The organism is Azoarcus sp. Soil_N_20 (assembly GCF_057656155.1).
The window spans coordinates 55,456-113,126 of the sequence record NZ_JBDGKX010000005.1 but is presented as its reverse complement, the minus strand read 5'-3'; the positions used below and the strand labels follow the sequence as shown (position 1 = coordinate 113,126).

Here is a 57,671-nt window from a genome sequence, read left to right as displayed (position 1 = left end):
TCGATGTGGACTGTCTTTCCGGCACCGTCGGTGACCGGATAGGTTTCCAGCCTGAGCTCGCCGCGATCGAGCGCGGTGACAATGGCGTCGCGCCATTGCGCCTGATCGCGGCGAGGCTGGGCAAGGCCGGTTCCGGCGTCGATGTGGACCGCGCGTTCGCCGCCGAGCTCGGCCTCGGCCAGCACGGCATCGATCCGGGTCAGCACGGCCCCCGGCGCCTCGCCCGGCGCGTAGCGCGCGGCCGCGATCGGCAGCGGGATCGGGGCGATGCCGTGGGCGCGGCGGTCGACGACCACATGCAGCGCGGCCGCGAAGGTCTCGACCCACTGCGCCAGGTCGGCGACGTCCGGGGTCATGACCGCCAGATCGGTGCCGTTGAGGCGCCCCGCCGCCCACCCGGTGTGGTCGGCCAGCTGATCACGCAGCGCGTCGGCCAGTTCGCACAGCAGGCGGTCCACGAAGTCGCGGCCTTGCGAGCGGTTGAGCTCGGCCAGCCTGCCGACGCGCGCGATCAGCAGCGCGCCGCCGGGCGCCGTGTCGTGGTCCTCGAGCTGCGCGCCGAGCACATTGAGGAACTGACGGCGCTCGAGCAGGCCGGTGAGCGCGTCCTCCTGGGTCTGCTTGCGCAGAATCTCGAGGCGCCGCGCCTCGTCGACCAGCATCAGACGCACCCGATCGGACAGCGCATTCATCGCCCGCACCACCACCCGCAGCTCGGCGGTGGCCGGTTCGGGCGTGGTGATGAAGCGGCGTTCGCCGATCGCTTCGGCCTGCCCGACCAGCTTGCGCAGCGGATGGGTGATGCGCCCCAGCAGCAGGCTGCCGATTGCGCCCGCGGCCGCGGCCATGACCACGAACCACAGCAGCAACTGCCGGATGCTGCTCCACAGCTCGGCATAGGCGTAGCTGGTCTGGCTCTCCAGGGTCAGGGTGGCGAACTGTTGCCAGCCGTCCTGCACATGGGCCACGCCCGGATGGGCCTCGATCGCCGCGAGGCGGACGAACCATGCCGGCACCTCGTCGAGCCGGGGCTCGGCGCTGCGTTCGACCAGGGTGGTGCCGTCGGGGCCGCGCAGACGGATCAGGCGGTAATGGCCGGCGTCGAACTGGGCGGCGACCTGCAGTTCGACCGTCACCGGATCCTTCGGCATCTGCGACAGCGACAGTGCGAGCGCCGTCGCATTGTCGACATTCTTTACATTGAGCTGCTGCTCGAGGTAGCGCTTGGCCGCCAGGGTGCTCACCACCAGACTGCCGCCGAGCGACAGCAGGGTGACCAGGGCGATGGCGATCCACAGTTGCTTGATCAGGGACATGGGCGTGGAACTCCGGGAAAAGTCGGTTCGATCCGGTACGGGCTCATTGCAGTCCTTCGGCGCGCATGCGCTCGATCACGTCGCGCCAGCGCGACAGGCGGGTGGTGGGGTCGGCCGCCGAGGTGGTACCGCCGCCCACCCACAGGCCTTCGTTGTTGAAGCTGAACACGGGAAACAGGTCGGGGCGGCGACCTGCGGGGCGGATCTCGCCGATCAGGTTGTCCAGCACCAGCGGTTCGACGGTGGGGGTCTCGAAGTAGCTCAGCACCATGTGGGCCTGGGTCAGGGTGCTGTCCGCCGCGCCGATGCGGGCGCGCACATAGACGAGCCTGAGCTTTTCCGCCGGCACCTCGAGCAGGCGCAGGGTGATGTACTTGGCGATCGAGAAGTCCTCGCAGTCGCCGGCGCCGCGACCGAGGGTCTCGAGCGGCGTCGCCCAGTAGTCGCTCTGCTGCCACACGACAATGTCGTCCAGGAACCGGGTGCGGCGGTTGAAGAAGGTATTCACCCGGCCGAGCTTTTCGCTGTCGTCCAGGTCGCGTGCCTCGTCCATCATCCGCCGCCACGCCGCCACCGCCTCGCCGCCCGGCGCACCGTAGCGCGAAACCGCGAGCTCCTGCATGCGGTCGAGCTCCGGCGCCGCCACACACAGGCCGATCACCAGGCCGAACAGCAGTGCGACATACCTTCGCACCCGGCCATGACGGCGGGACGGCAGATGCGCCATGGTGCGGGCTGGGGGCGGGAAGGGCATCGGTGCTCGGGTGGTGGACTGGCGCCCATTATCCGGAAACGGGGCCCCCTGTGCTGCCCCGATCGGCTGCGAATCACGGAATATCGTCACAAACGTTGAATTGTGCGCATTTCGCAACGATTCATGCGTATACGATGCGGACTGCTCAGATCGGCTCGAGGCGCCGCACGCCGCAGCCGGCATTTCAGATTGTCCCGGAGAATCCATGAAACGAGTTTGTACCCTGCTGTCGATCGCAGTCCTTGCCGCTCTGCCTGCGGCCGCCCTGGCGACGATGCCCGATGCCCTGCGCGATGCCGCGCGCAAGGCGGTGGTGACCAACCCCGACGTGCAGGCGCGCTGGCATGCTTTCGGTGCGGCAGGGGCGGATCAGGACGCCGCCCGTGGTGGCTACTTCCCGCAGGTCGACCTGAGCACCGGAGTCGGCCGCGAAAGCCAGAAGCGGCCGGATATCTCGACCGATTATTTCACCCATGGCAACGCCACGCTGTCGCTGAACCAGATGGTGTATGACGGCTTCTTTACCCGCAGCGAGGTTTCGCGCCTCGGCTATACACGCCTGGCGCGCTATTACGAAATCATCGACGCCTCCGAGTCTGCCGCGCTCGAGGCCGTCCGTGGCTATGCCGACGTCCTGCGCTATCGCGATCTGGTGGTGCTGGCCAAGCAGAACTATGTCGAACACAAGCAGGTGTATGACCAGATCGGCGAGCGTGCCGGCGCCGGCGTGGGGCGCCGCGTCGACCTCGAGCAGGCGACCGGTCGGCTGGCGCTGGCCGAATCCAATCTGCTGACCGAAGTGTCCAACCTGCACGACGTCAGCAGCCGCTACCTGCGAATCGTGGGCGAGCTGCCGGCCGAGCGCATGCCGACGCTTGGCGAGAGTCTGAACGGCGGAGGGTTGCCAGCCACGGTGAACGACGCGCTGCGCGAAGCCTTCAACACCAGCCCGGTGCTCAATGCCGCGGTCGAGAACGTGCGTGCCGGACAATCGGCGGTCGATACGCGGCGCGCGGCCTACCATCCACGCGTCGACCTTCGCGCCCGGCAGGCGATCGACAACAATCTGGACGGCATCGATGGTCGGTCGCGCGACGGCGTGGTCGAACTGGTCCTGACCTACAACCTGTTCCGCGGTGGCGCGGACAATGCCCGCGTCCGCCAGGCCGCCGAATCGCTCAACCAGGCCAGGGAACTGCGCGAGAAGGCGTGCCGCGACGTGCGCCAGAACCTGTCGATCGCCTGGAACGACGTCCGGCGGCTCGAAGAGCAGTTGCGCTATCTCGATCAGCATCAACTGTCGATCGAGAAGGCGCGCGAAGCCTACCGCCGCCAGTTCGACATCGGCCAGCGCACCCTGCTCGACCTGCTCGACACCGAGAACGAATATTTCCAGGCCCGCCGCGCCTACGTCAATGCTCGCTATGACCGTCTCACCGCCGAGGCCCGCACCCTGGCCGGCATGGGGCATCTGATGCGCACCCTGGAGGTGGCGCGCGAGGATCTGCCGTCGGCCGTGGAAGCCGGGCAGGACCGCATGGGCATCGACATCGCCGACCTGTGCCCGGCCGATGCACCGGCGCCGTTGCAGATCGACAAGGCCGCGCTGCTCGCCGAGACCCTGAAGGAAATGGGCGGCAAGAAGTAGATTGCTGCGGCCGCGCGTGCTCGAACAATGAACGCACCCTCGCCGGAGGGCGCATAGAATGGCGCAACCGCTTCCCGTGTTGCGCCATTCCGACCTTCGATGAACGCCCTCGATCCGCTCGCCGACCCCGCGCCCGCCACCGATCAGCCGGCCGCCCCGCACGACGCTGCGCCGCAACGGGTGGTGAAGATCCGGCGCGATTACAACACCTGGGTCGCCAACGAAACGCTCGAGGACTACGCGCTGCGCTTCACCCCGCGCAGTTTCCGCAAGTGGACCGAGTTCCGGGTCGGCAACACCGCCTTCGGCGCCGCCTCCTTCCTGGTGCTCGAGGCGGTCGGCGCCACCATGCTGGTGGGCTACGGCTTCATCAACAGCTTCTGGGCGATCCTCGCGATCGGCCTGATCATCTTCCTGACCGGCTTGCCGATCAGCCTCTACGCCGCCCGCCACGGCGTGGACATGGACCTGCTGACGAGGGGCTCGGGTTTCGGCTACATCGGCTCGACCATCACCTCGCTGGTGTATGCGTCCTTCACCTTCATCCTGTTCGCGCTCGAGGCGGCGATCATGGCCTACGCGCTGGAGATGGCGCTCGGCATCCCGCCCGCATGGGGCTACCTGATCTGCGCGCTGGTGGTGATCCCGCTGGTGACCCACGGCATCACCGTGATCAGCAAGCTGCAGACCCTGACCCAGCCGCTTTGGCTGTTCCTGCTCGCGCTGCCCTTCTTCTTCGTGTTGCGCGAGGACCCGACCGTGCTCGCCGGCCTGTGGCAGTACCCCGGGGTGGACGGCAAGGGCGGCGCCTTCGATCTGCACCTGTTTGCCGGCGCGATGACGGTCGGCATCGCACTGATCACGCAGATGGGCGAGCAGGCCGACTACCTGCGCTTCATGCCCGCGCGCACCGAGCAGAACCGCTGGCGCTGGCTGTTCGGCGTAGTGCTGGGCGGGCCGGGGTGGGTGCTGATCGGGGTGGTGAAGATGCTCGGCGGCGCGCTGCTGGCGTGGATGCTGTTGCGCAACGGCATGTCGGCGGCACGGGCGGTCGACCCCAACCAGATGTATCTGCTCGGCTTTTCGGCGGTGTTCGACAGCGCGCTGGGGGCGATGGTGGTGACCGCGCTGTTTGTCATCGTGTCGCAGTTGAAGATCAACGTCACCAACGCCTACGCCGGTTCGCTGGCGTGGTCGAACTTCTTCTCGCGCCTGACCCACAGCCATCCGGGGCGGGTGGTGTGGGTGGTGTTCAACATCCTGATCGCGCTGCTGCTGATGGAGATGAACGTGTTCCAGGCGCTCGGTCAGGTGCTCGGGCTGTACTCCAACATCGCCATCTCGTGGATGGTGGCGGTGGTCGCCGACCTGGTGATCAACAAGCCGCTCGGGCTGTCGCCGCCCGGGATCGAGTTCAAGCGCAGTCACCTGTACGACATCAACCCGGTCGGGGTGGGGGCGATGCTGATCGCCTCGGTGCTGTCGGTGAGCACCTTCATCGGCCTGTTCGGCCCGGTGCTGCAACCCTTCGCCCCCTTCATCGCGCTCGGGGTGGCGCTGGTGGCCTCGCCGCTGATCGCCTGGCTCACCGCTGGCCGGTACTATCTGGCGCGCGCCCCCGAACCGGTGCACACCGCGGGCAAGGCCTGGGTGGCGACGCGCAAGTGCTGCATCTGCGGCCAGCGTTTCGAGCCCGAGGACACCAGCCACTGTCCGGCCTACCAGGGCACCATCTGTTCGCTGTGCTGTTCGCTCGACGCGCGCTGCGGCGATCAGTGCAAGCCGCACGCGCGGCTGTCGGCGCAGTGGTCGGGGGTGTTGCACAGGGTCCTGCCGAAGTCGCTGCAGCCCTACCTCGACGCCGGTCTCGGCCACTATCTGTTGCTGATCACCGGGATCACCGCCTTTCTCGCGCTGCTGCTGGGCACGCTGTACTACCACGAGATCCTCGCGCGCGGCCCCGCGGCCGCCGCCGGCGACCTGAAAGGCGTGCTGATCAAGACTTTCGCCGCGCTGTTCCTGATGAGCGGCATCGGCGCCTGGTGGATGGTGCTGACCCACAAGAGCCGTCAGGTGGCGCAGGAGGAGTCGAACCGCCAGACCCGGCTGCTGATGCAGGAGATCGAGTCGCACCGGCGCACCGACGAGCAGCTGCAGAACGCGCGCCGCATCGCCGAGCAGGCCAACCAGGCCAAGAGCCGCTACGTGACCTCGATCAGCCACGAGCTGCGCACGCCGCTCAACAGCATTCTCGGCTACGCCCAGATCCTCGACGGCGATCCCGCGATCCCGCCCCACCGCCAGCAAGCGGTGGGCGTGATCAAGCGCAGCGGCGAGCACCTGCTGTCGCTGATCGAGGGCACTCTCGACATCGCCCGCATCGAGGGTGGCAAGTTCGCGCTCGACATGCGCCCGCTCGCTTTCCCCGACTTCGTTCGCCAGCTGACCGCCATGTTCGAGCTGCAGGCGCGCAACAAGGGCCTGGGTTTTCGCTTCGAGACCATCGGCACCCTGCCGGAAGTGGTGCGCGCCGACGAGAAGCGCTTGCGCCAGATCCTGATCAACATCATCGGCAACGCGATCAAGTTCACCGCGCGCGGCACGGTGCAGCTGCGCCTCACCTACCGCCGCGAGATGGCCCTGTTCGAAGTCGAGGACAGCGGGCCGGGCATACCGGCGGAGGAGATCGCCCACATCTTCGAGCCCTTTGCCCGCGGCAGCAGCGCACGCGGCGGCACCACCACCGGTACCGGGCTGGGGCTGACGATCAGCAAGATGCTCACCGACCTGATGGGTGGCGAGCTCACCGTGGACAGCCGGCCGGGCGAGGGCAGCGTGTTCCGCGTTCGCCTGTTCCTGCCGCAACTGCACGACACCCAGGCCGCCGAGGCCCTGCCACGCATCCGGCGCATCGGCTACAAGGGCGTGCGCCGGCGCATCCTCACCGTGGACAATGAGCGCGTCGATCGCGAACTGCTGGTGAACGTGCTCGAACCGCTCGGTTTCGAGGTCGCCCAGGCGGAGTCCGGCCACGATTGTCTCGACCTGGTGCCGCGTTTCCGTCCGCACCTGATTTTCATGGATCTGGCAATGCCCGGCATCGATGGCTGGGAAACCATCCGCCGCCTGCGCGCGTCCGGGCTGGACGACGCGCCGCTGGCGATCATCTCGGCCAATGCCTTCGACAAGGGGCTGGACAACGACCTCGGAATCGATGCCGGCGACTTCATCCTCAAGCCGATTCGGGTCGATGAGCTGCTCGACTGGATCGGCCGGCGCCTGCAGCTCGAGTGGGTGTGGGCGGATTCGCCCGATGCCGTCCTGGTGCCCGCCCCGCAAGCCGCGGTGGCACGGCTGGTGCTGCCGCCCGAGGCCGAGCTGCGCGCGCTCGACGAGCTGATCGAACTGGGCTTCCTGCGCGGCATCCTGACCAAACTGGCCGAGATCGAGCGCTCCGACCCGGTGCACGGCGAGTTCGTCCGCGTGCAGCGCGACCTGGCGCGCCAGTTCCAGTTCGAGGCGATGGGCGAGATACTGCGTCGCAAGGATCCGCCCGCATCATGACGCCGCCCCTGTCCGCTGCCGATCCCGCCGCCGCTGCCGCCGGTATCGTGCTGATCGTCGACGACGTGCCGGAAAACCTCGCGCTGCTGCACGACGCGCTCGACGAGGCCGGCTATCTCGTGCTCGTCGCCACCAATGGCGAGAGTGCGCTCGCGCGCGCCCGCCAGAGTCTGCCCGACGTGGTCCTGCTCGACGCGCTGATGCCGGGCATGGACGGCTTCGAGGTCGCGCGTCGGCTCAAGGCCGACTTTGCCACCCGTGCGATTCCGCTGATCTTCATGACCGGTCTGACCGAGACCGAGCACGTCGTCGCCGCCTTCGCCGCCGGCGGCGCCGACTACGTGACCAAGCCGATCAAGCCGGCCGAGGTGCTCGCCCGCATTGCCGCCCATGTGCAGAACGCGCGCCAGATGAAACAGGCGCGAAGCGCGCTCGACGCCTTCGGCCAGGCCACGGTGGCGGTACGCGCGCACGACGGCAGGCTGGTGTGGCAGACGCCCCTCGCGCGCCAGCTGATCGGGCGCTGGTTCGATGCCACCCGCAGCGAGCCGAGCGAGTTCGCCCCGCCGCGCCTGCTCGACTGGATACTCGCCGCCGAACTGGCGCGCCGCGAACGCCGCGACGTGCCGGCGCTGGTCGCGGTGGACGGCCAGCGTCGCCTGCTCGCCTCCTTCCACGACCAGACCGGCGACGAAGAGTGGCTGGTGGTGTTGCGCGAGGAGAACGACGCCAGCGCGATCGAAGCCCTGATCACCGCCTTCCGCCTCACCACCCGCGAGGCCGAGGTGCTGTATTGGGTGATCCGCGGCAAGACCAACCGCGACATCGGCGAGATCCTCGGCTCCAGTCCGCGCACCGTGCATAAGCACCTCGAACACGTGTTCGAGAAGCTCGGGGTGGAAACCCGCACCGCGGCGGCATCGATGGCGATGGCGAGGTTGCGCGCCACCGGTGACGGCTAGTCGCTGACCCTCGTCCCCTTCCGGTTTCACGTCACCAGGGTCGAAGAACGCGGCGCGGAGTGTCGGATATTTTTACAGTTTGCGTGCGACGTTATGCGATTTTGGCGATGTTATCCGAAATAGCGACAATAAAGTGTTGAAAATAATATAAAGACAATATTCGACTTAGACTTGGCATTGAAAGTGCTTATCAGCTCCATATGCTCAGTCCGGTTGGTGTCTGGTGAAACCAGCGTTTCATGGATACGAATCGGCGGCCTGCCTTCTGTATTCAATGCCCATGGGGAAAAATCATGAACAGGAAACTCATAGCACTCGCGATTCTGGCCTTGTCGGCGCAGGCAAACGCAGCCCAGATCCTCGTAACCCAGTTCGATTTCCAGTTCAACGGCGTCGATGTCTATCAGCAGATGGCCGCCAATCTCGCCGCGGAGGGCCATACCGTGGATGTGGTCGACTCGAAAACCGGTGGCAGTCTGGCGGCGGCGCTCACTGCGAAGGCCTATGACCAGGTGTATCTGTGGGACCTCACCGCGTCCCTGTACCTGAACGCCACCGATACCTCGGCGCTGAGTACGTTCTGGAACGCGCACAGCGGCCTGGTCGTGGATACCCGGTCCTATGGCTACTACTTTCAAGGTGCAAACGGCTCGGAAGTCGCCTTGCTGCAGAATGTCGCCAGCAATTTTCTGCTGACCGGCGGCGGCGTCTGGGTCGGCACCGACCACGATGCCGAGTGGACCAAGAACGGAAACGCCTTCCTGGCCGCAATCGGGGTCAATACCGTTACTGGCAGTTTCAGTGATCCGGTTAATTTTGCCGATCCCTCTTCGGTCCTGCTGGACAGTGTCACACCCACGGATCTTTGGGCAGCAGGTCAGACGGTCGGCGAAGCGCCGATCGGCGTCCAACCCAACGGCATCGAGATGTTCATTCACTTCGGCCATACCCGCCAGGATGGCAGCGTGCTGCCTTACATCTCTGCCAGCTTCCCGCTCGAAGGGCCGCAACCGCCCACCGGCGTTCCCGAACCCGCGTCGCTCGCGTTGCTGGGCATCGGGCTGGCGGGTCTGGGCGCCGTACGCCGCCGCAACAGAACTTGATTCCGGCGTGCGGGCTCGACAAAATGGCGGCCAGTGGGCGCCATTTTGTTGGCGGTCGAGGCGATCGTGAGACCGCTTCCCGATCCGCCTGGCCTGCGAGCATGCCCATGACACGCCGCATCCGTTCGTTCCTTGTGTTTGTCCTGTTCGCCTGCGGCGTCGCCTTCGTGTCGCCACCGGCGGCCGCCCAGGACGGGGCCATCCGCCAGCGGCTCAAGGAGCGCCTGACCGAGCGCCAGCAGCAGAAGGCGCGCGCCGCGGCGGACCCGACTGCCGCTTCCGCGATCACCGGACCGGGCGATTACCGGTTCACGCTCGAGCACGCCGGGCTGACGCGGATGTACCGGGTGCACGTGCCGGCCAGGTACGACCCGGCACGGCCGGTGCCACTGCTGGTCGCACTGCACGGCGGTGGTGGCAGCATGGACTATCAGGCCAACGACGCCTACTACGGTCTGATCACCAAGTCGGAGCGCGAAGGTTTTGTTGCGGTTTTTCCCAATGGCTACAGCAAGCTCGAGAGCGGCAAGCTGGCGACCTGGAATGCCGGCAACTGTTGCGGCGGTGCGCGCGACCAGAACGTCGACGACGTCGGCTTCATCCGCGCGCTCCTTGCCCAGCTGGCCCGTCGGATCACCGTGGACCCCGACCGCGTTTTCGCCGCCGGCATGTCGAACGGCGGCATGATGGCCTATCGGCTGGCGTGCGAGATGCCCGAGGTGTTCACGGCGATCGCGGCCGTGGCCGGCACCGACAACACGCGCAGCTGCAAGCCGGGGCAGCCGGTGTCGATCCTGCACATCCACGCCCGCAACGATACCCACGTGCTGTTCGGCGGCGGGGCCGGTCCCGATGGACCCCGCCCGTCGGCGGTCACCGACTACACCTCGGTCGCGGATACGGTTGCCGGCTGGGTACGGTTGAATGGCTGTGGCGCCACCCCGAGGCGCACCCTCGAGCGGGCAGGCGCCTACTGCGAGGTGTATTCGTCGTGTAGGGGCGGCGCCGAGGTCCAGCTGTGCGTCACCGACAGCGGTGGCCACTCGTGGCCGGGCGGACACAAACCGCGTGGCGATGAACCGCCCTCGCAGGCGATCTCGGCCAACGACGTGATGTGGGACTTTTTCAAACGGCGGTGAACATCGGGCCGGCGCCGGCCGCTATGCAGGCTCGCGCGCAGAGCAGAACCACAGCTTGTTGCCTTCGCTGTCGACAAAGCTGCCGACCAGAAAATCGTCATAGACCGCAACCGGATCTCCGATTGCAACGCCGCTGGCGCGCAGTTCGGTCTCGGTGCGACCGGCGTGGGTCGTCTCCAGCGTGATACGTGGATTGAGGGTCGCGCACGGCTCCGCGGCACCGTCGTCCTTGAGCATGAAGATGGTCGACCCGAGTCGGTAGCCGACGCACTCGTCGCCCTCGAATGCCGGTGGCCAGCCCAGCGTCTCGCCGTAGAAACGGTGGGCACGCGCGCGATTCGCAACGGCGAGCGCGACCACCTTGAGTTTCACGAAGCCGAATCTCGCACTGTCCATGGTTCGTCCTCCTCTGTGCGTCGGGGTCTGCGGGCATCCTTTCGTGGTCGGTCTGCCGTCACCGCAGGCGTAACGCTTCAAGCATAGACCAGCGCAGCATTGCCGCGGGAGCGGCGGGCACACCGCCCACCGGAGCGCGGGCACGACAAATTAAATTGCGAATAGTTCGCATTAAGCTTATCATCCCTGCCAATCCTGAATGCTTCACCAGCATCCAAAGCCGTTCTCACTTCAATCTCGCTCCCGAAAGGAATTGCATATGCCCCGTTTTCCGCTCCGCGCCCTGACCGTCGGCGCCCTGGCCTGCCTGTCGTTCGCCGCGCACGCCCTCGAATATCCCATCGGCACACCGCAGCAACGCTACGGCATGGAGATCGCGGCGGTGTACCTGCAGCCGGTCGACATGGAGCCGGACGGGATGATGCGCAAGGCGGCCGATTCGGATATCCACATCGAAGCCGATATCCGGGCCCTCGCCAATAATCCCAACGGCTTCGAGGAGGGTTCGTGGATTCCTTACCTGACGGTCAAGTTCGAGATCGAGAAGATCGGCGGTGACTGGAAGCAGTCCGGCACCTTCATGCCGATGGTGGCGAACGACGGCCCGCACTATGGCGACAACATCAAGCTCGCGGGGCCCGGCAAGTACCGGGTGAAATATACCATCCTGCCGCCGGGGGCCGAGGCCCAGGGTGGCCACGGCCAGCATTTCGGCCGCCACACCGACCGCGCCACCGGCGTGCGGCCGTGGTTCAAGGCGTTCGAGACCGAGAACGACTTCACCTACGTCGGCATCGGCAAGAAGGGCGGGTACTGACATGGCCACGCCCGCGCTATTGCGCACCGGACTTGCGATCGCGGTGTTCGGGGTGGCAGGCGGGGTCTCTGCCGCCAGTCCCCAGGATGCGTTGCTCGTCGAACTCAGGCGGCTAGCCGAGCGCGTCGACCGACTCGAGAAGCGCAACGCCGAACTCGAGCAGAGGCTTGCGCAACCCGCCGCCGCGGGCCTCGCCAACCGGGTCGCGGCGCTCGAGCAACAGAACAGCGAACTCGCCACAAGCCTCGACAGCGATCGCATCAGCGATCGCGAGCCGGAACTGGTGACCCGCCTGAAGGCGGTCGAGACCCTGGCCGACGCGAACCGCAGTCGCAGCGGCGTGCTCGACGCGCTCGAGGGCATTGCGGTCGAAGGCAGCGTGCTCGCGGTGGCGCAGCACGTCAATGGCGGGGCGCGGACCAACGACAACGCCGAGAGTCAGCTCAACTGGCGCGGCGACATCGAGGTCAGCCTGCCCGGCGGCGACATCGGCAGCGCGAGCGGCCAGTTCTTCGCCCATGTGCGGCTCGGCCAGGGCGAGAGCTTCAGCAAGCTGCGCCCGACTTTCACCGGCGCGCTCAATTCGACCGCGTTCCAGCTCGGCAATCCGGACGGCGAGCGCAACGGTGCCAACAGCACCGCACTGCTGGCGCAAGCCTGGTACCAGCTCGACGTACCGCTGGGCGGACACGCGACCACGTCGAAGCATCATCTCGCGCTTACCGTCGGCAAGATCGACCCGTTCGGCTTCTTCGACCAGAACGCGATCGCCGACGACGAGGGCGAACGCTTCCTCAACAACGTCTTCGTGCATAACCCGATGATCGACTCCGGCGGCGCCCTGGGGGCCGACGACTACGGCTTCTCGCCCGGCGCCCGCGTTGCCTTCCACAGCGATGCGGCCAAGCCCGACGTGTGGACGGCCTCGGTCGGGGTGTTCGCTGCGGGAGACGGGGCGAGCTTCGGTGACGCGCCGCACAAGCCCTTCGTGATCGGTCAGGTCGAGTTCGGCACCAAGCTGTTCGGCGGGCTGGACGGGACCTACCGCGCGTATGGCTGGCGCAACGGCCAGTACGAGGGCTACGATGGCTCGACCGATGGCACCACCGGCTGGGGGTTGAGCGTCGATCAGCGCGTGAGTGAGGATCTCACCCTGTTCGGGCGCTATGGCGACGGCACCTCGGGCAAGACCGCGTTCGACCGCACGCTCACGCTCGGCGGCGAACTCACCGGCAATGCCTGGGGCCGCGGTGCCGACGGCCTCGGCTTCGCCTGGGGCTGGCTGCGCGCGAGCAGCGGGTTCCGCCGCGACACGGCGGCCGACCCGACGCTGACCGGATTTGCCGCGAACGGTGCGGAACAGGTCGCCGAGCTCTACTACCGCTGGCACGTGAACGACCAACTCGCCCTCACCCCGGACCTGCAGCACGTGCGCCGTGCGTCGGCCGATCGCGACGCGAAGTCCATCACGGCAGTGGGGGTACGCGCCCTGTATGCGTTCTGAACCTCGTCCATCCTTCTCCGCCCCGTCCGGCCCCAATGCCCGGCGGGGCTTTTTGTGCTTTTTGCGCCGGAGCCGTTCATGACCTATCCGACTTCACTGGCCGCCCTGCTGTGTGCCGCCGCGCTCGCCCAGCCCGGTGCGGCACACGCCGATCTGCCGACCGTCGCGCTCGTTGCCGAGGATGGCCGCTTCACCCCCGACACCCTCGAAGTGCCGGCCAACACCCGCTTCCGTCTGCAGGTGACCAACCGCAATGCCGGGCCCGAGGAGTTCGAGACCTCCAGCCCGTTCAAGGAGCTGGTGGTGGCACCCGGGGTCACCCGGACCACCGTCTTCCCGCCGCTGAAGCCGGGCGAGTATCCGTTCTTCGGCGAATTCCACCCCGATACCGCCAAAGGGCGGCTGATCGCCAGATAGCGTCCACACGGAGTTCGATCATGGGCAATGCCTTGTTCATCGTCTGGCGCGAGAGCGTCGAAGCCATCCTCGTGGTGGGGATCCTGTACGCATGGATCCGCACCCACGGCGACGGCCGCATCACGCCCCGCCACCTGTGGGCCGGCGTGGCCGGCGGGCTGGTGCTCGCCGGCGCACTCGCCGCCGCCATGCTCGGCGTGCAGGGTCAGCTCGCGGGCGCTGCACTGGACGCGTTCCAGGCCGGCATCGTGCTCGTTGCCGCGGTGCTCGTCACCCACATGGTGTTGTGGATGCGGCGTCACGCCCGCCACCTGCGGCGTGATCTCGAAGCGGGGCTGGCGCGTGCCGCGGACAGCGCCGGCGGCTTCTCCGCGGCCTTGCTTGCGGCGCTCGCGGTGGGCCGCGAAGGCGCCGAGACCGTCCTGTTCCTGTACGGCCTCGGCATGGAGCGCAGCGGCGGCGAGCTCGGCGCCATGTTCGCCGGCGCCGGGCTGGGCTTCGCCCTCGCGCTCGTCACCGCCGCGCTGATCCAGCGCGGCTCGAAGCTGCTGTCGCCGCGCACATTCTTCCGCATCACCGAGGCGCTGTTGCTGCTGCTCGCGGCGGGGCTGGTGGTGGCCGGGGTCGAGCGCCTGATCGACATGGAATGGTTGCCGCCGCTGATCGAGCCGGTATGGGACAGCTCCGCGCTGCTCGACGACGGCAGCACAGCCGGCAAGCTCGCCAGCGCCTTCGCCGGCTATCGCGCACGACCCGCGCTGACCGTGCTGGCGGCGTGGCTCGGCTACTGGATGCTGGTGAGCTGGCTCGCGCGCGAGCGTCCGGCGCGGAGCGCGCCATGAGCGGCTGCACGCAGGTGGTGTCCGCCCCGCGGACGCCGTGGATCGAGCGGCTGGGCGAGGCCATGCGCCGCCACCGCGGGGTCATCGTCGGCGTGCAGTGGGGGGTGCTGGTCGCCTATCTGGTTCTCGTCGTCACCCCGGCCTTCCTGCCGCTCCCGGAAACCGGCGCCCATCTGTGGGACAACCTCACGCTGTTCGCCCAGTTTGCGTTCTGGGGCGTCTGGTGGCCCTTCGTGCTGCTGTCGATGCTGTTCATGGGGCGGGTGTGGTGCGGCGTGCTGTGCCCGGAGGGTTTCGTCTCCGAGCAGGCGAGCCGCTTCGGCCTGGGGCGGCCGGTGCCGCGCTGGCTGAAGTGGGGGGGCTGGCCGTTCGTTGCCTTCCTCGCCACCACCGTGTACGGCCAGTTGGTGAGCGTCTATGAGTACCCGCAGGCGGCGCTGCTGGTGCTGGGCGGTTCGACCGTGGCAGCGATCGCGGTCGGCCTCGTGTATGGCCGCGGAAAGCGCGTGTGGTGCCGCCACCTGTGCCCGGTGAGCGGCGTGTTCGGCCTGCTGGCGCGGTTTGCGCCGGTGCATTTCCGCACCGACCGGGCGCGCTGGGAGGCGGCGGTCGGCTCGCCGGCGGCCCCGGTGAACTGTGCCCCGCTGCTTGACCTGCGGCGCATGCAGAGCGCCGCGCCGTGCCACATGTGCGGGCGCTGCAGCGGCCATCGCGACGCGATCGGCCTCGCCGTACGCGCGCCCGGCAGCGAACTCGCGCAGCTCGGCGACGCCGACGTCGAGCGCTGGGAAGTGCGTCTGCTGGTGTTCGGCCTGATCGGCACCGCGATCGGTGCCTTCCAGTGGTCGGCCTCGCCGTGGTTCGTGCACGCCAAGTTGGCAATCGCTGAATGGCTGATCGATGGCGAGCACTTCGCGCTCCTCGACGACGACATCCCGTGGTGGCTGCTGACCCATTATCCGCAGGCGAACGATGTGTTCACCTGGCTCGACGGGATGATGATCCTCGGCTACATCGGGGCTGCCGCGCTCGTCGTGGGGGGCTGGGTGAGTCTGTGGCTGCGGGTCGCGGGCCGCCTGCTGGGCGAGCCGCAAGCGCACCTGCGGCTCGCCTACGCGCTGGTGCCGCTGGCCGGGGTCGGCCTCTTTCTCGGTCTGTCGGGGCTCACCGTCACGCTGCTGAGCGCCGAAGGGGTGGTGATCCCGCAGTTGGGCGCGCTGCGCGCGGCGCTTCTCGCGCTCGGTGCGGCGGGCAGCCTGTGGCTGCTCGGACGGCAAATCGCCGCCACCGCCGCGGTGGCCCGTGGCGGGCGACCGGGTGCGTTCGGCGCCGGCGCGGCCGCGATCGCCGGCGCGGTGCTGCCGTGGGTGCTGATGTACTTCGTCTGGTAGCGGCAGGCCGCATCAGGCGGCGCGGATCCTTTGTCGCGCCGAACGCACGGTTCAACGCGGAGTCGAACGGAGTCCTGCGCCGCCGTGATGCGGCCTGCCCGTGCCCGTGCCCGGGCGCACGGTCTCGGGCACAATGACGGGTTCCGCCAGCGCCACAAGTGCTGCGGCACCTCAACGACGGAGATCCCCGTGTTCGGTCTGTTCGAAAAATGCGTCGATCCTTACCCTGAGGCCCCACCGTCCACCCCGCCGCGTGGCTTCCTTGCCTTCCTGTGGGCAGGGACCGCCGGGGTGCGCCCCTTCATCGGCGGCATGGCACTGCTGACCGCCACCATCGGTGCCTTCGAGGCCCTGCTGTTTGCGATGCTGGGCACGGTGGTGGACTGGCTGGGCGCAGTCGACGCGGACCGGCTGTGGGCCGACGAGGGCGACAAGCTGTTGTTGCTCGCCGCCATCATCGTCGGCAGCATCGTGCTGGTCGCGTTCCAGACCATGCTCAAGCACCAGACCCTGGCCGGCAACTTTCCGATGCGTCTGCGCTGGAACTTCCATCGCCTGATGCTGGGTCAGAGCATGGGTTTCTACCAGGACGAGTTTGCCGGCCGGGTGGCAGCCAAGGTGATGCAGACCGCGCTCGCGGTGCGCGATACCTGCCTCACCCTGACCGACATCCTGGTTTTCGTCACCATCTACTTCGTCACCCTGGTGGTCGTGGTCGGCGGCTTCGACAGCTGGATGCTGCTGCCCCTGCTCGGCTGGCTGTCGTGCTATCTGCTTGCGCTACGTTGGTTCGTGCCGCGCCTGTCGACGGTGTCGCGCGCGCAGGCCGATGCGCGCTCGCTGATGACCGGGCGCATCACCGACGCCTACACCAATATCGCCACCGTCAAGCTGTTCTCGCATGCCGGGCGGGAGGCCGCCTATGCACGCTCGGCAATGAAGGAGTTCATGCACACCGTGCACGCGCAGATGCGGCTGGTGAGCGGGATCGAGATCGTCAATCACACCCTCAGCATGGGGCTGATCATGAGCACCGTCGGCACCGTGCTGTGGTTGTGGATGCAGGGCGAGGTCGGGGTCGGTGCGGTGGCCGCGGCGACCGCGATGGCGCTGCGCCTGAACGGCATGTCGCACTGGGTGATGTGGGAACTGGCCGCGCTGTTCGAGCATGTCGGTACCGTGCAGGACGGCATCAACACCCTGGCGCGGCCGCACCTGATCGTCGACCGGCCCGATGCGCAGCCGCTGCGGGTGAGCCACGGCGAGATCCGCTTCGAACGCCTGGGTTTTGCCTACGGTGCCATCGGGCCGCAGGCGCGCAAGGTGATCGACGAGTTGTCGCTGGTGATCCGTCCGGGCGAGAAGATCGGCGTGGTCGGCCGCTCCGGCGCCGGCAAGTCCACCATCGTCAATCTGCTGCTGCGTTTCTATGACGTGGAACAGGGGCGCATCCTGATCGATGGCCAGGACATCGGCCATGTCACGCAGGACAGCCTGCGTGCGCAGATCGGCATGGTGACCCAGGACACCTCGCTGCTGCACCGCTCGGTGCGCGACAACATCCTTTACGGCCGGCCCGCTGCCACCGACGAGGACATGATTGCGGCGGCAAAGCGCGCCGAGGCGCACGACTTCATCCAGACCCTGAGCGACCCGCACGGCCGCCGCGGCTACGACGCCCACGTCGGCGAGCGCGGAGTGAAGCTGTCCGGCGGCCAGCGCCAGCGCATCGCGATCGCCCGGGTGATGCTCAAGGATGCGCCCATCCTGCTGCTCGACGAGGCCACCAGCGCGCTCGACTCCGAGGTCGAGGCGGCGATCCAGGCCAGCCTGTACCGGCTGATGGAGGGCAAGACCGTAGTCGCGATCGCCCACCGGCTGTCGACCATCGCCGCGATGGACCGCCTGATCGTGCTCGACCATGGGCGCATCGTGGAGGAGGGCGACCACCGCGCCCTGCTCGCCCGGGGCGGGCTGTACGCGCGCCTGTGGGCACACCAGAGCGGCGGCTTCCTGGGCGAGGAGGTGGACGACGCGGAAGGCGCCGCGGCAGTCGTGTCAGTCGCGGCGGGCGAAGGCGGCAAAGTCGCCGAGCCGGTCTGACGCGCCCGGCATGAGCACGATGAAGTACCTCGGCGGCTATCCTGCGGCGTTGGTCGCGCAGGTTCGACAGCTCATCGACGAGGGCAGGCTCGCCGCCGTGCTGGTGCAGCGCTATCCGGTGGCGCACGCCGTGCGTACCGACGGCGCGCTGTACGACTACGTCAACGCGTTGAAGGCAGATTTCATGCGCAAGGCGCCGCCGCTGTCACGGGTGAACTACGACAATACGCTGCACGTCGTGCGCCATGCCCTCGGCACCCACACCGCGATCTCGCGGGTGCAGGGCGGCAAGCTCAAGGCCAAGCGCGAGATCCGCGTCGCCAGCGTGTTCCGTGACATGCCGCCGGAATTCCTGCGCATGATCGTCGTGCATGAACTTGCGCATCTGAAGGAGCGCGACCACGACAAGGCCTTCTACCAGCTGTGCACCCACATGGAACCGGCCTATCATCAGTACGAATTCGACCTGCGGGTGTATCTGTGCCACCTCGACGCGGGCGGCACGGCATTGTGGTTGCCCGCGCCGGGAAGTGCTGCGCGCTAGAAGATCAGGGTAACGAGTTTGCCGGGTTTCCGGCGGGCCGCTCAAGTCGACCACCGGCGCCCGAGCCGGCACTATTACCCGAATCACCACCGGCGGCGGGCTGAAGCCCGCCCTGCGCGACGGCTGGCCGGGTATCCAATTTACATCCGGCTCAGATCCTCGATCGCATCCACCACCATGCCGGTGCCGACGGCGATCAGCAGGATGTCGGCGGCAACGCGCACATAGCGATGCCCGATCGGTGGCACGCCGAGTTCGATGACCAGCGCCGGCGGCAGATCATAGAAGATCACGTCGCGCGGCAACGGCCGCCCTCGCGACCACTTTCGCGCCTGCCCCGGCGGCATGCAGCCGTTGTTCTTCTTCGCCAGACCGGGCGGGCAGCGGCCGCTGGAGTAGTGCTGGCGAAAATAGTCGCGAGCGACCGTGCGGCGATGATCGTCGAAATGCTGAATGACCACCGTGGTGCTTCGGCTGCTGCCGCTGCGGGACTCGCGGTCGTCACGATCGTCGCGGTCGGCGCTGCTGCGCGGACGGTCGCCGCTGCGCTCGTAGCGCTGGTCGCTCGGGCGCGGATCACCGCGGCGGTCGCCGTTTCCCTTGTCCTTGGCGCGCTGCTCGTACTTGCCGTTGCCACCGCCATTGCCTTTGCCGCCCCCGGCGTGGTCCGGCTTGTCGGCGAGGCTGGGGGCGCTGGCAAATACGCCGAGCAGGAATGCGGCAATCACGCCCGCCTGTAATGTCTTGTTTCGCATGACTGTTTTTTCCTATTTCCGAGAGCCTGGGCCGCTCGCTAAAGCAACCTGACTTTGACCCGTTTGCCCTTGAGCGTGCCTTCTGCAAGTTTGCGCAGGGCTTCGCCAACAATAGCCCGTGCGACCGCAACATAGGTGTAAGCATCGGTGACCTGGATCTTGCCCACCTGCTCGCGGGTAAAGCCGCCGTCGCCGGTCAGTGCGCCGAGCACGTCGCCGGGGCGGAACTTCTCCTTGCGCCCGCCCAGGATCTGCAGCGTCGCCATCGGCGGCAGCAGGGGCTCGGCGCTGGCTGGCGCCAGTTCGTCGAGCCTGTGCCACTCGGGCCCGAAGCCCTGGGCCTGAGCGAGGGCGGCGACCCGGCGCTGGTCGGCGCGACTGGCCAGGCTCAGCGCCCAGCCGTCGTCGTCGGCGCGCCCGGTGCGGCCGATCCGATGGACGTGGATCTCGGGGTCGGGAGTGACATCGACGTTGATCACCGCCTCCAGCCCGGCAATGTCGAGGCCGCGCGCGGCGACGTCGGTGGCGACCAGCACCGAGCAGCTGCGGCTGGCGAACTGCACCAGCACCTGGTCGCGTTCGCGCTGCTCCAGCTCGCCGTGCAGCGCCAGCGCCTGGATGCCGCGGGCCTGCAGCACTTCGAGCAGGTCGCGGCATTGCTGGCGGGTGTTGCAGAACGCGAGCGTGCTCACCGGGCGGTAATGCAGCAACAACTGCACGACCGCTTCGAGGCGCTGTTCGTGCTCGACCTCATAGAAGCGCTGGCGGATCTTGCCGCTGTCGTGCCGTTCTTCGAGTTTGACCTCGCGCGGCTGGCGCAGGAACTGCGCGGCGAGCTTCGCGATTCCGTCCGGATAGGTCGCGGAGAACAGCAGGGTCTGACGATGCGGCGGACAGGCCCGGGCGACCGCGACGATGTCGTCGAAGAAGCCCATGTCGAGCATGCGGTCGGCTTCGTCGAGCACCAGGGTGTTGAGGGCTGCGAGCTCGAGGCTACCGCGCTGCAGGTGGTCGAGCAAACGCCCCGGCGTGCCCACCACGACGTGGGCGCCATGTTCGAGGCTATTGATCTGCGGTCGGATCGGCGAGCCGCCGCACAGCGTCAGCACCTTGATGTTCTCGGCGGCGCGGGCCAGGCGCCGGATCTCCTTGGCCACCTGGTCGGCGAGCTCGCGCGTCGGGCACAGCACCATGGCCTGCACCCGCAGGCTGCGCGGACTGAGCTTGCCCAGCAGCGGCAGGGCGAAGGTCGCGGTCTTGCCGCTGCCGGTCTTGGCCTGGGCGATGAGGTCGTGGCCGGCCAGCGCCAGCGGCAGCGCCGCGGCCTGGATCGGCGTCATCGTCAGGTAGCCGAGCTGGGTGAGGTTGGCCAGCACCTCGGGGGCGAGCAACAGTTCGGCAAAGGCGGGGCCGGCTCCGGTGGCGGCGCGCGGTGTGGTGTCGAGGCGCGCGTCTGCCGCGGCGGGGGATTCGGGTTGCGAGTTCATGCCGGATTATACGGGGTAGGGGTATAGGCGTTCAGGGCGTTTTCCGCAGTGCGGTCGGGCGTGCGGCGGGGTGCGGGTTCGAAGCGCCCAGGCACGCGCGCGCAGCGTCGGGCGCTTTTTCCGCGTTCCACTGTCGAAGGGCGGACAACGGGATGGTAGCCGCTCGAAACCGCGCGGCGGGCCGCCATCGATGGATCGATCGGCATGGAGGACAGGTCATGGAAACCTTCGCGAAACCGCAGCACTGGTTGGCGTCGCTGGCCCTGGTCATGGGCATGTTGCTCACGCAAGCCACGCTCGCCCATCACGGCTGGGCCTGGGCGAGCGACACCGAGTTCGAGCTCAGCGGCACCATCACCGCCGTCCGCCTCGGCAATCCGCACGGTCAGCTGACCGTCGATGTGCGCGGCGAAAGCTGGCAGGTCGAGGTCGGCCAGCCCTGGCGCAACGAGCGCGCCGGCCTCACCGACGAACTGCTCGCGGTCGGGCAACTCATCACCGCCCACGGCCACCGCTCCTCCAACCCCAGCCAGCGCCTGATGAAGGCCGAGCGCATCGTCATCGACGGCAAGCGCTACGACCTCTACCCGGACCGCAAGTCCTGAGCGGCAAGGCGGCGCCCGGATGATCGACGCCTGGCTGGTCAGCCTCGAAGCCACCGCGCTCGCCCGCGCGCTGCGCGCCTCGGTGTGGGTCTATCCGCTGGTCAACGCCGGTCACATCCTGGGTGTGGCCCTCCTCGTCGGTGCCATCGTTCCGCTCGACCTGCGTCTGCTCGGCGTCTGGCGCGCGCTGCCGCTCGGCCCATTGTGGCAGGTGCTCACGCGCAGCGCCGTAGTCGGCCTGGTGCTCGCGGCCGGGTTCGGCGTGTTGCTGTTCATCACCCGCGCCACTGAATATGCCGCTTCGGGGCTGTTCGTGACCAAGATGGTGGTCGTCGCGCTGGCCACAACAAACGCGCTGGCCCTACGAGCGGCCGGATCCGACGAACTGCTGCCCGTGGGCGACACCCACCGGAGCCTGCCCGCGCGCGTCCGTCTCGCCGCCGGCATCTCGCTGCTGGGGTGGCTCATGGTGCTGACCCTCGGACGGCTGGTGGGCTACTCATGAGGCGGATGCAAGCCGCCGAACCGTTGGTCATGTGCCACTTCCGTCCTCAGTAAGTCGTTGTGGCTTCTGCTGGATAATGCCATCCGAGGCTATCACCGGTTCTCGGGGCAGCCGCCGGAGGGCGGACTTCAGTCCGCCACGGACCGGTGATCGGCCTGAGCTGCCCTTCGGTATCAGCGAGGTGAATGGCGGCTGTACGATCTAATCCCGCTGTGCATCTCACGTCCGACCTCAATGGCCGCTTTCACCATGACGCGAGCGGCGCATCTCGGAGTCCTGAGCCGAAATTGATGGGAGTGCCGCATTGCGGAGTCTCCCGCGGAGAGTGCTCTTTGAGACTTTCAAGGTGTATTAAGTACGGATTCCGTTCAGCGTCGCCCACTGGCTATCAGGCTATTGGATTTCATTTTGACGAAGATGGTGTCAATTCCAACGCCTTGGAATCTCGCCGCCCTTCGCGACGCCGTTAAGCACGTCCATGGCGCCGACGTCGCGAACACGGCTTACCGATGTGCTCAGTCGATCAGCAAGCGGCAGGTCTATATGCAGTACCACTACTCAGAGGTCCAAAGGCTTGTGGGTGCAGATCTTGAGGATGCTCAGCCGGAACGCGTATTGGTCGACTATGTGTTACCTGTCGATCAAGCCAGATATGCCGAATTCCACCATCGGCGCATACAAGCGGAGGCAAGCTTGTTGGCCCTCCTGCAATGTATTCATGCAACGTCAGACAACTTGGGGCATGTCATCTACTACGCATTCAACTTCGATGCCGATCCGAAGCGGCAGACGAAGCCTCACAAAATTTCGATCTTCAGTGTCTCCAGGGCCCTACCTTCTGGACCAGTAAAGGATGCCGTCGATGCCTTTGTCTGCGACTCCGACCTGATACACGTGGCTGCACTCGTGAATTGCTCAAAGCACCGCAGCGTTGTAAGCGCACCGCTGTCGGTCAGTTTTGTGAAGGATGTCGAATCGCACGGTCTGAGGTTTGAAGGCTTCCACTACAAGGATGTTTGGTATCCCCCAATGTGGGCGATGCGCTTCGTGACCTCGGCGGTCGATGCCTTGCAGACCCACGTTCTTGAGATTGGGGCAAGGTTGAATAGGGAACTCGGCGCCTAGCCCTTAGTGCTTTTCCGAGTCGTCTGAAACATTCTATAGCGGACTGCTGCTGGCCGACCCCCCGGCATCCGCATGCCGTCACCGAAAACGGCCATGCACATGCTCCGGTATCCGATCCAGCGTCCGGTCCTGCCGACGCCCCCGAATAGGTGCTATCGGCCAGTTTCTAACTGTCAGCTTACGCCCAGACACTTTTCCCGATCGGCAGCTTTCAGCAAGGCAGGCAGTCAACTATCGAACTGCTCTCCCGTGATCCAACAGGCCCCGTGATGCCTGTATGCCCCTACTTAAAACGCGAGCGTCAGCATCCCGGCACCCCAGACGAGCAGAGCGACGCCGGCCGCGTAGCCGAGCCAGTGCCCCGCAGGGACAGTCTTTTCGCACAGTACGAACAGTGCGAGGCTCGCAATCCAGTAGAGGTTCATCACGCCGCCGCAAAATATCAGCACCATCAGGAACCAGCAGCAGCCGACGCAGAAAGCGCCGTGCACAAGGCCCATGCGCAGCGCGCCACGGGCGCCCCGCCTCCAATGGGTACTGAGGAATGCAAGCGGCGATCGGCAGTGGCGAAGACAGGCATGCTTGATCGGGGTGAGTTGGTAAACGCCGGCGGCGAGCAGCAGGAAGCCGCCTAAAACCGCGTTGGTCGCGACGAGCGTCGGTGAAAGGATACCGGTGAGCTCGAGCTCCCACTGCAGGAATACCGCGACCAGGCTGAAGCCAGCCCAGGCGGTGAGATAGCCAAACGCGAAACTACTCGTCGCGACATAGGGATGGCCGGTGTCGTGCTGCCTGCGATTGACCGTCGCAAACAAAAGGATCACCGGCGCCGCGCTGGGCAGCATCATCGCGATCATCATGATCCACCACATGAGGAACATCAGGACTGCATAGCCGGGCGTCCAGACCGCGCGCGTCATCATCGCCATGCCGGCCATGCCCCCTTCGAACATGCCCCCCGCCGTCCCAAGCTGCGACACGCGGGTCATCTCCAACGCCGACATGCCCATGCCGGCGCCGGCCAGCAGATACGCCCACGACAGAGCGACAACCGCAAGAAGCGCTGTAATGACAACCATACGATCGCGCCTGATCACTGCCTCAAGTGTGGCGTCGATGGGTACCGTGCTCACTGTTCACCCGATTATGTTTGCCGAATTCGGGAGATGGCTGTTCTGCGCCACCTCGACACCGACCCCTTCCGGCCGTCAGGTGCCAAGCCATGCAGTGAGCCTTGATCTGTCGCGGACCAGTCCATCCTGATTGAAGTGGTGAACGCAGAAATGGGCCCATGAGTCCTCGAACGCCATCTCCATATCACCCGCCACCGATGTCGTCCCTTGCCCGATCTCTGCGTAGGTAAACTCGAAACTGCCGCTAGGGCGTGCCAACGCAATGTGGAACGGTTGACCAGTAAACTCGTTGATTATTGGTCTGCCGCTGCTCCTCAGGATGCCCGGTATATCGACTTTTGCGGTTCTGAGCTCCAGGTTCGCCTCGAGATCGATCGGCAGGAACAATGTCTTGCAGAACTCCGAGCAGGTGGCCGCGAATACGGAGAAATGATTGCTCAGTGGTTCACATGCGCCGCCCGAGACAATTGTTTCCAGTGCAAGCCGTTGAGCTTCATCCGCACGTTCGTCGATGATGATCTGACATTTGCCATTTCCGTCCTTGATTTCGCCGGGCCACTTGTACAGCGCCGCCCAATTCAGCCCCCCGAGCGGCGTATCGTTGAAATGGCCTTCAACGATGTTGCCAACGAAGGCCGACTGGCAATAGCCGTGGGTACTCGGCAAGTTGAACTGGCAACCGCAATTCACAGCACAATTGCAGTTGTCATAGGTTTCGCTCTTGAAAAGCCATTCATCATTCATTTCGTCGATCCTCCTGACTGAATGAACGCCCTGATGCCCAGCGTCCATTCGCTGGAACGATGTTCTGGTTGATGTGGAAGAGATTGTGCGGGTCATAGGTCGCCTTCACTTGGGCGAGCCGCTCGTAGTTGGCGCCATAGTTTGCGGGCGCACGGTGACCGTCGTCGCTGGACATGAAGTTGACGTAGCCCCCATCGCCGCCCGAGTGGGGATGAATGGCGGCGTAGTAGTCCTTCACCCACTTGATGTTGGCCTCGTTGTCAGCAGGATCCGGCCAGATTCCCACGATCACCGGGGCAAAGCGCTTGTCCCGGTGACCGAACGCGGTCTCGTTGGCACCGACCCGTTGCGCCGCACCGTTGATCGGGTGGAGATGCATGCTCGAGCTGATGTGCGGAGTCTTTTTGCCATGCTCGATGTGCGCAGCGATCGCCGCGTCGGTGAGCTCGGTGATGAAGTCTGCTTTCCAGTAATGCTGCATGCCTTTCGGGACCAAGCTGTCGAAGGCGCTCTGCAGGGCCGGGAACGGCATGACGCCGACCTGCTCCGCCTTCACTTCGGCAACGTGGCGGAGTGGCTTGAGTATTCGCTCAGCCTCCTCATGTGGGCCGTTCCAGCATGTGACCAGTACACAGAACAGATCCCCGACCCGGTCCTCGGGGATAAACGGCAGCGGAGGAGCAATCTGCCAGCCGAAAAAGCATCCGAGCTGTTCGGGCGCCTCCGCAATGAATTCGCGGTAGCACTGCAGGACCGCCGCGGCATCGTCGAACTCGTAGAACAGCGGGCCGCCCACGATGTCACCGACCTCGTGGAGCTGAAACACGAAGCTGGTGACGACACCGAAGTTGCCGCCGCCGCCGCGCAGGGCCCAGAACAAGTCTTCGTTCTGGTAATCGCTCGCGGTGACCTGCCGGCCATCGGCGAGAACGACATCGGCCTCCAGCAGGTTGTCGATGGCGAGACCGACCCCGCGGGTCAGGTAGCCGATGCCGCCGCCCAGCGTCAGGCCACCCACCCCGGTCGTCGAGATGATCCCGCCGGGCGCTGCCAGGCCGAACGGGTAGGTCGCATGGTCGACATCACCCCACGTCGCGCCGCCCCCAACCCGGGCGATCTTCTTGAGCGGGTCGACCCGAACGTAGTTCATCCGCGACAGGTCGATGACCAGACCCTCATCCACCGTGCCGAATCCGGGAACGCTGTGGCCCCCACCACGAATGGCCAGGTCGAGCTCGCCGTCGCGGGCAGCGGCGACCACGGCCATCACGTCGGCCGAATCCACGCACCGGACGACGGCGCGGGGTTTGCGGTCGTGCATGGCGTTGTAGACGGCGCGCGCGTCGTCGTAGTCAGAATCGGACGGGGTGATGACGCGACCGCGTACCGCTTCGGTCAATGCCTTGATTGTGTTGCTCATTGGGTGCTCCTCCGCTCCGTTTCACCAAGGATGCGCGAAGGATGCACCCTCGGGCGTTCCCGAAGCGTTCCCTCTCAACGGGACTCGCTCAGAAAGCCGGTTGCTGCCCGGAACGCCGGGAGATCATGGCCCGAGGGAATGGTCTCGAGGAGGTCCCCAAGTTGCTCACGCAGCGACTCATCGGGAAATCGACTGGCGAAGGAGTGCAGCGCCCGCAGCTCCAGCCAGCCCGCCCCTTGGGCGCTGGCGATCTCGACGGCACTGCGCAAAGAAGCGGCGGCGGCTTCGGTTTCCCCGCTGCGATAAGCCAGCTCACCATCGACTCGCCACAGCTCGGCCTCAAGATAGCGCTGGCTGCAGCGGTGTGACCACGAGAGCCCCTCGCGCGTGGCGGCTCGTCCCTGACGGAACTCGCCGACCATGCCACGAGCCCGGGCGAGAAGCAGGAGGGTGTAGGTCAGGTGGAGGGTCTCCCCTTCGGTACGCGAGCGCGCCACCGACTGTACGATCTTCTCGATGCCCCCAGCCGACCCGCCGCACACGTCGAGCCAGCCCCGAAGGGCCTCGAGCACGACCATGAGGTAGCGGTCCGAAAAGCGCCTCCAAAGACGGTCGGCATCCGCGAGGAGCTCGGCGAGGCGGGCGAGATCTTCGGATTCGGCCGCGATGATCGCCGCGTAAGTGACGACGTATCCCAAACTCATCAAATGATCGAGATCGACGGCGATCTCAAGAGCAGATCGGGCGGTCTCGTCGGCCCGGCCGGCATCTCCGGCCCACAGCTCGACCCAGGCCAGCCGTATGAGGCAAACCGCCTTCGGGTCCTGGGCGTACAACGCCAGATGCTCGTCGCGCTGGGATACGTCATAGGCTTCGATGGCGTCATCGAGATGGTGGCGGGCTCTGGCCAGATCGCCCCGCCAGAACGCGCTCACGCCGAGGAGATATCGGCCCTCTGTCCTGGCGACCGGATCATGACTCTCATGCTCGAGAAGGGCCCGGGCGAGTTCATCGCAATCGTCGAAGCGGCAGCCCTGCAGCCGGGCGAGGCCGAGACCACGGAGGATCGGCGGCGCCACGGGCCTGTGAAGCTTGCGGCAAAGCGAAAGGGCTCGCTCGTAGAGTTGGTGCGCACCCCTGGAGCCGTAACCGTCGAGGGCAACAAGCGGGGATCCGAGGGCGATCCGGATATCGAGTTCGAGTGCATCGCGGTCGGGTGACGGTGGCAGGTCGGCAAGCAGTGCGAGCGCGCGCTGAAACATGGTGACCGCTTCTTCGAGGGCCGACACGGCCACCGCTCGTGCCCCCGCTACGCGGTAGGCATCGATGGCCGGTTCGACTATGCCGGCCTGGTCGTAGTGTGCGGCCAGCTGCGGGCTGGCCGCGTCGATGTCGCTGTGGCGCTCGACGGCGATCGCCTCGGCGACAGCCCGGTGGAGTTGGCGTCGACGAGCGGGGCTGACCATCTCCAGCGCGACCGCCCGAAGCTTGTCGTGACTGAAATCGTACGCGAGCCCCTGATCGCGGATGATCCGTCGACGCCAGAGTTCGTCAACGTAATCAACGAGCTCGTGCTCATCGATCCCAGTGACCGAGACCATCAGACCGATCGAGAAGGGCCGACCAATAACGGCCGCCACTTCGGCTAGTCGCCGAGCGCCGTCGGTCAGTTGGCCCAGTCGAGCGCGCAGCACCGCCCGCATCGTCGGCGTGAGCACCGCTTGACTTCCATCAGAGGAGATCCCGGCTCGAAGCGCCTCGATGACAAAGAGTGGATTGCCTTCCGTCTCGCTCCAGAGTCGTGCCGCCAGCTTCGGATCGATCGTGTCCTCAGCGCGTAGCCGAGCAGCGAGCGTCGCAGTGGTGGCTTCGTCGAGTCGGTCGAGTGGCACGGTGGTCACGGCCTGGTTGTGGCCCAAAGCGTCAACGAGTCCAACGAGGGGATGATGCGGTGGGATCTCCTCCCAGCGGACGGTACCGACGATGAGGACCGGTGCCGTCTGTCCGGAACGGACAACGAAACCGATCAACTCGATGGTCTCGGCGTCACACCATTGGAGATCGTCGATGATTAGCAAGCGCGGGCGATCGCCGGCGACAACGGCTCGGTGCACAGCATCGAACAATCGATGGCGCTGGGCCGGGTCACCCGACTGGCTCCGTTCAGATGGCCGGGAAACGTCGCGGAGTTCGGGCAGCAGGCGCGCGAGCTCGGCCCGCCAGACCGTGTCGAGCGTGTCGATGTGGCTTCTGATCGCATCCGATCGGAGTAGGTCGACGACGGGACCCCATGGCAGTCTGCCCGCGGCCTCGTACGCACAAGCCGATGCCACCAGCTGTCCCTCAGCTCGAACACGGCGGCCGAGTTCCAGTGCGAGACGGGACTTTCCGATCCCCGGTTCCCCGGTCACCAACAGGAGATGTGCCCCACCCTTGCGCGCTCTGTTCCACGCCTCGATGAGCTGGGTCCATTCGAGGTCGCGGCCGACGAAAGGCGATTCGGCGACGGGTAGGTCCTTGCCCTGCACGTCGTCGCGGTTGCGTGTGCCAGCCCGAAGCTGTTGGTACATGACCCCGATCGCCTCGCCCGGTGCCGCGGCAAGGTCGCGCTCAAGCACGTGCGCGTAGCGGTGGTAGGAGCGCAGCGCCGCGGCCCTGTCGCCAAGTGCGAGATGGGCTTCCATCTGAAGTCGAACGGCCGCTTCGTCGGTCGGCTCCAGGTCGATGATGCGTTGGGCATGCCTGATCGTGGCCTTGTGGTCGTCGCGCGCCGCCGCCGCTTCGGTCAGCCGCACGAGGGCCCCATATGCCTCAGCTCGAAGTTTCGCTCGCTCGTCCACGACCCAGTCGTCGTAACAAGCCGGGAGGAGATCGCCCGAATAGAGGCGCGCGGCGAGCTCGAAATCACCGGCCGCCATGGCATCCTGGAACCTCAGCACGTCGACCTCGCTCGGCCCAGTTGGAATCCACCGCACAATCTCGTTGTCGATCGCGACGAACTCACCGATGTCGGGAAGAGAATGACGGAAGTCGTGGAGCAGCTTTCTGAGGTTTGTGCGCGCCTGAGGTTCGTCGGAGTCGGGCCAGAGCTCGAACGCGAGTCGTGAGCGGTGCTGTGGGTCTCTCCGCAACGCAACCAACCCCAGAAACCGTTGCAGGCGAAGCGAGTTGAAGGCGCGAAGACGCCGCCCGTCCAGGATGATCTCGACTGCACCTAGAAGTCGAACCTGCAACCGCGTCGGCCGTTCGCCACCGCCCCCACTCGTGTCACTCGGCATATGGCTCCTCTGGTTGCGGTCCAGCTCTGAAAGTCCACTGCCTCCCCACCCTGTGTCGACAACAAGCCGATCAGCAGCTTGATGAGTGTCGACTCCGAGGTTCCGGGCCGGAACCGCGGGATTGTGTTGTGGTGTTCACATCCCACCTGCCTCAGTATCGTTGTGGGCCCATTCCCGCGACCGTTGCCGGGTCGGGCCAAGGATCCAGCCTGTTGCGTTGGCGGCGGCAATCCACCGATCGACAGGGCGCCGACGCTGGTCCATCCGCTGACGGTCCGCGTCCCGACAGACAACTCCATGTTGATGTTGTGAAACCGTCCACAACGCTTCGATGTGTCTCACGGGCGAGTGCGACGCACACATCGCCAACGCCGACGTGAGCCAAGAACCCGCCAACCCTGTGCCTTGTCGACATGCGTTCGCTTTATCTCCTCCGGTCCGCCCCCCGGTGGTCTCTCCAGGTTGCGAGAGCCCGTCTACTCAGTTTAGGCCACCAGATGGCCCAAGACCGGCTGAAATCTCAGCGGACCAAGGTGGATTACGCGGTTTCTAAACGTAACCTCTTCCCGAAAGCTGCCATTCAGCCGAGCACCGGGCAAGCAAACGCGAATGTCGCCTTGGGCTCGCAGACTGCCGCTCGAGCCAGGTGGAAGCTGCCGCTCAACCTTTAAGCGCACTGAGCGGCAGGAGTCGAGCAGACAGCAACCCTTCCGTCCGAGTGAGTTGAACGGCCCCTCAGGCCGATCACCTGTGCGTGGCGGACTGAAGTCCGCCTCGCAACACCGAAATGGGGCCAAGTCCATTTCGCCCATGACCGACTGGCTCCAATGGGCCGATCGGAAACAGTAGTGGGCAATCGGCCAACCCCTTCCCACCTCTTCGGAGCCGTGGCCAAGCGCGAGCATCCGAATCACGAGGGGTGCTCGCGCGGCCCGGGGTCGCCCGCGTCAATGCTTGCTGGATAGATCGACGAACGCCTCCATCACGTGCTGCGGGTTGCTCATCAGCCGCTCCTTCCACTTGCCCAGGCTGCGCCGCTTCTGGATCAGCCCGCGGATGGCCCCTACGTTGCGGGTGTGCCCGATCGTGATGGCGCCGATGAGGTACTCGCCGTCGAAGCACAGCCGCGTGTAGCGGAAACGCTCCTCGTCCACATTCTCCACGACCTCGCCCCCCTCGCGCCCCTGCCACTGGCCGAAGGTGTGGGAAACGAGCCCGACCGTGTCGAGCACGTTCATGCTCAGGCTGCCACGGTAGGGCACGTGCTTGCCTGACATGTTCAGCGCCGCCACGCGGCCGTGCTCGGTGGCGGTCGGCTGCAGCGCATGCACGACCCACTCGCCGGTGGAAAAATCCCGCCCCTGCGCGACGTCGCCGGCCGAGTAGATGCAGGGCACGGTGGTCTCCATGTACTCGTTGACGACGATGCCCTGGTCGATGTGCGCCCCCGTGCCTTCGAGAAAGCCCACGTTGGGCCGCACGCCTGTGGCGAGGATGATGAGGTCGGCGTCGATGCTGCCCGTATCCATCACCAGGCGCGGGCCCGGCTCGATGCGCTCGACGCGCCCCCTGGTGATGACCTCCACCCCCTTCTGTTCCAGCCAGCGCTGCAGCATCGAACTGCCCACCGGCGTCATCATCGAGCGCAGGATCTGCCCGGCGCGGCCGGCGATGACCGACAGCTTGACGCCTCTGTGCACCAGAGATTTCATGCATACCCCGGCCACGAACCCGGCGCCGAGCACCACCACCCGGCTGCCCGGTTTCAGTTTTTCGCAGATGACGCGCGCATCGTCCAGGGTCCAGCACGTGACCACGCCCGGCAGGCCGGTGCCGGCGATGGGCGGCAGGACCGGTGAAGAGCCGGTCGCCACCAGCAGGCGGTCGTAGTCGAGGGTGGAGCCGTCCTCCAGGTCGACCGTGCCGCCGTCGGCGCCGGCATGCACCTTGAGCGCCTTGCTGTTGAGGTAGCGGACGTTCAGCTCCGCGAGATGGCCGGCGGTCTTGCGCTGCTCCGCGCCCTGCTCGTCGATGTGTCCGCTCAGGATGTACGGAATCGCCATGCGCGCATACGGTTCGCCGGGCTCCCCGCTGACCAGGGTGATGTCGCCGTCGGGGTCTTGCTGGCGCAGGCTTTCGGCGGCTCTGACCCCGGCCGGGCCGGCACCGATAAGGACGTATTTCATGCTAAGGGCCTCGATCTTGCGGACCTTGATTGTATCGATACGCCTGCGAAACTCCACTACCGCGCCGTGTAGTGCCGCCTGGCCGGCAGCATTGGATCGGAAACGCGCGCGCGATGAATCGGAGACTTGCCGTTCAACCACCACTACGCAATCTTGCGTATTCCTGCAGCCCCGCTAACTCCCTAATCTGGCCGTGCAGCGCAGCAATGCGCTTCCACCACCGAATACTGGGAGACCCACATGCAAACTCGTCGCACGTTCATCAAGGCGCTCGCTCTTTCCGCTTCCATTGCCGCGATCGGGGCGCCGGTCGGCGCCTACGCCGCCGACACGATCAAGGTCGGCATCCTGCATTCGCTGTCGGGCACGATGGCGATCTCCGAGACCGCGCTCAAGAACGTCGCGCTGATGACCATCGAGGAAATCAACGCCAAGGGCGGGGTGATGGGCAAGCAGCTCGAGCCGGTAGTGGTCGATCCCGCGTCCAACTGGCCGTTGTTCGCCGAGAAGGCCCGTCAGCTGGTCGCCCAGGACAAGGTTGCCGCGGTGTTCGGGTGCTGGACCTCGGTGAGCCGCAAGTCGGTGAACCCGGTGTTCAAGGAGCTCAACGGCCTGCTGTTCTACCCGGTGCAGTACGAAGGCGAAGAGCTCGAGAAGAACGTGTTCTACACCGGCGCGGCGCCCAACCAACAGGCCATTCCGGCGGTCGAGTACCTGATGAGCGCCGAAGGCGGCTCGGCCAAGCGCTTCGTGCTGCTCGGCACCGATTACGTGTATCCGCGCACCACCAACAAGATCCTGCGTGCCTTCCTCAAGAGCAAGGGCGTCGCCGAAGCCGACATCATGGAGGACTACACCCCGTTCGGGCACTCCGACTACCAGACCATCATCGCCAACATCAAGAAATTCGCCTCCGAAGGCAAGAAGACGGCGGTGATCTCGACCATCAACGGCGACTCCAACGTACCGTTCTACAAGGAACTGGGCAATGCCGGGCTGAAGGCGACCGACGTGCCGGTGGTGGCGTTCTCGGTGGGTGAAGAGGAGTTGCGCGGCGTCGATACCAAGCCGCTGGTCGGCCACCTTGCGGCGTGGAACTATTTCATGACGGTGAAGAACCCGGAAAACACCGCCTTCATCGACAAGTACAAGGCCTGGGCGAAGAAGAACGGCGTGCCCAACGCCGACACCGTGGTCACCAACGACCCGATGGAAGCGACCTACGTCGGCATCTACATGTGGAAGCAGGCGGTCGAGGCGGCCAAGACCACCGACACCGACAAGGTCATCGCCGCGCTCGGCGGGCAGACCTTCAAGGCGCCGTCCGGTTTCACCCTGACCATGGACAAGTCCAACCATCACCTGCACAAGCCGGTGTACATCGGTGAAGTGCGTGCCGACGGCCAGTTCGACGTGGTGTGGAAGACCAAGGCTCCGATCCGCGCCCAGCCGTGGAGCCCGTTCATCGCCGGCAACGAAGGCAAGCAGGGGCTGTAAGCGGGGAGCGTTGCGCAGGGCGGGCCGTCGCGGCCCGCCGGCGGGATGCCCGTACGAATGCGGGCCCCCGAACACCGTATCGAGCTTCACCCGTCGCACCCCGGGGCCGGCGCAGGCCGGCCCCTTCACTTTCCGCACCCTCGTGCCGCAGTGTGTGCGGCATGAACGATGCATGGAGCCGGTCATGATCCGACTACCATTACGATTCTGTCTCTTGTGCTGCCTGCTGCTGACCCTGATCGTGGGCCCGGCGCGCGCGGCGACGGAAGCCGCTCCGTCCGATCCGGCCCGGCTGGCGGCCATCGTCGCCGGCTTTGCCGGGGATTTCAGCAGCCGCATTGCCGCGATCGACGCCCTGGGCGTGGATGGTGGCACCGAAGCCCGTCGCGTGCTCGCCGCGCTCGAAGCCGGCAATCTGGGCGTGGCCGCCGACAAGGTGGTGATCGTTGCCGGCGAGTCCGTGGTCGACGCGGTAAGCGGCGAAGCGCTCGCGGTGGCGGCCGCCGAGGTCGATACCATCACCGTGAACAATCGCGTCCGGCGTGCGATCGGTACCGCCAATGCCGCGTTCGCGCTTGCCTCCACCGACCGCGACGTACGCCTAGCAGCGGCGAATACGCTGATCGAAAACACCTCGGAGTCCCTCCTGCCGCTGTTTGAACGTGCGCTCGCCAGCGAGCAGGACGACACCGTGCGCGGCATCCTCAGCCGTGCCGCCGCCCGGGTCAATCTCGGATCCGCCGACGTCGGCAAGCGCCTGCAGGCGGTCGAGGCGCTCGGCGAATCGTCGGATCCGGCGGTCAAGAACATGCTCGCCGCGCTGCTCGAGAAGCGGGGTGAGGGCAGCAGCGCCACCTGGGTCGAACCCGCGGCCGAAGTCCGTGCCGCCGCCGAAGCCTCCATCCGCACCATCGACCGCAGCATCGCCACCGCGCAGGCGGTCGGCACCGTGTTCTCCGGGCTGTCGCTGGGCTCCATCCTGCTGCTCGCCGCGCTCGGCCTGGCGATCACCTATGGCGTCATGGGCATCATCAACATGGCCCACGGCGAGCTGTTGATGGTCGGCGCCTACGCCACCTTCGTCGTCCAGAGCCTGTTCCGTAGCTACCTGGCGGCATGGGTCGATTGGTATGTGCTCGCCGCGATCCCGGTCGCCTTCCTCGCTGCGGCGCTGGTCGGGGTGGCGATGGAGCGCCTGGTGCTGCGTCATCTGTACGGCCGCCCGCTGGAGAGCCTGCTCGCCACCTGGGGCCTGTCGCTGGTGCTGATCCAGGCCGCGCGCGTCACCTTCGGTCCGCAGAACCTCGAACTCTCCAACCCGAGCTGGATGTCGGGCGGCATCGAACTCGCCGCCGGTGTGGTGCTGCCGTTCAACCGCATCGTCATCGTCGGTTTTGCCGGATTCGTGCTGCTGCTGATCTGGCTGATGATGCAGAAGACGCGGCTCGGGATGTTCGTCCGCGCCGTGACCCAGAACCGCCCGATGGCGGGCTGCGTCGGCGTACCCACCGCGCGCGTCGACACGCTTGCCTTCGCCATCGGTTCAGGGGTGGCCGGCCTCGGCGGCCTGGCGTTGTCGCAGATCGCCAACGTCGGTCCGGCGATGGGTCAGGGCTACATCGTCGATGCGTTCATGGTGGTGGTGCTGGGCGGTGTCGGCCAGCTTGCCGGGGCGGTGTGGGCGGCGCTGGGCCTGGGCATCTTTGCCAAGTTCCTCGAAGGCTGGGCCGGGGCGGTGATCGCCAAGATCCTGGTGCTGGTGTTCATCATCATCTTCATCCAGAAACGGCCGCAGGGGATCTTTGCCCTGAAGGGGCGGTTTGCGGATAGCTGAATGAAAAGACCGAACCTGTGCCACGAATGCGTCGGCCAGGGGAATTTGCTCCAGGGCTGCGGAACTCGCTGCGCTCGGACAGTCCTCGCCCTTCCGCAAACACCCCCGACCGACTTGTGCGGTGGGGTTCACCACAGTTGAGGCAGAAAGAACCGGCGATGGTCGGGGTGTTCATGGAGTGGGCGAGGACTGTCCGAGCCCGAAGGGCGAGTTCCGCAGCCCACGGAATGAATTCCCCGGCCGTCGCAAACGCAGGCACGACCCGCCGATCAGCGGCGGTTTGAATCGAGCAACAAGGAGTCGCCCATGCGCACCCCATTCACCGTAAGACTGCTGCAGAGCATGCCGCGAACCGGCTGGATTGCGCTCGCGATCTTCGCCGCCATCACCTGGATCGGCGTCCCCGTCGCCCACCTGGTGCTGCCGGAATCGAGCCCGCTGCACCTGTCGGCCTACACCGTCAGCCTGCTCGGCAAGATCCTGTGCTACATGGTCGTCGCCGTGGCAATGGACCTGATCTGGGGCTACGCCGGCATCCTCAGTCTCGGCCACGGGCTCTTCTTCGCCCTCGGCGGCTACGCCTTCGGCATGTACCTGATGCGCCAGATCGGCCGTGACGGCAGCTACGGCGCCGACCTCCCCGACTTCATGGTCTTCCTCGACTGGAAAGAGCTGCCCTGGTACTGGGCTGGCTCCGACTCCTTCATCTGGGCCATCCTCCTCGCCATGGCGCTGCCCGGCGTGGTCGCCTTCATCTTCGGCTACTTTGCCTTCCGCTCGCGGATCAAGGGCGTCTACTTTTCCATCATCACCCAGGCCCTTACCTACGCCGCCATGCTGCTGTTCTTCCGCAACGAAACCGGCTTCGGCGGCAACAACGGCTTCACCGACTTCAAACGCATCCTCGGCCACAGCATCACCTCGCCCGAGATGCGGGTCACCCTGTTCGCGCTGTCGGCTGCGCTGCTGATCGCCTGCCTCATCCTCGGCCGCTACCTCGTCAGCTCGCGCTTCGGCCGCGTCCTCGCCGCGATCCGCGATGCCGAGTCGCGGGTCATGTTCATCGGCTACAACCCGCTGCACTACAAGCTGTTCATCTGGACCCTGTCGGCAGTGCTGTGCGGGCTGGCCGGGGCGCTCTACGTACCCCAGGTCGGCATCATCAACCCGTCGGAAATGAGCCCGGCCAACTCCATCGAGCTCGCGGTCTGGGTCGCTGTCGGCGGTCGTGGCACGCTGATCGGCGCGGTGCTCGGCGCCGGCATCGTGAACCTCGCCAAGAGCTGGTTCACGGTCTCCTTTCCGGAGTACTGGCCGTTCTTCCTCGGCTTCCTGTTCATTGCCGTCACCCTCTACCTCCCTGACGGCGTCGTCGGTCTATGGCGCAAGCTGAGGACGCACAAAGTGCCGGAAAGCACGGATGCCGCCGTTTCCGTACCGCCACCCCCGGTTCGGCCCGTCGGCGATGCCGGCGCCCAGGCATCCCTCCCCGACACCCCCGCCGCCAAGGGAGCCACCGCATGATGCAGACCACCGAACTCGAACGTGCCGAGGCCCGGACCACCGCCGAGGCCGGAAACCACCGCGAGCAATGGGAGAGCGAGGCCACCACCAGCCACCTCGTCACCGGCGAACTCGACCTGTCGCACAACGTCATCCTCTATCTCGATGACATTACGGTCAGTTTCGATGGCTTCCGTGCGCTGAACAAGCTGTCGCTGACCATCGATGCCGGCGAACTGCGCTGCATCATCGGCCCCAACGGTGCCGGCAAGACCACGATGATGGACGTGATCACCGGCAAGACCCGGCCGGATCACGGCAAGGCCTTCTTCGGCCAGACCCTGGATCTGACCCGCATGACCGAGCCGCAGATCGCCCACGCCGGGATCGGCCGCAAGTTCCAGAAGCCCACCATCTTCGAGAAGCACAGTGCGTTCGAGAACCTCGAACTGGCGATGAAGGCCGACAAGCGCGTGCGTCGCAGCCTGTTCGCCAGTCTGTTCGACGACGAGCGCGACCGCATCGCCGAGGTGCTCAAGCAGATCCGCCTGGACAAGGATGCCGACCGCAGCGCCGGCATGCTGTCGCACGGCCAGAAGCAGTGGCTGGAGATCGGCATGCTGCTGATGCAGGAGCCGCGCCTCCTGCTGCTCGACGAGCCGGTCGCGGGCATGACCGACGACGAGACCGAGCGTACCGCCGAGCTCTTCGTCAGCCTTGCTGGCAAGCATTCGCTGGTCGTGGTGGAGCACGACATGGCCTTCGTCGAGGCCCTTGGCGGCACCGTCACCGTGCTGTGCGAGGGCTCGGTGCTGGCCGAGGGCGACCTGGCCACGGTGCAGGCTGATCCGCGGGTGATCGAGGTCTATCTGGGGCGGTGATGTGCGGGTGTCCGGTCGTGTTGTATGTGCTGCTAACCGCCGGCTACGCGGGGTATTCCTTCCGAGGGCTGCGGAACTCGCCCTGCGGGCTCAGACAGTCCTCGCCCTCTCCAGGAACACCCCGCATATCCGGCTTGGCCGGGTTCGTCGGGAGCGTGAGCAAGGCCCTTACGTCATGAAGCAGGTACCCTGGTCAGCCAGGCATGTCGGGTGTTTGTGGAGTGGGCGAGGACTGTCCGAGCGAGCGCAGCGAGCGAGTTCCGCAGCCCACGGAGCAAACACCCGGCGTGTCTGGCGGTTGGTAGCACGGACGGCCGAGGCCAGTGGAACGAATGTCCCTGGTCGCGCCCGATTAACCCCTGATCACGGCCCCCTCGCCATACGCCAGGAGCAGCCGAAAGGAGCAACACCATGCTGAAAGTCGACAACCTCAACCAGTACTACGGCGGCAGCCACATCCTGCGCGGGCTTTCGTTCGAAGTGCCGATGGGCAAGGTCACCACGCTGCTCGGACGCAATGGCGTCGGCAAGACCACGTTGCTCAAGACCCTGATGGGCCTGGTGCCCGCCGCCAGCGGCACGATCCACTTCGGTGCTGACGACATCACCCGAGCGCCGTCATACAACCGTGTGCGCGCCGGCATCGGCTTCGTGCCCCAGGGGCGTGAAATCTTCCCCCGCCTCACCGTGGAAGAGAACTTGTTGATGGGACTCGCCACCCGCCCGCGCGGCGCAAGCATCCCCGAGCGCATCTTCGACATGTTTCCTGTGCTCCGGCAGATGATGGGGCGGCGCGGCGGTGACCTCTCCGGCGGCCAGCAACAACAGCTTGCCATCGGCCGCGCACTCGCCTTCGGCCCCAAACTGCTGATCCTCGACGAGCCCACCGAAGGCATTCAGCCCTCGATCATCAAGGACATCGAACGCGCCATCCGCAGTCTCGCCGCCACCGGCGAAATGGCCATCCTGCTGGTCGAGCAGTACTACGACTTCGCCCGCGCCCTGTCCGACCAGTATCTGGTGATGGAGCGCGGCGAGATCGTCATGCGCGGCGCGGGCGCCGACATGGATGCGGATGGGGTGCGCGAGGCGCTCGCGGTCTGAGCCCGGGCCACGCAGGTCCGTTCGGTGCGCGCTGCGGTCAATTGACCTTCAGGGTACCGCCACGACCCAGGCCGCCTTTGACGTCCTGCGCCTTGTAGTTGCGCAGTGCGATGACCATGCTGTTGTATGCGTCCATGAACGCCGCCACCGTGGCCTTGCCTTCGGGCGTCCGGGAGAAGCCACCCAGGGCACCGCTGGCACCGCCGCCGAATGCGCCCAGCGCGGCGCCGTAGTTGGTGGCGGTGGCACTACCCTCGGACGCGGCAATCTGGACCGCCGAGCGGATGTCGAACAGCGACAGCGTCACCACCGACGCCTTTGCCTGCAGGCCGCCGGCGAGCACTCTGGCGCCCCCGCCCAGCAAGCCGCCGATCACGCCACCGACCGAACCAACCGAGTCGTTGTTGATGATGATCTGTGGCTCGAGGTAGTAGTCTGCCGCAACCCGTTGCCCCTTCTGTTGTTTGGAGCCGGCGCGGTACTCACCCGAATTGCGCTGGGTGTCGGTAATCCGTGAGAGGCGGCTGTCGGTGCGCAGGTTGCCGATCGAGGTGATCACGAAGCAGTTGGATTGCTGCACGGCGAGACGGAGCAGCGGCTCGATGCTGGTCACTTGCGTGGCGCTGCCGAACCGGCCATACCAATCGGCAGCCCGCCCATCATCCACCGCAATGGTGCCAAGTGGCGCACTGCAACGTTCCAGTGAAGAACTGGCGTCCACGCTGGTGCCGCCCGCAGCGGAACCGGTCATTGCCGTTTTCTGGGTTCCAGTGGTGACGCAAGCGCCGAGCATGGCAGAGGCAAGCAGTGCCACTGAAAGGCGCGATGTCGAAGGGCGATTCATGACGGGGTACCTCCCTAAGGTTGCAATCGATCAGCGGTAATACCAGGAACCGTGGTGCCAGTAGCCAAGATACGAATAGCGTCGATACCAATTGTCATGAAACACGCCGCGCCAACGCTCGCGCCACTTGAAGTAAGCTTCGTCCGATTTTTTGGCGGTGCTCGCTTCGCTGAGCAGTTTTGCGGATTCGGCGTCGCCGCGGCTGGCGGCGATCGAAAGCCATTTTTCCGCCTCGCGTGGATCGGACCCCATTTCCTCGAGTCCGGTCAGATAGAGTCGTCCGAGCGCCTTTTGTGCGCCGAGATGCCCGCGCTCGGCGGCGCTACGCATCCAGGTCAGCGCCTTGTAGCTGTCCTGGCGGACCCCGTCGCCGCGGAAATATCGCAAGCCGAGGTCGTGGGCCGCGCGCGGATCGCGTTCTGCGAGCGCTTCGAGTGCCGCCAGCCGTCCGTCGTCCTCGTCCGCCGGTTGGTGGCTCGCATGGCTCCTTGGCAACTCGTTGCAACCTGCCGAGTCGCAGATCCGGACCGTGTCCTTTTGTGGCGGCTGGGCGCACGCAGCAAGGGCAGCACATGCAAGCAGAAGGAGGCGGATCCTCATGACTGCGGCCTTTTTTGTGACTCATTGTTACTGCAGTATATTCAGGAAAATCAGCTAATCAACTCGACATGCTCCGGATTCAGGCGTTTGCCGGCCACCAGCGCCAGCGTCATGTGAACGGACCCGCAGCAGACCTCGATGTGGAAAGCGCGGCCCTAGAGGGCGCCAACTGTCGCCGTGGGGAATCCTGTCCGGATGGCTCACTGTCTGCCGTGTTACGAGCGTAGCCAGGACGCAGCCGGGCTGCGCCGGTTCCGCGCGCGGATCAAGCGTGCACCACCCGGGCGCCGGCGCGCTTGCGACCTGTGGTCCGTACCGGGACGGGATCGCCCCGGTCGTTGCCGAGCGGCACGCGCGATGCTCAGGCGGTCGTGCCGGCCGCGGGCGGGTGATCGATCGGCAGCCACACGACAAAGGTGCTGCCGTGCCCGGGCTGACTATTTACCTCGATATGGCCGCCGTGCTTGCTGACGATGCCGTAGGACACCGACAGGCCCAGCCCGGTGCCCTTGCCGACCGGCTTGGTGGTGAAGAAGGGATCGAAGATCTTCGACAGATGCTCTGCGGCAATGCCGACCCCGGTATCGCTCACCGAGATCCACACCATGGCGTCTTCGCGCCCGCTGCGCAGCGTGATCACCCCGTGTTCGCGGATCGCGTGGGCGGCATTGACCAGCAGGTTCATGAACACCTGGTTGATCTGCGACGGGATGCAATTGACCGTCGGCAGCTCGCCGTATTCGCGCACCACGTCGGCCTTGAACCTGATTTCGTTCCACACCAGGTTGATGGTGCTGTCCAGGCCCGCATGCAGGTCGGCGGCCTCGCGTTCAACCTGGCCGGTACGCGAGAAATCGCGCAAGTCGTGCACGATCTGGCGGACACGGCCGGTACCGTCGATCGATTCTGCGATCAGGTCCACGATGTCCTGGCGCAGATAGGCGAGATCGGTCTTCTGGCGCACGGCGTCGAGTGCGCCCTTCGACGCCGAGGCGGGGATTTGCGGCTCGACGGCTTCGTAGGCGTCGATCAGCTGGAGCAGGGCGGTGGTGTAGGTTTTCAGTGTGCTCAGGTTGGAGTTGACGAAACCGATCGGGTTGTTGATCTCATGCGCGACGCCCGCGGCAAGTTGGCCGATCGATGCCAGTTTTTCGGACTGCAGCAGCTGATTGTCGGCTTCCTCGAGTTTCTGGATCAGCTTGCGCTGCTCTTCCTTTTCCTGTTCCAGCTGCTCCATGGTGCGTTGCAGGGCCCGATTGATCTTCTCGTTTTCCTCCAGCGCAGCCTCCAGGGCCTGGGTGCGCTCATGGACCTGACGTTCGAGCATCACCATCGACTGAAACAGCCCGAACTCCGATCCGGGCGCACTCATCGCCCGCTCGGCGCGGTTCATCAGCGCGCTGACCATCTTGTTGAGACGGACAACCTCGGCGCGCAGGGCGCTCTCATCCTGTTCAGCCATGGATCGCCGGCCCCTAATTGCCGATAGCGATGCCAGTCAGCGTCTGATTGACATGGACACCGCCAAACTGTTCGCCATAGGTGCTGAAGCCGACCGCGTGATAGCGCTTGAACAGATCGCCGACTGCTTCCTTCTGCCCGTTTCCGGTGATCTCCTGATTGCGCAGGATGCAGTCGCAGGTGATCAGCAGTTGCGGTTCGCCAACCCGTGCGGCCACCTCGTCCAGCGTTTGCTGCAGCTTGGCGAGCAGCTCCTCGCCGCGCGCCACGCGGAATACTAGTCCTTCGTCGATGGCGCTGAAGAACGTCAGACTGCCGTCCGGATTGACCTTCTGGATTGAGCGAACGTAATCGGTGCCATCGATCACCACCACGACCGGCGAGGCTGCAAAATGGGCCGGGTTGAGGTGCTCGATGTCGGTACCGACGACGCGGGCGTATTCCTCCGCCGCCGGCAGGCCGTTGATCTCGCGCACGATACGGCGAGCGGCATCGGCTTCGGTGACCACCAGACGCTCGTCCGCGCAGACGAAATGCTGAGTCTTGAAGGTGTGGAAGGGCAATGCGGTGTCGATCAGGGCGAGCAGGGCGGCATCGGTATGGAATGCCTCGTGGTGAAAGACCCAGGTTTGCCTGAATTCGAAGCCGTCGCCGGCCGAGCCGCCGAACATGGGCGTGGCGCCGAGTTCGCTCTGGATGGCGCGGGCGACCGGCTCCTCCCGGATCGACAGCCCGTCGGTCAACAGGAACGCGAAGCGCTTGCCGGCGCTGGCCTCCCCCACGGCGCCGTCGAGGGTCTGCCGCAGGTCGTGGGTAAACGCTCGACCGCGACTCATCTCGAAGCTCTGCAGCTTGTCGAGCAGGCCGGTGGCGACGGTGAAGCGCGCGGCTGGCAGACTGAAGCCGGAAAGACTGCCGGACAGATACCCGGCGGGCCCGATTTCGCCCGCAGTGGTGCAGCCGATGACCGGCGTGCCGGCAAAGCGCCGGTTCAGCGCGTCGGCCAAGGCCTCACGGTCGTATTCATGGGAACAGAAGAAAACCACCAGTGCCGACTGTGGTTGATGCACTGCGTGGAAAAATTCTTCGACGGCGACCGCCGGGTCGGCTGCGGTCGAATGGCCTGTACGGATGCGCGGGTCGGATGCCTGGGAGTTCATGTCTCTCTCACGTGGACGCGGCGCTATCGTGCTGTTGCCTGCTGTTCGCCGCCTGCCGCAATGATATACCGTCACGCCGGACAAGCCTCCTTGCATCAGGCCGCGACGCGGATCGTTCCGATCACGGCGTCGCGGTCGTGACCGGCCAGGACGGGCCATCGGCGCCGAATCGCCGGTAGCGGTTCTTGCCAGCATGTTTGGCCCGATACATGGTCTGGTCGGCATGCGCGAGGAGCATCTGCGGCGTGGTTGCGTCGTCGGGAAACACGGTGAAGCCGATGCTCGCGCCGACGCCGTCGACCACCCGGTCGTCGAGGCTGTACGGTTGCCTGATCGCCGCGAGGATGCGGCCCAGGATAAGGTCGAATTCCCCGCTGGCGACCACGCCCGGCAACAGGATCGCGAATTCGTCGCCACCGAGCCGACCCACCGTGTCGCTGGCGCGCACGGCGGCGGTCAGGCGGCGCGCAGCTTCGACCAGCACGCGGTCGCCGGCCTGGTGACCAAAGCGGTCGTTGACGGCCTTGAAGCCGTCGAGGTCGAGATAACATACCGCCAGCTGCGAACCGTTGCGCCGGGCGTGGGCCATGGCCAGATGCAGCCGATCGAGCACCAGCAGCCGGTTCGGCAACCCGGTCAGCGCATCGTGCTCGGAGAGAGTGCGCAGGCGCTCGCCCTGACGCTTGGCCTCGGTAACGTCGTAGAACTCGGACACCAGGAAGCTCCGGCCATCGACGGTGACATTACGACCGGACAGCACCACATGGGCCAGTTCGCCGTTCTTGCGTCTGGCCCGGCCCTCGAAGCTGACCGTGCCGCCGGCGCTGGCCGCGATCGCCGCCCGATATTGCTCCCGTGCGGCGGGATCGGCCCACAGCGACAGGTCTTCCGGCCCGGTATGGCGCCCCACCATCTCTTCGGGACGGTAGCCGAAGAACTCGGCAAAGCTGCGACTCACCTCGAGCAGGGTATTGTCGTCCAGCGCCGACAGGGCCACCGGGTTGGGCATGAAGTCGAAAACGGCCTGGAACTTCGCCCTCGATTCGCTCAACGCGCGATTGGACTCCGCGAGTTGGCGCATCGCCGAATCCAGTTCCTGGGTGCGACTGCGAACCTGGTCTTCGAGCAGCACGGTCGCCTGGAACACGCCGAAATCCGAGGGACGCTGATCGAGATGGGTTTCGGCGCGCTTGATCAGCGCGGCGATGATCTTCTCGAGGCGCGCCACTTCGCTGCGCAACTGCGCGACCTGATCGCTTGCAGGCTCGTTACGCATCGTCCTCGCCCTCCGCCCAGCCGATGGCGACCCCGGTCAGGGTCTGATTCACGTGTATCCCCATGAACTGTTCACCATAGCCGCTGAAGCCGACCACGCGGTTGTCGCCGAACACCTGCCCGATGGCGCGCCTGCCGTCGTGGTCGTGGGCCTCGAGTTTGCAGTGGATGCAGTCGAACCCCAGGACCAGTTGGGGCGCGCCGATGTGCTGACGGACCTCGGCGAACAGGGTGCGGCGGCTCTGCTCCAGATCGAGCCCCCGGGCCACCCGCAGCACCACGCCGCGATCGATGGCGCCGTACAGGGTCAGGCTGCTGTCGGCGTTGACCTGCCGGATCGCGCGGACGTAGTCGTTACCGTTGATCCGCACCACCATCGGCGCAGTCGCAAAATGCGCCGCATTCAGGTGCGCGTTGTCGATCCCGGCGGCGCGCGCGTACTCCGCCGCGGCCGGACGACCATTGATTTCGCGCACGATACGGCGCTGTGCGTCGGCCTCGGTAACGACCAGCGGCTCGGCACCGCCGACGAAATGATGGCCGCGAAACACCTTGAACGGCAATGAGGTCTTCACTACGGCCAGCACCGCAGCATCGTCGCGGAAGGCGCCGTCGGCGAACACCCGGGTGGCGACGAAGCGCTGGTCGTCCCCGGCCGAACCGCCCACCTGGGGAATGTCGCCGAGGGCCGACTGCAGGGCTTGGGCGATGGGCTCTTCGCGGCCACACATGCCGTCCACGAGGAGCAGGGCGAAACTGTGGCCGATCCCGCCGGCGACCTGCTGGCGCAACGCCGACGCCAGCACATGGGCGTCGGCCGCGTCGAACTGCGCCAGGCGGTCGAGGTGTCCGATGGCCGCCGCGCAGGACGCCGACGGGAAGCTGACGCCGACCAGACTGCCATCGCGATAGCCCGCCGGACCGATCTCCCCCGCGGTCGTGCAACCGATCACCGCGGTGCCGGCAAAACGCGTGTTTATTGCGGCTGCCAGCGCGCCAAGATCGAAACGGCTGGAGCAGAAGAACACCACCAGGGCCATGTCCGGCTGCGCGATGGCGGCATGCAGCTCGTCCACGGCCTGGCGCGCATCGGTGGCAAAGGAATGGCCGGCACGCAACGACATGGACTTGTACCTCGACATATGGCGGGCGGTCGGAACAGGCTCGACCGCACTGATGACGAGCATACACGGAACCTTCAGAACAGAAAGGCGCGCTGTGTCGATATTGTGATATTTGTCGCTATTGGCGATATAGGTCGAATTTGTGGGTGAATACTCAGTAGATCCCGATCGATCGGCGCCGAGGGGGTGCAGGCTACTGCGGTCTCCGCGGGCCGGCAGTGACGGTCGGTGGGCTCAGCGGCTGGCTTCCGTCGCCCGCACCTGATCCGATTCCAGGGCCGCCCCGAGGTAGTGCCGGGCGTAGCGGTGGCCGAGGCTGGTGAGGATCTCGTAGCCGATCGTTCCGCCCCGGGCCGCGATCGTGTCGACCGGGTTCAGCGGACCGGCGAGGTCGATCAGCGTGCCTTCGTGCAGGCGGTCTTCCGCGACCTCGCTGACGTCGATGGTGACCGTGTCCATGGAGATATTGCCGACGACCGGCAGGCGCCTGCCCTCGAAATGGACCTCGCCGCGGTTGCCGAGGCTGCGCAGGTAGCCATCCGCATAACCGGTCGCAACAGTGGCGATCCGCGAGCGCCTCGTCGCGGTCCAGCTGTGGTTGTAGCCGACGCCGGTGCCGGGTTCGATGTGCCGGGTCTGGATCACCTTGCCCCGTAGCCGGATGACCGGCTGCAGCGGGTTGTCCATCCCGACTACGGGCGCGACGCCATACAGCGCGGCGCCGGGCCGGGCCAGATCGAAGTGGAAGTCGGGGCCCAGAAAGATGCCCGACGAGTTGGCGAGACTGACCGGTCGCGGCGGGAGGCGGCGCAAGGCAGCCCTGAATCGATCGAGCTGAAGGCGGTTGTGCGGACTGGACGGATCCTCGGCGCTGACCAGGTGGCTCATGATCAAGCGGAGATCGACGCCCTCGAGCTCGCCGCCCGCGCTGGCGACCCGATCGAGCTCCTGCGCCGTCAGCCCCAGCCGGGCCATGCCGGTATCCACCTGCAGGACCGCCGGCAGGGACTTGCCCTGGCGCTGAGCCATGGCCTGCCATGCCGCCAGCCGGGGCAGGCTGTTCAGCACCGGAACCAGACTGTGAGTGACGAACTCGATCTCCGCGCCCGGCGGCGAACCGTGCAGCACATAGATGGTCGCTTCGCCCGGAAGCGCCGGACGCAGGGCGATGGCTTCGTCCACATGGGCGACGAAGAAGTGGCGGCAACCCGCGCGATACAGCGCGGGCGCAACCCGCAGCGCGCCCAGCCCGTAGGCGTCCGCCTTGACCACGGCGGCGCACTGCGCGCCGCCGATGCGGGTTCCGAGTGCGCGCCAGTTGGCGCAGATCGCGTCGAGATCGATCTCGAGAATCGCGCCGGCATTGATATGGGTGTGAAGGCTCATTGCATTCGATGACATCGATGGGTGATCGGGGCGTGCCGCGCGTAGCGTTCACCTACGGGCGGCACGCGTTTCATGCGGGTTTCAGAACCGGCTGCGACTTGCGGGCGAAGTACTCGCGGCTCAGCCTGGCCACGATCGGCGACAGCAGCAGCAGCGCGATCAGGTTGGGGACGGCCATGAAGGCGTTCAGGGTGTCGGCCACCAGCCACACGAAGTCGAGCTGGGTGACGGCGCCCACCATCACGAACAGCGTCCATACCAGCCGATAGGGCTTCTCGACCGAGGTGCCGACCAGATACTCCCAGCACTTCTCGCCGTAGTAGGCCCAGCCGAGGATGGTGGTGTAGGCGAACACCGCGAGCGAGATCGCGAGGAGGTACTCGCCGACGCCCGGCAGCGCGGTGGCGAAGGCGGTCGAGGTCAGCGCGGCGCCCTTGAGGCCGCTGCTCCACGCGCCGGTGACGATCAGCACCAAACCGGTCATGGTGCACACGATGATGGTGTCGATGAAAGTGCCCATCATCCCGACCAGCCCGGATTCGACCGCGTTCTTGCTCCGCCCGGCGGCCTGGGCGATACCGGCGGTGCCCAGGCCGGCTTCATTGGAGAAGATGCCGCGGGCCACGCCGTAGCGCATCGCCATCATGATCGCGGCGCCGGCAAAGCCGCCGGTGGCCGCGGCCGGGCTGAAAGCATGGGTGAAGATCAGCGCGAAGGCGTCGGGGATACGGTCGGCGTAGAGCCCGAGCACGAGCAGCGAGGCGGCCACGTAGCCGACGCACATGAAGGGCACCAGCTTCTCCGCGACCGCGCCGATGCGCTTGATCCCGCCCAGCAGCACGAAACCGGTGAGCGCCGTCATCACCACGCCCGACAGCCACGGTGCCACGCCGAAGGTGGACTGCATCACGTCGGCGATGCTGTTCGACTGGACCATGTTGCCGATGCCGAAACCGGCCAGTCCGCCGAACAGGGCGAAGGCGGCGCCGAGCCAGCGCCACTTGCGCCCGAGCCCGTTCTTGATCGCGTACATCGGGCCGCCGACGTGTTCGCCGTTGGCGTCGGTCTCGCGGTAATGCACCGCCAGCACCACCTCGGCGTACTTGGTGGCCATGCCGACGAGGGCGGTCATCCACATCCAGAACAGGGCGCCGGGTCCGCCGAGCGCGATCGCCGTGGCAACGCCGGCGATGTTGCCGGTACCGACGGTGGCCGCCAACGCGGTCATTAGCGCGGCATAGGGGCTGATCTCGCCCGGCGCATCGGCGGCCGGCTTGCGCCCGCTCCAGACCATCGCGAACCCGGCCCCGATCTTCATGATCGGCAACAGTTTCAGGCGTAGCTGCAGGAACAGGCCGGTGCCGAGGATCAGGACCAGCATGGGCGGGCCCCATACGATGTCGTTGATCGCGGTGACGAACTGGGTCAGTGTTTCCATGGGGCTCTCCGTGTGATGACGTGCTGAGGGTGGGGCGAGGGATCAGGCGTAGCGGGCGACGGCGAGGTCGTCGACCGGGATGTCGGGGGTGCACCCGCTGATGAGGTCGGCCACGACCCGCCCGGTGCCGGCGGCCATGGTCCAGCCCAGCGTGCCGTGGCCGGTGCTGAGCAGCAGATTGCGGTAGCGGGTGGCGCCGATGATCGGGGTGCCGTCGGGCGTCATCGGGCGCAGGCCGGTCCAGAACTCGGCCCGGGCAACGTCGCCGCCATGGGGAAAGAGGTCGCGGACGACGAATTCGAGGGTGCGGCGGCGGGCGTCGTCGAGATCGAGGTCGTAGCTCGAGAGCTGGGCGGTGCCGCCGACCCGGATGCGATCGCCGAGGCGGGTGACCGCGACCTTGTGGGTTTCGTCCATGATCGTGGATTCGGGCGCCATCGCCGCGTCGCTGATCGGCACCGTGATCGAATAGCCCTTGACCGGATACACCGGCAGCGCGATGCCGAGCGGCTTGAGCAGCTGCGGCGAATAGCTGCCCAGGGCGAGGATGTACTTGTCGGCGCTCAGAGTGCCGGCATCGGTGCGCACCCCCGAGATCCGGTCGCCGCTGCCGTCGATGCCCCGGATCGTGGTCCCGAAGCGGAACTTGACCCCCAGCGCCGCGGCCATCTGCGCCAGATTCTGCGTGAACTTGTAGCAATCACCGGTCTCGTCGCCGGGCAGGCGCAGCGCGCCGACGAACTTCTCCTTCACCGCGGCGAGCGCGGGCTCGTATTCCAGGTAGCCCGACTGGTCCAGCACCTGGAACGGGACGCCGTACTCCTTCAGGATGCCGATATCCTTGCCGACATCGTCGAGCTGCTTGTGGGTGCGGAACAGCTGCAGTGTGCCCTGGCTGCGCTCGTCGTAGCGGATGCCGGTTTCCGCGCGCAGCTCGCGCAGGCAGTCGCGGCTGTATTCGGCGAGCCGTACCATGCGGCTCTTGTTGAGCCGGTAACGGGCCTCGGTGCAGTTGCGCAGCATCGACAGTCCCCAGCGCCACATCGCGGGGTCGAGCATGGGCTTGATGACCAGCGGGCTGTGGTGCATCAGCATCCACTTGATCGCCTTCAGCGGCACGCCCGGGCCGGCCCACGGCGCGGAGTAGCCGGGCGAGACCTCGCCGGCATTGGCGTAACTGGTCTCGAGCGCCGCGCCCGGCTGCCGGTCCACCACCGTGACCTCATGACCAGCGCGGGCGAGATAGTAGGCCGTGGTGGTGCCGATGACACCGCTACCGAGGACGAGGACTTGCATGGGTACTTCTCCGTTGTGTTGGGCAGGGGCCGTCCCGCGATGGGCAAGGTCCGGTTCGATCTCTCATAGCAACCCCTGTGCCATTCGTAAAAACTTAATTAAAACAATTGCTTGGATTGTGGTCGCGGGTGTGGAGCGGATGTGCGTGTATGGATTTCGATACGACGCTGCCCCGCCTGGCCCTAGATCTCGACGGAAGTCGATATCGAACAAAGGCTTAGCGGGTCCGTATCGTTTACGTTACGCTGTATCGAATCGAGTACATGAGAACGTGATGCGCATATCCGTGGTGTTTTCCGACCGCGTCGGGATTGCCCAGGAAATCCTCGGCGTGCTGGCGCGACGTTCGCTCAACGTCACCGCGGTCGAGGTGGACCCGCCCTATGTCTATATCGAGGCGCCGGAACTCGACCAGTCCGGCCTGATTGCGTTGCGCCAGGATCTGCGCCAGGTGCCCGGGGTGCGCACGGTGGACGCAGTGGCGATGCTGCCGGGGGCGCAGCGCCGGCTCTACCTCGACGCGCTGATGGCGTCTCAGGCCGACCCGGTGTTCGCGATCGATGCGCTGGGCGGGATCGTGGTCGCCAACGGCGCCGCGGTGGTGGCGAGCGGGATGGCGGAGGAGGAACTGCTGGGCGCCTCGATGCGGGTACTGCTGGGCGACCCGGCACTGCTCGACGCGCTGATCGACGGCGGCTACCACCTGTCGGCGCGCGAAGTCGAGATCAGCGGCGAGCCCTACATGCTCGAGACCCTGCCGCTGCACGAGACCGGTGGCCGGGCCGCGGGCGCGGTGCTGACGCTGCACGCGCCGAGCCGCCTCGGCGAGCGTCTCAGCGCGCTGCAGAACTTCGATGCCGGCGGCTTCGAGGCGGTGCTCGGCGGTTCGCCGGAGATCGTCCAGCTCAAGCAGCGCGCGGCGCGGATGGCCCAGGTCGATGCCCCGCTACTGATCACCGGCGAGACCGGCACCGGCAAGGAGTTGCTCGCCCACGCCTGCCATGCCGGCAGCAGCCGCAGCGCCGAACCCTTCTTCGCGTTGAACTGCGCCGCGCTGCCCGAGAACCTGGCCGAGAGCGAACTGTTCGGCTACTCGCCAGGGGCGTTCACCGGCGCGCTGCGCGGGGGCAAGCCGGGGCTGCTCGAAATGGCCGACGGCGGCACCGTGTTCCTCGACGAAATCGGCGAGATGTCACCCTACCTGCAGGCCAAGCTGCTGCGCTTTCTCAACGACGGCAGCTTCCGCCGTGTCGGTGGCGACCGCGAGACCCGCGTGGACGTGCGCATCATCAGCGCCACCCACCGTGCGCTCGAAGCCATGGTCGAGGCCGGCCAGTTCCGCCAGGACCTGCTGTTCCGCCTCAACGTGCTCAATTTGCACATGCCGTCGCTGCGCGAGCGTACCGACGACATCCTGCCGCTGGCGCACTACTTCCTCGAGCGCGCCTGCGCCCAGGCCGGCCACCCGCAGATGCGGCTGTCGCCGGCCGCGTCCGCTGCGCTGCTGGTCAATCCCTGGGTCGGCAACGTGCGCCAGCTGCAGAACGTGATCTTTCGCGCGATGACCTTGACCGAGCGCCGGGTGATCGATGCCGACGATCTCGAACTGGCGAGCGCTGCGCGGCCCGGCGGAGAAGCATTTGCCGGCGAGATCACCAGCCTCGACGAAGCCGTGGCCGAGTTCGAGAAGGGCATTCTGCAGCGCCTGTATCGCGACCATCCGTCCAGCCGCAAGCTCGCCCGCCGTCTGGGTGCCTCGCATTCGGCGATCGCAGCCCGCATGCGTCGCTACGGCATCGGCCAGGGCTGAAGGTCGCGCTCCCGGGAACCGCTTCAGGCCGGCACGCCGAGGATCACGTTCGACGCCTTGATCACCGCGGTGGCGGCGACCCCGGGCTTGAGGCCCAGTTCGGCAACCGCCTCCTTGGTGACCACCGAAGAGACCTCGGTGCCGCCGGGCAGGGTGATCGTGACCTCGGCGTTGACTGCGCCGGGCTCGACCGACTTCACCGTGCCGCGCAGGCAGTTGCGCGCCGACAGGCGAATGTCGACGCCATCAGCCATCAACATCACCCACGGCGCTTTCACCAGTGCGACCACCTCCTTGCCTACGGTGAGCTCGAGCGTCCTGACGCTTTCCATGGTGACGATCGCGACCAGCTTGTCGCTGCCGCCAAGGGAAACTTCCACCTCGGCGTTTACCGCGCCGTGGTGCACGGCGCTGATGCTGCCTTTAAAAACATTGCGGGCGCTGACTTTCATGATCTTCTCCGGCAAAAGCTGTGCAGGGGATGAGTAACGTTGTAGTGTTTGATACATATAATTGTCGTAATGATCACAGGCATTCCGTCAATGCACTATACGCACGGGGCCTGTAGCCCTGCAACCATAGGAAACGCCGTTCTGGCATGGAACTGGCTTTATATAAACGAGACAACATAATGCAACCGCACACGATGACCGCCACCCGCTTCCTTGCCCGCATGTCGCTCGAAAACGAGGTCGGTGCGGCGCTGTCCGACACCCGCATCCGCCTGCTCGAGGAGATCGGTCGCAAGGGCTCGATCAACCAGGCAGCCAAGGCCGTGCCGCTGTCGTACAAGGCGGCCTGGGATGCGATCGACACCATGAACAACCTCGCCCCCGAGCCGCTGGTGGTGCGTGTCACCGGCGGGCGCCAGGGCGGCGGGACCCGGCTCACCGAGTACGGCACCAAGATGGTGGCGATGTACCGCGCGCTCGAAATCGAATATCAAGCGGCGCTCGACCGTCTTTCCGAGCGCCTGAACGAGGCCGGCGGTTGCGACATCCGCGGCTTCCAGCAACTGATGCACCGGATGAGCATGAAGACCAGCGCCCGCAACCAGTTCTCCGGCACGATCACCGGCCTGCGCGACGGCGGGGTCGATTACGAGGTGCGCGTGCGCCTCGACGCCAGGACCGAGATCGTCGCGATCATCACCAAGGCCAGCGCGGAGAACCTGGCGCTGACCATCGGCAAGGAAGTGTTCGCGCTGGTGAAGTCGTCGTCGGTGATGCTGGCGGTCGACAAGTCGATGCGGCTCACCGCGCGCAACCAGTTGTGGGGCGAGGTCGCCGCGGTGCACGAGGGTCCGGTAAACAGCGAGGTGACCCTGGCGCTGCCGTCCGGGCGCAGCGTGACCTGTGTGGTCACCGGCGACAGCTGCACGGCGCTCGGTATCGCGCCCGGCGTGAGCGCCTGCGCCTTCTTCAAGTCTTCGAGCGTGATTCTCGCGGTGTACGACTGAGATCCCATCTTCCTTCAAGACCACAGGAGCATTCAGATGCAAGATCGATTCACCATCTCCCGCACGCTGGTCGCGCTTGGCCTGCTCGTGTCCGCCTTAGCAGTCAATGCCGCCGAGGTCCAGGTCGCCGTGGCGGCCAACTTCACCGCGCCGATGCAGGCGATTGCGACCGAGTTCGCGAAGGACACCGGTCACAAGGCAATGGTTGCCTTTGGCGCCACCGGCAAGTTCTACGCCCAGATCAAGAACGGCGCGCCGTTCGAAGTCTTGCTCGCGGCCGACGACACCACGCCGGCCAGGCTGGAAAGCGAAGGCGACACGGCCAAGGGATCGCGCTTCACCTACGCCATCGGCAAGCTGGTGCTGTGGTCGGCGAAGGAGGGCTATGTGGACGCCGGGGGCGAGGTGCTGAGATCGACAGCGTACAAACACCTGTCGCTCGCCAACCCGAAGACCGCACCCTATGGTGCCGCGGCGATGGCAACGCTCGCCAAGCTGGGCTTGAGCGAAGCGGTGGCCGGCCGCATGGTGCAGGGCGAGAACATCACCCAGGCCTACCAGTTCGCGGCGACCGGCAACGCCGAACTCGGTTTCGTCGCTTTGTCCCAGGTGTTCAAGGACGGCAAGGTGAGCGCCGGATCGGCGTGGATCGTGCCTGCCGATCTGTACGACCCGATCCGGCAGGACGCAGTGATTCTCGCCAGAGGCATCGACAACCCGGCAGCGCAGGCGCTCGTCGACTACCTGAAGGGGCCGAAGGCGACCGCCGTGATCAAGTCCTACGGCTACGATCTGTGAGGGCCGGGCGCTAACCGGGTACAGGAGCAGGAGACAGGCATGGTGCCACTCGATAGCGTCGATCTCGCGGCGATCTGGCTGACGCTCAAGCTGGCGACGGTCACCACCGTGCTGCTGCTCTTGATCGGTACGCCGATCGCGTGGTGGCTGGCGCGCACGCCCTCGCGGCTCAAGGGGCCGATCGGTGCCGTGGTGGCGCTGCCGCTGGTGTTGCCGCCGACCGTGCTCGGCTTCTACCTGCTGGTGGCGATGGGGCCGAACGGTTTCGTCGGCCAGCTGACCCAGAGCCTCGGCCTGGGCACGCTGCCCTTCACTTTTGCCGGTCTGGTGGTGGCCTCGGTGTTCTATTCCATGCCCTTCGTCGTGCAGCCGCTGCAGAACGCGTTCGAGGCGATCGGCGAGCGTCCGCTGGAGGCGGCGGCCACCTTGCGCGCCGGACCGTGGGATACCTTCTTCAGCGTGGTGCTGCCGCTGTCGAGACCCGGCTTCGTCACCGCGGGCATCCTCGGCTTCGCCCATACCGTGGGCGAGTTCGGGGTGGTGCTGATGATAGGCGGCAATATCCCGGAGAAAACCCGGGTGCTGTCGGTGCAGATCTACGACCATGTCGAGGCGATGGAGTATGGTCAGGCGCACTGGCTGGCCGGCGGCATGCTGGTGTTTTCCTTCCTCGTGCTGCTGGCGCTGTATACCAGCCGGCTCAAGCAGAGCTGGCGAGGGTGAGGGCGATGATCGGCGAAGCGGAGATCCTGATTGCAATGAGCGAGTGTGCCCGTGAGGAAAGGTCGGTGGTGACCGGAAGCAGCAGCGGTATTCATGCGCGTTTTCGGGTGAACTACCCGGGGTTCGCGCTGGATGTCGATTTGCAGCTGCCGGGACGAGGGGTGACCGCGCTGTTCGGCCATTCCGGCTCGGGCAAGACGACCTGTTTGCGCTGCGTGGCCGGACTGGAGCGGGCGGACATGGGCCTGCTCGAGGTCAATGGCGAGTTGTGGCAGGACAGCGCCCGCGGCGTCTTCGTGCCGACCCATCGACGTTCGCTCGGCTACGTGTTCCAGGAGGCCAGCCTGTTTCCCCACCTGTCGGTGCGGCGCAATCTCGAGTTCGGCATGAAACGGGTGGCTGCGCCGACACGACGGGTGGCGTGGGATCAGGCGGTCGATCTGCTCGGCATCGAGCCCTTGCTCGATCGCATGCCCGAGCGCCTGTCCGGCGGCGAGCGCCAGCGCGTCGGCATCGCCCGTGCGCTCCTCACCAGCCCGCGCCTGCTGCTGATGGACGAGCCGCTGGCCGCGCTCGATCTCAAGCGCAAGAACGAGATCCTGCCCTACCTCGAACGCCTGCACGACGAGCTCGACATCCCGGTGCTCTACGTCAGCCATTCGCCCGACGAAGTGGCGCGCCTGGCCGATCACGTGGTGCTGCTCGACCAGGGCAGGGTGGTCGCACAGGGCGGCCTGGTGGAAACCCTGGCCCGGCTCGACCTCCCCACCGCGTTCACCGAGGATGCCGGGGTGGTCATCGAATCGGTGGTGGGCGAGCACGACGATCTCTACCACCTGACCCGGCTGGATTTTCCCGGCGGCAACGTGCTGGTGGCGCGGCGCCCGGAGGCCGTCGGCCACCCACTTCGTTTTCGCGTGCATGCGCGCGACGTCAGCCTGGCGACGGCGCGTGCCGAGGGCAGCAGCATCACCAACCTGCTGCCGGCCACCGTGGTCGAAGTGGCGCCCGCCGATACGCCGGCGCACGTGCTGGTGCGGCTCGATGCCGACGGCACGCCGCTGATCGCGCGCATCGCCCGGCGTTCGTGCGACCAGCTGGGCGTGGTCGTAGGGCGGCCGATGTGGGCGCAGATCAAGACCGTGGCCCTGCTCGGTTGAACCGGCAGGAGGCTGCCATTCAGGACACGGCTCCGGCAGCGCCTCAGCGCGCCCCGGTCATGCCGAACTCGACCGGCGTCTTTGCATAAAATATGTCGATGCCTTCCTCGACGAGGCGGGCGAACACGCGCTCGGCATCGTCGGCGCTGACCACCATGGTGACCTCGAGCGGCTGATCGGCGAGTTCGAAAAAGTGTGCGGCGTGGATCTTGCGGTGCTGGCCGAAGCCTTCGCTGGCGGCGATCAGCGTGGCGCCACCGATGCCGAGGCGGCGCACCTCCTCGACCAGCCAGGCGCCCAGTGGCTTGCCGCGGTGGCTGCGGTCCTGCTGGGTGAAGAAGGTGAGCTGGTAGCCTTGCATGATGTGCCCTCCGTTCAGCTGCCCCTGAGCAGGCTGACCGTCGCCAGCCCGAGCAGGGTCATCGCCAGCGAGCCGACGACGTGTACCGAGATCGCCGCGCCGGCCCACAGCAGGCGACCCTGCTGTACCAGTGTGGCCACTTCCGCGGAGAAGGTCGAGAACGTCGTCAGCCCGCCGAGGAAGCCGGTGATTACCAGCAGCCGCCACTCGGGCGCGAGCCCGGCATGGTCGGCGAAGAACGCGATCGCCACGCCGACCAGGTAGCCGCCGATCAGGTTGGCCGCCAGCGTGCCCGGCGGGATGCTCGGAAACAGCGCGTTCAGCGAGCTGCCGAGCAGCCAGCGCAGGATGGCGCCGAGCGAGGCGCCTGCGCTGATGGCAAGAAGGGATTTGATCATGGGGCTCACCGTGGACTGGGCCTATTCTATTTCCATTCGCGCAGGGCCGGGCAGCGACGGGCGTCAGCGCAGCAACAGCGTGGGTATCGTCGCGGAACGCAGCAGCTCGTTGGTCTTGCTGCCGAAGATCAGGCTGCGCAGCGCCGAGTGGGCGTAGGCGCCCATGATCAGCACGTCGATCTCCTGCTCCTTTACCGTGCGTGCGATGATCTGCTCGGTATCGCCGGGTACCAGCGAAGTCGTAGCCGCGAAGCCGGCGGTCTCCAGGGTCTGGCGGGCCCAGTCGAGTTGCTTCGGGGCTTCGAGGCTTTCCTTGCCCGACATCAGCAGATGGATCGGCAGGCCGCGGAACAGCGGGCTGGCGGCCACCATCTCGACTCCGCGGCGGGTGACGATGCCGCCGTCGAAGGCGATCAGCACCCGCCGCGGTTCCGCGAAGCCCTCGGTCACGGTCAGGATCGGTTTGTGCAGGGCGCGCACCATTCGCTCGACGTTGCGCCCCAGGTCGCGCCGGGTGGTCTCGGCCGAGGCACCGCGACGGCCGAACACGAACAGCCGTACGCCATCCTCCTGTTCGGCCAGGGTTTCGTCGAGGGCGTCGTGGCGTTGGCGCACGTCCGGCGCCGGCACGCCGGCATCGATCGCGCGCTGGCGCAGCCGGTTGAGGAACAGCCGGCCCTGCTCGCGCATTTCGCGGGTGCGGGCCGCGTCCTTGTCACTGAGGTCGGTGAGCAGCGCTTCCTGCGCGTTGAAGCCGATCGCGCCGCTGTGGTCTTCGCCCGAACCCTGCTCGAGATGGCGGTCGATCACGTGCAGGAACTCCAGCGGCGCTTCCATGCGGCGCGCAGCCCAGGCCGCGTAGTCGGCCACGGTGTCGGCATAGTGCGACTGGTCCACGCAGGCCAGCACCTTGTTGTCGTTCTTGATCATGGCGGTCTCCTCAGTGGCCCATCAGCTTTTCGACGGCTTCAGGTTTGTCATGAACCGCAAACCGGTCGATCATCGTCGCGCTCGCCTCGTTGAGGCCGATGACCTCGACCTCGGTGCCTCCGCGGCGAAACTTCACCACCACCTTGTCGAGTGCGCTGACCGCGGTGATGTCCCAGAAGTGGGCGCGCGACACGTCGATCACCACTTTCTCGATGACTTCCTTGAAATCGAACGATGCAATGAAGCGGTCCGCCGAGGCGAAGAAGACCTGGCCGGTGATGCGGTAGCGCCGTGTGCGGCCCTCGTGCTCCGCCCTGGACGCGGCGTGGAACACCTGGCCGACCTTGTGGGCGAAGAAGAAGCCCGACAGCAGCACGCCGACCAGCACGCCCTGGGCGAGGTCGTGGGTGAATACGGTGACCGCGACCGTGGCCACCATGACGATGCTGGAGCTGGGCGGATGCTCGCGCAGGTTGCGCAGCGAGCCCCAGTTGAAGGTGCCGATCGAGACCATGATCATCACCGCGACCAGCGCCGCCATCGGAATCCGGGCCACCCAGTCGCCGAGGAAGACCACCAGGATCAGCAGCACCACGCCCGCGGTCAGGGTAGACAGGCGGCCGCGGCCGCCGGACTTCACGTTGATCACCGACTGGCCGATCATCGCGCAGCCGGCCATGCCACCGATGAAGCCGGTGGCGATATTGGCCACGCCCTGGCCGATGCACTCGCGGTTCTTGTTGCTGGCGGTGTCGGTCAGGTCGTCGACGATGGTCGCGGTCATCAGCGATTCGAGCAGGCCGACCACCATCAGCGTCAGCGAGTAGGGGAAGATGATCGCCAGCGTCTCGAGATTGAACGGAATGTCGGGGATCAGGAACACCGGCAGGC

At 66.2% G+C, this 57,671-nt stretch carries 49 protein-coding genes (2 of these 49 only partly in view); 25 read left to right on the top strand and 24 right to left on the bottom strand.

Annotation, left to right across the window (positions count from 1 at the left end; genetic code table 11):
* Both AC3A35_RS11945 and AC3A35_RS11940 read right to left on the bottom strand, forming a co-directional pair.
* Window positions 1-1,316, bottom strand: the 5' portion of a protein-coding gene (locus AC3A35_RS11945) for a bifunctional diguanylate cyclase/phosphodiesterase (RefSeq protein ID WP_487436320.1). Its footprint begins 592 nt before the window's first position; 1,316 of the gene's 1,908 nt are visible here — the first part of the coding sequence; it begins with the start codon at window positions 1,314-1,316; the stop codon falls past the left edge of the window.
* A 43-nt stretch (window positions 1,317-1,359) separates the two neighbouring features.
* A complete protein-coding gene (locus tag AC3A35_RS11940) occupies window positions 1,360-2,070 on the bottom strand; it encodes a transglutaminase-like cysteine peptidase (RefSeq protein WP_487436319.1) in 711 nt (236 codons plus the stop codon).
* Window positions 2,071-2,275: 205 nt separating this feature from the next.
* Between AC3A35_RS11940 and AC3A35_RS11935 the strand changes: the two genes are divergently transcribed.
* The 5 genes from AC3A35_RS11935 to AC3A35_RS11915 all read left to right on the top strand — a co-directional run bounded on the left by AC3A35_RS11935 (window position 2,276) and on the right by AC3A35_RS11915 (window position 10,486).
* Window positions 2,276-3,718, top strand: coding sequence for a TolC family outer membrane protein (locus AC3A35_RS11935; protein ID WP_487436318.1), 1,443 nt, complete (start codon window positions 2,276-2,278; stop codon window positions 3,716-3,718).
* Window positions 3,719-3,817: 99 nt separating this feature from the next.
* A complete protein-coding gene (locus tag AC3A35_RS11930) occupies window positions 3,818-7,282 on the top strand; it encodes a hybrid sensor histidine kinase/response regulator (protein WP_487436317.1) in 3,465 nt (1,154 codons plus the stop codon).
* The gene (locus AC3A35_RS11925) at window positions 7,279-8,244 is read left to right on the top strand and encodes a response regulator (protein ID WP_487436316.1); all 966 of its coding nucleotides are present in this window, start codon (window positions 7,279-7,281) and stop codon (window positions 8,242-8,244) included. Before AC3A35_RS11930 ends, AC3A35_RS11925 begins: the two co-directional genes overlap by 4 nt.
* 239 nt (window positions 8,245-8,483) lie before the next feature.
* The gene (locus tag AC3A35_RS11920) at window positions 8,484-9,347 is read left to right on the top strand and encodes a PEP-CTERM sorting domain-containing protein (RefSeq protein ID WP_487436315.1); all 864 of its coding nucleotides are present in this window, start codon (window positions 8,484-8,486) and stop codon (window positions 9,345-9,347) included.
* Window positions 9,348-9,454: 107 nt separating this feature from the next.
* Entirely contained in the window at window positions 9,455-10,486 is a 1,032-nt protein-coding gene (locus AC3A35_RS11915; protein ID WP_487436314.1) for an extracellular catalytic domain type 1 short-chain-length polyhydroxyalkanoate depolymerase, read from the top strand.
* Between the two features lie 21 nt (window positions 10,487-10,507).
* On the opposite strand, the gene AC3A35_RS11910 is transcribed toward AC3A35_RS11915, so the two are convergent.
* Entirely contained in the window at window positions 10,508-10,882 is a 375-nt protein-coding gene (locus tag AC3A35_RS11910) for a VOC family protein (RefSeq protein WP_487436313.1), read from the bottom strand.
* 259 nt (window positions 10,883-11,141) lie between these two features.
* Here AC3A35_RS11910 and AC3A35_RS11905 point away from each other — a divergent pair, with 259 nt between their 5' ends.
* The 7 genes from AC3A35_RS11905 to AC3A35_RS11875 all read left to right on the top strand — a co-directional run bounded on the left by AC3A35_RS11905 (window position 11,142) and on the right by AC3A35_RS11875 (window position 18,500).
* A complete protein-coding gene (locus AC3A35_RS11905) occupies window positions 11,142-11,699 on the top strand; it encodes an iron transporter (protein WP_487436311.1) in 558 nt (185 codons plus the stop codon).
* Window position 11,700: 1 nt separating this feature from the next.
* Window positions 11,701-13,203 (top strand): carbohydrate porin, encoded by a 1,503-nt coding sequence (locus AC3A35_RS11900; RefSeq protein ID WP_487436310.1) that lies wholly within the window; start codon window positions 11,701-11,703, stop codon window positions 13,201-13,203.
* A 78-nt stretch (window positions 13,204-13,281) separates the two neighbouring features.
* Window positions 13,282-13,620 carry a cupredoxin domain-containing protein gene (locus AC3A35_RS11895; protein ID WP_487436309.1) on the top strand — a complete coding sequence of 113 codons (339 nt, stop codon included), beginning with the start codon at window positions 13,282-13,284 and terminating at the stop codon, window positions 13,618-13,620.
* A gap of 20 nt (window positions 13,621-13,640) precedes the next feature.
* A complete protein-coding gene (locus AC3A35_RS11890) occupies window positions 13,641-14,462 on the top strand; it encodes an FTR1 family iron permease (protein ID WP_487436308.1) in 822 nt (273 codons plus the stop codon).
* A complete protein-coding gene (locus tag AC3A35_RS11885; protein WP_487436307.1) occupies window positions 14,459-15,853 on the top strand; it encodes a 4Fe-4S binding protein in 1,395 nt (464 codons plus the stop codon). The genes AC3A35_RS11890 and AC3A35_RS11885 overlap by 4 nt, the downstream gene beginning before the upstream one ends.
* A 189-nt stretch (window positions 15,854-16,042) precedes the next feature.
* Entirely contained in the window at window positions 16,043-17,956 is a 1,914-nt protein-coding gene (locus tag AC3A35_RS11880; RefSeq protein WP_487436306.1) for an ABC transporter ATP-binding protein, read from the top strand.
* 10 nt (window positions 17,957-17,966) lie between these two features.
* Window positions 17,967-18,500 (top strand): M48 metallopeptidase family protein, encoded by a 534-nt coding sequence (locus AC3A35_RS11875; protein ID WP_487436305.1) that lies wholly within the window; start codon window positions 17,967-17,969, stop codon window positions 18,498-18,500.
* A 140-nt stretch (window positions 18,501-18,640) separates the two neighbouring features.
* Here AC3A35_RS11875 and AC3A35_RS11870 read toward each other — a convergent pair whose 3' ends face one another.
* Entirely contained in the window at window positions 18,641-19,255 is a 615-nt protein-coding gene (locus AC3A35_RS11870; protein ID WP_487436304.1) for a hypothetical protein, read from the bottom strand.
* Between the two features lie 38 nt (window positions 19,256-19,293).
* Window positions 19,294-20,742, bottom strand: coding sequence for an ATP-dependent RNA helicase DbpA (gene dbpA, locus AC3A35_RS11865; protein ID WP_487436303.1), 1,449 nt, complete (start codon window positions 20,740-20,742; stop codon window positions 19,294-19,296).
* A 218-nt stretch (window positions 20,743-20,960) separates the two neighbouring features.
* On the opposite strand from dbpA, the gene AC3A35_RS11860 reads away from it, so the two are divergent.
* The 3 genes from AC3A35_RS11860 (at window position 20,961) to AC3A35_RS11850 (ending at window position 22,977) form a co-directional block, all read left to right on the top strand.
* Window positions 20,961-21,347, top strand: coding sequence for a DUF6152 family protein (locus AC3A35_RS11860; RefSeq protein WP_487436302.1), 387 nt, complete (start codon window positions 20,961-20,963; stop codon window positions 21,345-21,347).
* Window positions 21,348-21,366: 19 nt separating this feature from the next.
* On the top strand, window positions 21,367-21,852 hold the full coding sequence (locus AC3A35_RS11855; protein WP_487436301.1) for a hypothetical protein: 486 nt from the start codon (window positions 21,367-21,369) through the stop codon (window positions 21,850-21,852).
* A gap of 408 nt (window positions 21,853-22,260) precedes the next feature.
* Window positions 22,261-22,977: a hypothetical protein gene (locus AC3A35_RS11850; protein WP_487436300.1), complete on the top strand. Its 717-nt coding sequence runs from the start codon at window positions 22,261-22,263 to the stop codon at window positions 22,975-22,977.
* 287 nt (window positions 22,978-23,264) lie between these two features.
* Here the strand turns inward: AC3A35_RS11850 and AC3A35_RS11845 are convergent, their stop codons facing one another.
* From AC3A35_RS11845 to AC3A35_RS11825, 5 genes are all read right to left on the bottom strand, one after another.
* Window positions 23,265-24,056 (bottom strand): DUF2182 domain-containing protein, encoded by a 792-nt coding sequence (locus AC3A35_RS11845; protein WP_487436299.1) that lies wholly within the window; start codon window positions 24,054-24,056, stop codon window positions 23,265-23,267.
* Window positions 24,057-24,185: 129 nt separating this feature from the next.
* Window positions 24,186-24,854 (bottom strand): DUF1326 domain-containing protein, encoded by a 669-nt coding sequence (locus tag AC3A35_RS11840; RefSeq protein WP_487436298.1) that lies wholly within the window; start codon window positions 24,852-24,854, stop codon window positions 24,186-24,188.
* A complete protein-coding gene (locus AC3A35_RS11835; RefSeq protein ID WP_487436297.1) occupies window positions 24,847-26,274 on the bottom strand; it encodes an FAD-binding oxidoreductase in 1,428 nt (475 codons plus the stop codon). The genes AC3A35_RS11840 and AC3A35_RS11835 overlap by 8 nt, the downstream gene beginning before the upstream one ends.
* 74 nt (window positions 26,275-26,348) lie before the next feature.
* A complete protein-coding gene (locus AC3A35_RS11830) occupies window positions 26,349-29,507 on the bottom strand; it encodes an ATP-binding protein (RefSeq protein WP_487436296.1) in 3,159 nt (1,052 codons plus the stop codon).
* A 992-nt stretch (window positions 29,508-30,499) separates the two neighbouring features.
* Window positions 30,500-31,738: an NAD(P)/FAD-dependent oxidoreductase gene (locus tag AC3A35_RS11825; protein ID WP_487436295.1), complete on the bottom strand. Its 1,239-nt coding sequence runs from the start codon at window positions 31,736-31,738 to the stop codon at window positions 30,500-30,502.
* Window positions 31,739-31,978: 240 nt separating this feature from the next.
* On the opposite strand from AC3A35_RS11825, the gene urtA reads away from it, so the two are divergent.
* The 5 genes from urtA to urtE all read left to right on the top strand — a co-directional run bounded on the left by urtA (window position 31,979) and on the right by urtE (window position 38,557).
* Window positions 31,979-33,235, top strand: coding sequence for an urea ABC transporter substrate-binding protein (gene urtA, locus AC3A35_RS11820; RefSeq protein WP_487436293.1), 1,257 nt, complete (start codon window positions 31,979-31,981; stop codon window positions 33,233-33,235).
* Between the two features lie 184 nt (window positions 33,236-33,419).
* On the top strand, window positions 33,420-35,069 hold the full coding sequence (urtB, locus tag AC3A35_RS11815; RefSeq protein WP_487436292.1) for an urea ABC transporter permease subunit UrtB: 1,650 nt from the start codon (window positions 33,420-33,422) through the stop codon (window positions 35,067-35,069).
* A 306-nt stretch (window positions 35,070-35,375) separates the two neighbouring features.
* Window positions 35,376-36,593 carry an urea ABC transporter permease subunit UrtC gene (urtC, locus tag AC3A35_RS11810; protein ID WP_487436291.1) on the top strand — a complete coding sequence of 406 codons (1,218 nt, stop codon included), beginning with the start codon at window positions 35,376-35,378 and terminating at the stop codon, window positions 36,591-36,593.
* Window positions 36,590-37,453, top strand: a complete 864-nt coding sequence (gene urtD / locus AC3A35_RS11805; protein WP_487436290.1) for an urea ABC transporter ATP-binding protein UrtD — start codon at window positions 36,590-36,592, stop codon at window positions 37,451-37,453. Before urtC ends, urtD begins: the two co-directional genes overlap by 4 nt.
* Before the next feature lie 411 nt (window positions 37,454-37,864).
* Window positions 37,865-38,557, top strand: a complete 693-nt coding sequence (gene urtE / locus AC3A35_RS11800; RefSeq protein WP_487436289.1) for an urea ABC transporter ATP-binding subunit UrtE — start codon at window positions 37,865-37,867, stop codon at window positions 38,555-38,557.
* Between the two features lie 37 nt (window positions 38,558-38,594).
* Here urtE and AC3A35_RS11795 read toward each other — a convergent pair whose 3' ends face one another.
* From AC3A35_RS11795 to AC3A35_RS11755, 9 genes are all read right to left on the bottom strand, one after another.
* Window positions 38,595-39,308 carry a CsgG/HfaB family protein gene (locus tag AC3A35_RS11795; protein ID WP_487436288.1) on the bottom strand — a complete coding sequence of 238 codons (714 nt, stop codon included), beginning with the start codon at window positions 39,306-39,308 and terminating at the stop codon, window positions 38,595-38,597.
* 123 nt (window positions 39,309-39,431) lie between these two features.
* Window positions 39,432-39,896: a tetratricopeptide repeat protein gene (locus AC3A35_RS11790; protein ID WP_487436286.1), complete on the bottom strand. Its 465-nt coding sequence runs from the start codon at window positions 39,894-39,896 to the stop codon at window positions 39,432-39,434.
* A gap of 466 nt (window positions 39,897-40,362) precedes the next feature.
* Window positions 40,363-41,463, bottom strand: coding sequence for an ATP-binding protein (locus AC3A35_RS11785; protein WP_487436285.1), 1,101 nt, complete (start codon window positions 41,461-41,463; stop codon window positions 40,363-40,365).
* Window positions 41,464-41,476: 13 nt separating this feature from the next.
* Window positions 41,477-42,622, bottom strand: coding sequence for an FIST N-terminal domain-containing protein (locus AC3A35_RS11780; RefSeq protein ID WP_487436284.1), 1,146 nt, complete (start codon window positions 42,620-42,622; stop codon window positions 41,477-41,479).
* Between the two features lie 121 nt (window positions 42,623-42,743).
* Window positions 42,744-43,898, bottom strand: a complete 1,155-nt coding sequence (locus tag AC3A35_RS11775) for a diguanylate cyclase domain-containing protein (RefSeq protein ID WP_487436283.1) — start codon at window positions 43,896-43,898, stop codon at window positions 42,744-42,746.
* Entirely contained in the window at window positions 43,891-45,021 is a 1,131-nt protein-coding gene (locus AC3A35_RS11770) for an FIST N-terminal domain-containing protein (protein WP_487436282.1), read from the bottom strand. Before AC3A35_RS11770 ends, AC3A35_RS11775 begins: the two co-directional genes overlap by 8 nt.
* A 234-nt stretch (window positions 45,022-45,255) precedes the next feature.
* A complete protein-coding gene (gene alr / locus AC3A35_RS11765; RefSeq protein WP_487436281.1) occupies window positions 45,256-46,407 on the bottom strand; it encodes an alanine racemase in 1,152 nt (383 codons plus the stop codon).
* A gap of 70 nt (window positions 46,408-46,477) precedes the next feature.
* On the bottom strand, window positions 46,478-47,845 hold the full coding sequence (locus AC3A35_RS11760) for an alanine/glycine:cation symporter family protein (protein WP_487436280.1): 1,368 nt from the start codon (window positions 47,843-47,845) through the stop codon (window positions 46,478-46,480).
* A gap of 42 nt (window positions 47,846-47,887) precedes the next feature.
* Window positions 47,888-49,141 (bottom strand): D-amino acid dehydrogenase, encoded by a 1,254-nt coding sequence (locus tag AC3A35_RS11755; protein ID WP_487436279.1) that lies wholly within the window; start codon window positions 49,139-49,141, stop codon window positions 47,888-47,890.
* Window positions 49,142-49,415: 274 nt separating this feature from the next.
* Between AC3A35_RS11755 and AC3A35_RS11750 the strand changes: the two genes are divergently transcribed.
* Window positions 49,416-50,951, top strand: a complete 1,536-nt coding sequence (locus AC3A35_RS11750) for a sigma 54-interacting transcriptional regulator (protein WP_487436278.1) — start codon at window positions 49,416-49,418, stop codon at window positions 50,949-50,951.
* 23 nt (window positions 50,952-50,974) lie between these two features.
* Here the strand turns inward: AC3A35_RS11750 and AC3A35_RS11745 are convergent, their stop codons facing one another.
* Window positions 50,975-51,403 carry a TOBE domain-containing protein gene (locus AC3A35_RS11745; protein ID WP_487436277.1) on the bottom strand — a complete coding sequence of 143 codons (429 nt, stop codon included), beginning with the start codon at window positions 51,401-51,403 and terminating at the stop codon, window positions 50,975-50,977.
* A 179-nt stretch (window positions 51,404-51,582) separates the two neighbouring features.
* On the opposite strand from AC3A35_RS11745, the gene AC3A35_RS11740 reads away from it, so the two are divergent.
* The 4 genes from AC3A35_RS11740 to modC are packed head-to-tail and all read left to right on the top strand — an operon-like array spanning window position 51,583 to window position 55,091.
* On the top strand, window positions 51,583-52,410 hold the full coding sequence (locus AC3A35_RS11740; RefSeq protein WP_487436276.1) for a TOBE domain-containing protein: 828 nt from the start codon (window positions 51,583-51,585) through the stop codon (window positions 52,408-52,410).
* Window positions 52,411-52,446: 36 nt separating this feature from the next.
* Window positions 52,447-53,208: a molybdate ABC transporter substrate-binding protein gene (gene modA, locus AC3A35_RS11735; protein WP_487436275.1), complete on the top strand. Its 762-nt coding sequence runs from the start codon at window positions 52,447-52,449 to the stop codon at window positions 53,206-53,208.
* Between the two features lie 39 nt (window positions 53,209-53,247).
* The gene (modB, locus tag AC3A35_RS11730) at window positions 53,248-53,931 is read left to right on the top strand and encodes a molybdate ABC transporter permease subunit (RefSeq protein WP_487436274.1); all 684 of its coding nucleotides are present in this window, start codon (window positions 53,248-53,250) and stop codon (window positions 53,929-53,931) included.
* A gap of 35 nt (window positions 53,932-53,966) precedes the next feature.
* On the top strand, window positions 53,967-55,091 hold the full coding sequence (gene modC, locus AC3A35_RS11725) for a molybdenum ABC transporter ATP-binding protein (protein WP_487436560.1): 1,125 nt from the start codon (window positions 53,967-53,969) through the stop codon (window positions 55,089-55,091).
* A gap of 43 nt (window positions 55,092-55,134) precedes the next feature.
* Here the strand turns inward: modC and AC3A35_RS11720 are convergent, their stop codons facing one another.
* From AC3A35_RS11720 to AC3A35_RS11705, 4 genes are all read right to left on the bottom strand, one after another.
* Window positions 55,135-55,452 carry a DUF190 domain-containing protein gene (locus tag AC3A35_RS11720; protein ID WP_487436273.1) on the bottom strand — a complete coding sequence of 106 codons (318 nt, stop codon included), beginning with the start codon at window positions 55,450-55,452 and terminating at the stop codon, window positions 55,135-55,137.
* Window positions 55,453-55,466: 14 nt separating this feature from the next.
* The gene (gene crcB, locus AC3A35_RS11715; protein ID WP_487436272.1) at window positions 55,467-55,850 is read right to left on the bottom strand and encodes a fluoride efflux transporter CrcB; all 384 of its coding nucleotides are present in this window, start codon (window positions 55,848-55,850) and stop codon (window positions 55,467-55,469) included.
* Window positions 55,851-55,913: 63 nt separating this feature from the next.
* The gene (locus tag AC3A35_RS11710) at window positions 55,914-56,780 is read right to left on the bottom strand and encodes a universal stress protein (protein ID WP_487436271.1); all 867 of its coding nucleotides are present in this window, start codon (window positions 56,778-56,780) and stop codon (window positions 55,914-55,916) included.
* 10 nt (window positions 56,781-56,790) lie between these two features.
* Window positions 56,791-57,671 carry the 3' portion of a SulP family inorganic anion transporter gene (locus tag AC3A35_RS11705; protein WP_487436270.1) on the bottom strand. 595 nt of this gene lie beyond the right edge of the window, so only the last 881 of its 1,476 coding nucleotides appear in the window; its start codon lies off the right edge, out of view; the stop codon is at window positions 56,791-56,793.

Coding starts and splice junctions, on each gene's coding strand:
- AC3A35_RS11940 (WP_487436319.1), bottom strand. CDS start 2,070: ATGCCCTTCCCGCCCCCAGCCCGCACCATGGCGCATCTGCCGTCCCGC.
- AC3A35_RS11935 (WP_487436318.1), top strand. CDS start 2,276: ATGAAACGAGTTTGTACCCTGCTGTCGATCGCAGTCCTTGCCGCTCTG.
- AC3A35_RS11930 (WP_487436317.1), top strand. CDS start 3,818: ATGAACGCCCTCGATCCGCTCGCCGACCCCGCGCCCGCCACCGATCAG.
- AC3A35_RS11925 (WP_487436316.1), top strand. CDS start 7,279: ATGACGCCGCCCCTGTCCGCTGCCGATCCCGCCGCCGCTGCCGCCGGT.
- AC3A35_RS11920 (WP_487436315.1), top strand. CDS start 8,484: ATGGATACGAATCGGCGGCCTGCCTTCTGTATTCAATGCCCATGGGGA.
- AC3A35_RS11915 (WP_487436314.1), top strand. CDS start 9,455: ATGACACGCCGCATCCGTTCGTTCCTTGTGTTTGTCCTGTTCGCCTGC.
- AC3A35_RS11910 (WP_487436313.1), bottom strand. CDS start 10,882: ATGGACAGTGCGAGATTCGGCTTCGTGAAACTCAAGGTGGTCGCGCTC.
- AC3A35_RS11905 (WP_487436311.1), top strand. CDS start 11,142: ATGCCCCGTTTTCCGCTCCGCGCCCTGACCGTCGGCGCCCTGGCCTGC.
- AC3A35_RS11900 (WP_487436310.1), top strand. CDS start 11,701: ATGGCCACGCCCGCGCTATTGCGCACCGGACTTGCGATCGCGGTGTTC.
- AC3A35_RS11895 (WP_487436309.1), top strand. CDS start 13,282: ATGACCTATCCGACTTCACTGGCCGCCCTGCTGTGTGCCGCCGCGCTC.
- AC3A35_RS11890 (WP_487436308.1), top strand. CDS start 13,641: ATGGGCAATGCCTTGTTCATCGTCTGGCGCGAGAGCGTCGAAGCCATC.
- AC3A35_RS11885 (WP_487436307.1), top strand. CDS start 14,459: ATGAGCGGCTGCACGCAGGTGGTGTCCGCCCCGCGGACGCCGTGGATC.
- AC3A35_RS11875 (WP_487436305.1), top strand. CDS start 17,967: ATGAGCACGATGAAGTACCTCGGCGGCTATCCTGCGGCGTTGGTCGCG.
- AC3A35_RS11870 (WP_487436304.1), bottom strand. CDS start 19,255: ATGCGAAACAAGACATTACAGGCGGGCGTGATTGCCGCATTCCTGCTC.
- dbpA (WP_487436303.1), bottom strand. CDS start 20,742: ATGAACTCGCAACCCGAATCCCCCGCCGCGGCAGACGCGCGCCTCGAC.
- AC3A35_RS11860 (WP_487436302.1), top strand. CDS start 20,961: ATGGAAACCTTCGCGAAACCGCAGCACTGGTTGGCGTCGCTGGCCCTG.
- AC3A35_RS11855 (WP_487436301.1), top strand. CDS start 21,367: ATGATCGACGCCTGGCTGGTCAGCCTCGAAGCCACCGCGCTCGCCCGC.
- AC3A35_RS11845 (WP_487436299.1), bottom strand. CDS start 24,056: ATGGTTGTCATTACAGCGCTTCTTGCGGTTGTCGCTCTGTCGTGGGCG.
- AC3A35_RS11840 (WP_487436298.1), bottom strand. CDS start 24,854: ATGAATGATGAATGGCTTTTCAAGAGCGAAACCTATGACAACTGCAAT.
- AC3A35_RS11835 (WP_487436297.1), bottom strand. CDS start 26,274: ATGAGCAACACAATCAAGGCATTGACCGAAGCGGTACGCGGTCGCGTC.
- AC3A35_RS11825 (WP_487436295.1), bottom strand. CDS start 31,738: ATGAAATACGTCCTTATCGGTGCCGGCCCGGCCGGGGTCAGAGCCGCC.
- urtA (WP_487436293.1), top strand. CDS start 31,979: ATGCAAACTCGTCGCACGTTCATCAAGGCGCTCGCTCTTTCCGCTTCC.
- urtB (WP_487436292.1), top strand. CDS start 33,420: ATGATCCGACTACCATTACGATTCTGTCTCTTGTGCTGCCTGCTGCTG.
- urtC (WP_487436291.1), top strand. CDS start 35,376: ATGCGCACCCCATTCACCGTAAGACTGCTGCAGAGCATGCCGCGAACC.
- urtD (WP_487436290.1), top strand. CDS start 36,590: ATGATGCAGACCACCGAACTCGAACGTGCCGAGGCCCGGACCACCGCC.
- urtE (WP_487436289.1), top strand. CDS start 37,865: ATGCTGAAAGTCGACAACCTCAACCAGTACTACGGCGGCAGCCACATC.
- AC3A35_RS11795 (WP_487436288.1), bottom strand. CDS start 39,308: ATGACCGGTTCCGCTGCGGGCGGCACCAGCGTGGACGCCAGTTCTTCA.
- AC3A35_RS11785 (WP_487436285.1), bottom strand. CDS start 41,463: ATGGCTGAACAGGATGAGAGCGCCCTGCGCGCCGAGGTTGTCCGTCTC.
- AC3A35_RS11780 (WP_487436284.1), bottom strand. CDS start 42,622: ATGAACTCCCAGGCATCCGACCCGCGCATCCGTACAGGCCATTCGACC.
- AC3A35_RS11775 (WP_487436283.1), bottom strand. CDS start 43,898: ATGCGTAACGAGCCTGCAAGCGATCAGGTCGCGCAGTTGCGCAGCGAA.
- AC3A35_RS11770 (WP_487436282.1), bottom strand. CDS start 45,021: ATGTCGTTGCGTGCCGGCCATTCCTTTGCCACCGATGCGCGCCAGGCC.
- alr (WP_487436281.1), bottom strand. CDS start 46,407: ATGAGCCTTCACACCCATATCAATGCCGGCGCGATTCTCGAGATCGAT.
- AC3A35_RS11760 (WP_487436280.1), bottom strand. CDS start 47,845: ATGGAAACACTGACCCAGTTCGTCACCGCGATCAACGACATCGTATGG.
- AC3A35_RS11755 (WP_487436279.1), bottom strand. CDS start 49,141: ATGCAAGTCCTCGTCCTCGGTAGCGGTGTCATCGGCACCACCACGGCC.
- AC3A35_RS11750 (WP_487436278.1), top strand. CDS start 49,416: ATGCGCATATCCGTGGTGTTTTCCGACCGCGTCGGGATTGCCCAGGAA.
- AC3A35_RS11745 (WP_487436277.1), bottom strand. CDS start 51,403: ATGAAAGTCAGCGCCCGCAATGTTTTTAAAGGCAGCATCAGCGCCGTG.
- AC3A35_RS11740 (WP_487436276.1), top strand. CDS start 51,583: ATGCAACCGCACACGATGACCGCCACCCGCTTCCTTGCCCGCATGTCG.
- modA (WP_487436275.1), top strand. CDS start 52,447: ATGCAAGATCGATTCACCATCTCCCGCACGCTGGTCGCGCTTGGCCTG.
- modB (WP_487436274.1), top strand. CDS start 53,248: ATGGTGCCACTCGATAGCGTCGATCTCGCGGCGATCTGGCTGACGCTC.
- modC (WP_487436560.1), top strand. CDS start 53,967: ATGAGCGAGTGTGCCCGTGAGGAAAGGTCGGTGGTGACCGGAAGCAGC.
- AC3A35_RS11720 (WP_487436273.1), bottom strand. CDS start 55,452: ATGCAAGGCTACCAGCTCACCTTCTTCACCCAGCAGGACCGCAGCCAC.
- crcB (WP_487436272.1), bottom strand. CDS start 55,850: ATGATCAAATCCCTTCTTGCCATCAGCGCAGGCGCCTCGCTCGGCGCC.
- AC3A35_RS11710 (WP_487436271.1), bottom strand. CDS start 56,780: ATGATCAAGAACGACAACAAGGTGCTGGCCTGCGTGGACCAGTCGCAC.